The sequence below is a fragment of the Streptomyces sp. NPDC127108 genome, from assembly GCF_042677545.1.
Taxonomy (GTDB): domain Bacteria; phylum Actinomycetota; class Actinomycetes; order Streptomycetales; family Streptomycetaceae; genus Streptomyces.
This window is the reverse complement of record NZ_JBHXTE010000003.1, coordinates 179082-233759: the sequence shown is the minus strand read 5'-3', so window position 1 is coordinate 233759 and position 54678 is coordinate 179082. Positions and strand designations below refer to the sequence as shown.

Here is a 54678-nt window from a genome sequence, read left to right as displayed (position 1 = left end):
TCGAAGTATGAGCGAAGAACGATTGCGAGACCTGCATGCGCACCCGAATAATCGAAGTTCGCGAGCTACGAAACGCGGGGGAGATCTTGAGCCGAGCACTGAACCCTGTCGACCAGCACAGCCCCGAACCAGTCCGAGACCTGGCAGAGCGACTCAGGGAGATCATGTTCGCGGCGGGCTACCGCACTGCCGCTCATCTCGCAGAGGACTCCGGCGTGAACGCGAGCACCCTCTCTGAGGCTCTGAGCGGTACGAGGGCCCCTAGTTCACAGACGTTGAAGAAGGTTCTCGAAGCCTGCGGCCTTGTCTATGACCGCGTATGGGCGGGAAGGCAAGAGCGTGCGAAAAACGCAGAAGCAGCGGAAAAGGCGAACAGCCGACGAAGTCGGAGGGAGCAAAGCTCCTCGAATTCCCCAAGGTGGCGCTCTCATTCAGGTCACCATTCCAATCGCGCGACAGCAGAAAATCACCTTTCCAGCTCTCAAATTCATTCCCTTGAGCCGCCACTAGGGAATCTCCCACCGGAAGTTAGGGGCAGATCATCCATACTGGCCCATCTTCGCGATCACCTCGACACCCCTAAAGACAAATTCCTCGTCCTTCACGGAATGGGCGGATGTGGAAAGACCACGGTGGCATTGAGTATCGCGCAAGCCGCCCGGACTCAGGGGTTCGACATATTCTGGGTAAAGGCAAATGGAGACAACCTGGACAGCGCAATGCGCCAAATCGCACGAAGGTTGGGTGCCGAACATGAGGAGATTGAAGAGGCTTGGGGAACTATTGGAAACGGGCCGGATCTACTTTGGCAGCTTCTGAATTCATCTCAGCGCCGGTGGCTGCTGGTCCTTGATGAAGTTGATGAGCCTGAATTGATCGGTAGCGCCAACGGGCAGCCAGGTGATGGGACCGGATGGATTCGCGCCAGTCGCTATGGTTTGACACTAGTTACCACCCGTCTCGGAGATCCAGAGATTTGGGGAAACTCTGCAGAGTTCCATGCCATTGAACCGCTCACGCCCGATGACGGCGCGCAAGTATTGCTAGATCTGGCCAATGAGGCAGGGTCACGGAGTGAAGCCCAGTACCTTTCCGCAAGGTTAGGTGGGCTGCCACTAGCTTTGCGACTCGCCGGGTCGCAGCTTAGTCGAGCAACGCGAGGCGCTGGCCTTTTGCGTAGAGGAAGAGACCAAGGAAGGGTTCGGAACTTCACATCCTATCTAGCCGCACTTGACGACGCGGGAATCGAATACCTAGATCGCGTAAATAGCGGCGCCCTTAGCCGCAGCAGCGCGGAGCAGCTACATCGGCACCTGATTAGCCGAACGTGGGAAATCAGTCTTGACCTCCTAGAGACCCAGGGGTTTCCGGAGGCTAGAACATTCATGCGCCTGCTCTCCTGCTTCGCCCCTTATCCCATTCCTGTGGACATCCTGGACTCCGAGGGCCTGAAGCGACACAACGCCTTTCCACAGGACTTCAGCATTGACCGATTGGAGCTCATCATTGAGGCTCTCCAAAATCTGAGCCTGCTTGACATTATCGAGGTGTCAGACGGCGGTCACGAGACTCAGCCAGCAATAACCGTTCACAACCTGGTCCTGGAAGCAAATAGGAACCATCTCGCTATTGCAGATCGGACGACTCAGGCAAGAATCACCAGAACGGCAGTGGAATTGCTAGAGCTAGCAACAGCGTTGCCCCCAGAGGACCGGGCTAATCATCATTGGTGGAGCCTCCTTTACCCGCACGTCATGCAAATTACCTGCAGCACAGAGGCTCCATCGAGAGAAATCGCCGAGCCGCTTTTGCAAGTAGGGCTACGAAATTTCTCCTACATGCATCTTGCCTTTAGGCATCCCGTAGGGGAGGCCGCCACTGCGCTTCGCGCGATTTCAGAGTCACTTGCCCCCAATCACGCCCTACGCCTTGCAGCTAGACATCGTTACGCATTCGCCCGCCTAAGCGGAACGGCGGCAGCCATGGAGTTCCGGGAGCTCTATAAACAAAAGAAGGAGACACTCGGAGAATTCCATCCAGAAACATTAATGAGTCATCATAATTGGGCGGAGCGCCTGGCCGACTCGGGCAACTTCAAGGAAGCAGAGAGAGAACTTCGAAAAGTACTCCAAGGCCGTAGGGAGATCCTTGGGAAAAGCCACCCGTACACGCTTTCCACTCATCGCGTGTTGATTTGCATCATACTCGCCCAGAAAAATGGAAGGGCTCGCGCGGAAAGCGAATGGGAGGAGGTTTACGAATCTGTAAACTCTGCACAAAATCCGGGTCTTGCGGATCTCGAAACCCTGCACCAACTGGGCCACTGGCTGGACAAGAAGGAGCGCTGGGCCGAAGCCGAGGATTGCTACAGAACAATCATTGACGCGCTGGATTCAACTCCAACAGAAGGGCAGCATTTCTGCGAGTCTATGCGACATTGTCTAGCGCAGAATCTTATCCGGCAGGGGCGCCTCGACGAGTCGGCGGACACATACCGCGAGCGATTGAAGCTACTTGAGCAGACACGTGATGTCACGGATGAGGAGCTACTTTCCATGCGGCATGAGTATGCCGATTTACTGGTTGATCTGGGGCGGCTAGAAGAATCCGAGCCTTTAATGCGCAGCGTGCTTGAAGTTCGGCTTGCTATGGATGACCGAGTGATGGACCGGCGTCTCCTGTCCGAAGCGCACTGCCTCATGCACTTGCTTGAGCGTAGGGAAAACCGCGAGGAAGCAGTATCAACCACCAAGCGGCTTCTACAGCTTCCAAAGCATGAGCTGGTCGCTTGGGCTAAATTCAGGCAAATCAGACAGGATCTGCTATGCATGTGCAGAACACTGTCTGACGCCGGAATCTATGATGAATCTATCTTGGGACTAGAGGCGCTTATGGAAGGGGTGCCGCCTGATAGCCGAGAGGCCCATTCCATCCAAAGGGCGTTCGCACTCACTCTGCATATATCCGGCCAACTGACTCATTCCTCCTGCGAAGAAAGGCTACTCGGCATCATAAAGTCACTTGAGGAAAAATTCGGAACGGACGATGAAGAGATTGGACGTACGCGGGACGTTCTGATGGGCCTTCGGGGCGACCCCAAAAAGCCACCTGCCCTCGAAGAGGGAGAACCTGAAGCTGTTTCAACCGAGGAGAGCGAGCCCGAAGCGAGTGACGATGGGTGACCTAACTGGCGTCAGCCTGTAGCAGGACCGCTCTCTCCGACGAATATGCGGCGCACAGTGGATGCGGCACCCCAGGAGCAACCCGAGCCAGGGTCGGGGCAGGCTGACCACACGGGTCCGGCTCCGGGGTGTGACGGTCATCTGGTCAGACCTGGTGTACCCGGGTCGCGATGGTAGGACCGTCGAGAAGATTTGCTTCCGCCTGGAGCAGTATCTGGGCGAAGTCGAGCGAGCAGACGCGGCGTTCAAAGGCGGCCTGTAGCGGCTGAACGGCAACGCCCGTCTCAGTTTCCGTCTCATTCAGCGCCGTTCACGGTCGTTCAGACGAGACTGAAGCCGGTAGCCGCTCTCACAGCCGACCATCCATGAACGCAGGTGAACGGCCCCGGCCGAGGCCCCGTGGACCACCCCCACAGTTGGAAAGCGTGTTGGCCTCGCGCGGCTGAGCGGTGTGGGGTTTGCGATCCTCAGTCGACAGCCCTCGCCGCTCTGAGCATGATTGGTCAATGCCCGAGTTCAGCTGGTCGGACGGCTCCCAGGTGCCGGCCTCGAATGTCACAGAGCGGAGCTGGGCGGCAACGGTCTCTGCGCTCCCCCTTGGGTCTCACGTCAGGGCGCGGGTCATCGGACGACAGCCGTTCGGCGTCTTCCTCCTCTTCGATGGTGTGCCGAACGCAGTTGGGCTTGCCGAGATCACGGCCATGCCTCACCACATGGAGCTGCCTGCCTTGGGGGCCGCCGTCGCCGGTGAGGTGATCTGGCACGCGGACCACAACCGTCAGGTGAAGGTCTGCCTCGATGGATGGCGCGTGCACGGCTGATCGGCTCCCAGACGCCGCCGTGGGTTCCGCGCTGCTGCGGCACCAGATCGAGCGTGGCCGTCAGGGGCAGCGGGCGCGGCGCCCAGGGGCCGCGGGCTCAGGGCCTGATCAGGCGGCTGTCGAAGCCGGAGCGTGCGAGGCGCTCGTACGCGGCGTGGACGTTCTGCGGTACGTCCTGGGCGATGGCGAAGCCGAGTGCGGGGTACTCGATGACTCGCTGCAAGTCGCCTACGAGCATGTCGATGACCAGCTTTTCGTCGCCGATCGACTTGATGTAGGCGTCCAGCGAGAGTGGCTCGGAGGCGCAGATCGCCTCGGCCTCGGGCCAGAGCTTGCGGCAGGTCGCGTACGAGCGGCGCTCCATGTATGGCTTGGAGATCAGCATCAGGGTGTCGGCCTCGATGCCGGTGCGCTGGAGCAGGTCGCGGGAGAGCGTGATGTTCTGGCCGGTGTTGGCGGCGTTCGGCTCGATGAGGATCGTCTCGTCCGGTACGCCGAGGGACAGGGCGTGCTCGCGGTAGTGCACCGCCTCGCCGCGCGGGAAGCGGGCTCGTGTGGTGGGGCTGTTGCCGCCGGTGAAGACCAGGGTTGGGAAGAGGCCTGCCCGGTAGAGGTTCGCGGCGGCTGTGGCCACGCCGAGGTCGTGGCTGCCCAGGGCGATCGCCACTGAGCAGGGGAGGGGGGCGTGGCCCATCTGGTGGTAGTCCCAGATGAGTTCGGCGTCGTGGAACTGTTCGTCGGTGATGGTGCGCTGCTCGTGGCGGTCCGGCACTGCGGCTCCTTGGCTCATCATCCTTGTTGGTCCCCCTTCTCGATGCCCTCGATGCTGCGCAGGTGATGGCTCGGGCCGTGCGGTTCCGCCAACTGTGCCGCCTGGTCGAGGAGCCCCACCGGGATATCAGCTCCCAGCGGCGAAATGGCACGACCGCTATGGCTTGAGGCAGTGGATTCTGTGGCCTGCTGAGGCGGGGATTCTGCGGACGCCGGGCTCAGAGGAGCGGTGGGTGATCGGCGGTCACCCACCCTCCCCGCCGCCCCAGGCCCACCGACCCCGCCAACCCCTCGGCGGAAGCCGAACCCGCGCCCACCGCCCCACATCAGCGCACCCCCCACCCCGCACGCCCCACCTCACTGCTACGACCCCGCTCCTTCAGGTGATTTCGTCAGGTAAGCCACTTTCACGGCACCTACGATCCGGTTTGTGACAGACATGCAGAGCCGGCGTGAAGCCGATGTGGTGGTTCTCGGTGCCGGACCGGCCGGGCTTGTGGTGGGGAATCTTCTTCAGGGGCGTGGGATCGACTGTGTCGTCCTGGAGCGGGCCGAGCGCACGCACGTGCAGACGCGGGCGCGCGCCGGGTTCCTGGCCGCGAACACCGTGCGGATTCTGGAGCGGCACGGGCTGGATGAAGGGCTTCGGACGCGGGGGCGGGACCACAGCACGTGTGAGTTCCGGAGTGTGGATGGGCGGTTCCGGCTGGACTACAGCGGGCTCGGGCGCGGGGAGCGGCATACCGTTTATCCCCAACAGGAGTTGGTGTCTGACCTGTTGGCACGGTTTTTGGACCTTGGCGGGCGCGTTGACTTCGGCGTCGAGGCCCTCGCCGTCCACGACGCCGACACCGGTCGGCCCTCCGTCACCGTGCGCGACGCGGACGGGCGGCCCGGGCGGTGGCACGCGCGGTACGTCGCCGGGTGCGACGGGCGGCACGGGGCCGCCCGGCGTTCGCTGCCCGCCGGGGCGGTGCGGCGCCACCACTGCGACCACGGCGTGAGCTGGCTCGGGCTGCTCGCCGAGGCTCCGCCCAGCCTCGACGCCGTCGGGTACGCGGTGCACGAGCGGGGGTTCGCCGGGCACATGGCCCGGACCAGCCAGGTCACCCGCTATTACCTGCAGTGCGAGCGCGGGACTCCGGCCGACGCCTGGTCCGAGGAGCGGATCTGGGAGGAGTTGGAGCTGCGGATGCGAGGGGAGGAGTACGGACCGCTGCGGCGGGGGCGTGTACTACAGCGAGCCGTCGTCGACCTTGAGTCCGACGTGCTCGAACCTCTGCGCCACGGTTCGCTGTTCCTGGTCGGCGACGCCGCCGCACTCGTCAGCCCTTCCGCCGCGAAGGGCGCCAATCTCGCCGTTCTCGAAGCCGAGATCCTCGGCGGTGCCCTCGTCGACGACCTCCTCCACCACGACCCCAAGGGCCTCGACGCCTACTCCGCGCAGTGCCTGTCGTACATCTGGCGTGCCCAGGAGTTCTCGCACTGGATGATCCGGCTGCTGCACGGTCCGGTCGGCGGCGCGGACGACTCGGCGGCCTTCCACGACTCCCTGCGGCGCGCCCGGCTCAGTTCGTTGCGTAGTTCGCGCAGCCAGCAGGACTGGTTCGCCGAGCACTACGTAGGCATTTGACGGCTTTTGGCGGCAGACGGTGGCGTCTTGTCGTACGTCGTTCCGTCCGCCCTGCCCGTTTCATCCCTCATTCCACCCCCACCCGACCCTCGTCCCCATCCCCATCCCCACACCCACCGACCCTGAGGATCCGCGCAATGATCACGACCTTGTCGGGCGACACGTCCCGCCTGCTCGCGACCGTCGACTTCGTCAAGGAGCAGGACACAGCCGCCCTGCTCCCGCTCCTCTTTCCCGGGCTCGACGGTCCCGAGCTGCGGACCCTCGTGGAGCACTGTCGCTTCTCGCATGCCGCGCAGCTCGTCTTCCCTTCGGGCGAGGCGGAGTTGGGGACCATGCTGACCGCCTGCGGGCTCGTCGCGGCGCTGCCGCCTGCGCCGAGTGTCGTCGTACGCGAGCGACTGGCCGTGCGCCACCGGCGACGGGCGGGCGACCTGGACGTCGGCATCCTGCGGCCCCCGGTGGTCGGCGTGGACGGGGCGCGCCGGACGGTCGAGGTGTTCGTGCTGACCGTGCCGCCGGGGTCGGACCTCGGCGTCGTCGCCGAGGCCGAGCGGGAGCGGCAGCACGAAGCGCACGTGGCCTTCGAGGTCGTGGCGCCCGACCCGCTGGTGCTGCGTGGCCTGTGTGCGACCTTCGCGCGCTACGGGGCCACCGCGGACGGCGGTGGGTACAACCCGCACGAGAACGGCACGGTCTTCTACTTCGGGGCGGCCGCCGAGGCCAAGGTCGGTTATCGGCGCGTGGAGTTGTACGTCCCCGGCGACCACCGCGACGTACTCTCCGCCCACCTCGACGACCATCGCGCCCGGCAACCCGCCGAAACGGTCCTGCGGCTGCTGACCGGGGCATGGACGACCCAGGCGCTGGCCGCCTTCACCGAACTCGGGGTGCCCGACGCCATGGAGGGCGAGGGCGACGGGGAGGACGGGCGCGGCATCGGCGTCGAGGAACTGGCGCGGAAGGTCGGCGCGCGGCCGCGGAATCTGGCGACGCTGCTGCGCTATCTCGCCATGCTGGGCGTCGTGGCGGAGGGCCGCGACGGCTTCCGGCTCACCGGGGTGGGCGCCCTGCTGCGCGCCGGTGGCCCGGGGTCGATGCGGGCGCTCGCGCTGATGTACGGCGGGCCGTTCTACCAGTCCTTCGCCGGGCTGGGGCACACCGTTCGTACAGGGCAGGTCGCCTTCGAGCACCACTTCGGCGAGAACCACTTCGACCACTTCGCCCGCGATCCCGAACTCGCGGAACTCTTCGACCAGTCCATGGCCGCCGGGTCCGCCATGTTCGACCCGGTCCCCACGCACCCGGTGCTCACCGCCGCGGCCGAGGCTCCCGCCGGGGCCACGGTGGTCGACGTCGCGGGTGGCAACGGGGAACTGCTCGGCCGCGTCCTCGCCGCGCACCCCCGGCTGAACGGGGTCCTGCTGGAACGCCCGCACGTCGTCGAGGCCGCCCGCCGACGGCTGGAGGATCTTGGCCCGCGGTGCGCCTTCCTGGTCGGGGACTTCGCGGACGTACCCGCGGGCGGTGACGTCTACGTCCTGTCGCGCGTCCTGCACGACTGGGACGACGAGCAGTGCCGCGAGATCCTGCGGCACTGCGCCCGCGCGATGCCCGACCACGCCGATCTGCTCGTCGTGGAACGAGTGCTGCCCGCCGACGGGGCGTTCTCCCTCGCGACCGCCTGGGACCTCCACATGATGTGCAACGTCGGCGGGCGCGAACGGCGCGCGGACCACTACGGGAGGCTGTTCGCCGACGCGGGGCTGGCGCTGGTGGGCCAGGTGCCGTTGCCGCTGGACGGGTCGGTGTTGCACGTCAGGAAGGGGGGTCGGTCGGCCTCTGTGTGAGGGAGCCTGGGGTGTCGCCGACCCCCGTGACCGGAGGTCCGCGGAGGACCACGGCACGGGAAGGGGCGGGCATGGGGCCGACCGATCTCCGACGCGCCAGATTCGCTCGGCGCGTGCCCGCAGCACTGTCCGAGCTCGTCGGCCCTCAGCACGGAGTGGTGAGCCTGCCGCTGCATCTGGTGTGGTCGGGGCTGACCTCGTTCGATCTCGACCAGCCCCGGCTGCGGATGAGCTACTACCGGAGTGTCCTGGCCGAGGGGCAGCACGACGACCTGGTCCGGTATCTCCACCACGACCTTCTCGTCAGCCTCTGGCCCACACTGCGCATGCTGATCAGCCGTGATGTCCGTGAGGTGTGGGAGAGCTCCTTCGCCGAGCTCGCTGACCGGCCACGTAGAAGCTCCAGCAGGTCACACGTCTGAGCAACACAAGGGCCCCTCGGTGTGCGACGAGGGGCCCTTGGTGTCTGCCCGGTCGCCGGACTGGCGGCCTGAGTGGTCGATGTGGCGGAGGACCTCGATGTCGAGCGGGCGGCCGCCGCACTGCTCGCCGGGCTTCAGGGCGGCGTCGCCATCCTCATGTCGACCGGTGACTCGACCCACCTCAAGGCCGCCATCGACACCGGGATCGAGCATCTTCGCGCCAGCGGGGCCAAGGAGGGGTGAGGCAGGTCCGTGAGGCGGGTCAGTGAGGCGGGTCAGTGCGTCGTCGGCGCGGGCACGTTCTTCCTGCGGGCCCGGTACGCCGCCGCCTTGAGCTTGTTGCCGCACGACTCCATCCCGCACCACCGCCTGCGCGTCCCCCGTGAGCGGTCGACGTACGTGCGCGTGCACTCCGGATTGCCGCACTCCTTGAGGAGGGGTACGTCCTGGCCGTTCAGGAGTTCCACGGCGTGCCGCGCCACCATCGACAGGGCCTCCTCCGGGAGGGAGCGGCGCGCGCGGAGGGTCGCGGCGAAGTCGAGTGCCGGGTTGCCGCAGACGAAGACATGGTCGAGGTTCACGTCACTGTTCCGGCAGGTGACGTGCTGGGCTCAGAGGCCCAGGTCGGCGGCCACGCAGGCGAAGGACCGCCATGATCCCTCGGGGTCGTAGGCGTACCGCGACGGGTGGTGCGGTGTGGCCGCCTTCTCCTCGGTCATGTCCTCGTAGGGGATGCGGGCGGGGAGTTGGCCGAAGGTCGCGCGGCGGGCTGCGGATTCGATGGCGTCCGCGGTGCCCTGCGTGTGCTGGTTGCTCTCCATGGTCGAACTCCGTTCCGGTCGTCAGAAGTTGTCCACGTCCACGACCGCCTGCGTGAAGGCCTCCGGGGCCTCCTGCGGGAGGTTGTGGCCGATCCCCTGCAGGGTCCGGTGGTCGTACGCGCCCGTGAATCTGTCGCGGTACGAGGATCCGTTGCCCGGCGCGGTGAAGGGGTCCCGTTCGGGGTCGAGGGTGATGGTGGGGACCGTGATGACCGGGCGGGTGGCGAGCCGCCGCTCCAGTGCGTCGTAGCGGCGCTCGCCGTCGGCGATGCCCAGGCGCCAGCGGTAGTTGTGGATGACCACGGCCGCGTAGTCGGGGTTGTCGAAGGCGGCGGCGGTGCGCTCGAAGGTCGCGTCGTCGAAGTCCCACGTCGGGGAGACCGTGTCCCAGACGAACCTGGTCAGGTCGTGGCGCAGGGTCTTGTCCTCCATGGCGCGGCGGCCGCGCTCGGTGGCGAAGTAGTACTGGTACCACCAGGTGTGTTCGGCCGCGGGGGCCAGGGGCTTCTGGTTGGCTTCGAGGTTGGTGATCAGATAGCCGCTCACCGATACGAGGGCCTTGCAGCGCTCGGGCCGGAGCGCGGCGATGATGTCGGCGGTGCGCGAACCCCAGTCGAAGCCCGCGAGGACGGCCTTCTCGATCTTGAGGGCGTCCATGAAGGCGATGATGTCGACGGCGACGGCCGACTGCTGGCCGTTGCGGAACGTCCGGGCGGAGCGGAATCGGGTCGGGCCGTGGCCGCGCAGGTACGGGACGAGGACGCGGTAGCCCCGCTCGGCGAGGAGGGGGGCGACGTCGACGTAGCTGTGGATGTCGTACGGCCAGCCGTGCAGGCAGATGACCACGGGGCCGTGGGCGGGGCCCAGTTCGGCGTAGGCGACGTTCAGCAGGCCGGCGTTGATGTGCTTCAGGTGGGGGAAGGTGGCGGCGGGGGTGGCCTCGGGGGTGGTGGGTGTCCCCCGGGAGGCGGCCGGTGCGGTGGACCCCGCCCGCCCGTCCGGTGCGGCGGACGCGCCCCGCACGCCGGCCAGGGAGACGGCCGCCGCCCCCGCACCCGCCCCGAGACCCTTGCTGAAGCCACGCCTGCTGATCATGCGCATTCCTCCGCGTGTCCACGAATCCACGTACACCGGCTTGTCCGACACCGGCTTGCCCGATGACTGACTTTCACATGGGTGACGTCACCAGTCAAGACGGTGACGCACCGCCAAGGTCCCTCCATGCACGCCACACATCACCTCACGAACAGGTGATGACACATCCGTCGAGGCCAGAGGGAGCCGCATGCAAGTGCAGGTGGAAGTGCAAGTACAGGGCGGGCGTCGCGTCGCCCTCAGGTCATCGAGAAGGCACCGGTACGTCCCGTCCGGTTCATGTGGCGCTGGTGAGGTGGCTGCACCGTACAAGGACGTAACAAAGCACGTTTTGAGGAGTTCTCCATGGCCGGACCCCGTCTGTCCCGTCGTCACCTGATAGCTGCCGGTTCCGTGGCCGCCGCCACCGCGGTGGCCGTGACCCTCACCGCGTCGGCGGGGGCCTCCGACACCAAGGAGCAGGCCCAGCGGGCCATCAAGGGCGGGAAGGCGAAGAACGTCATCCTGCTCATCGGCGACGGCATGGGCGACTCGGAGATCACCCTCGCCCGGGACTACACGGTGGGCGCGAACGGCCGTCTGAACATGGACAAGTTCCCGCTGACGGGCGCGTACACGACGTACGCGGTGCACAAGGACGGCTCCCCCGACTACGTCACCGACTCCGCGGCGAGCGGCTCCGGCTGGGCCACCGGCGTGAAGACGGTCAACGGGCGCATCTCGAAGACGCCGGGCACCGACAAGGCCGTACCGACGATCCTGGAGCTGGCCCAGAAGAAGGGCTACGCGACCGGATCGGTCACCACCGCCGAACTCACCGACGCCACCCCGGCCGTGCTCGCCTCGCACGCCACCGACCGCAGCTGCCAGGGCCCGGCGGACATGGCCAAGTGCCCGAAGGACACAATCGCCAAGGGCGGGCCGGGCTCGATCGCGGAGCAGAGCGTCAACCACAAGGTCGACGTGCTGCTCGGCGGCGGCAAGCAGCGGTTCGACCAGAAGGTGACCGACGGCAAGTACAAGGGGCTGACCGTCGCTCAGCAGGCGAAGAAGCTCGGCTACCAGGTCGTCACCGACAAGAGCGAGTTGAAGAAGGTCAAGTCGGTCAAGAACGGCAAGCCCGTCCTCGGCCTGTTCGCGCCCGGCAACGTGCCCGTCGAGTGGACCGGCAAGGGCGCGGCCAAGGGCGGTACGGAGCCGCAGCGCTGCACGACCTCCAACCCGGGCCGCCCGGCGGGCACGCCCGAGCTGAAGGACCAGGCGAGCAAGGCCATCAAGCTCCTCGAGGCCAAGCAGAAGAGCGGCAAGAACAAGCAGGGCTTCTTCCTGCAGATCGAGGGCGCCTCGATCGACAAGCAGGACCACGCCGCCGACCCGTGCGGCCAGATCGGCGAGACCGCGGCGTTCGACCGCGCGGTGAAGGTCGCCCGCGACTACGCCGCGAAGCACCCGGACACCCTGGTCGTCACCACCGCCGACCACGCCCACACCAGCCAGATCGTGCCCCTGGAGGCCCAGCCCCCCGGCCTCTCCTCCACCCTCGTCACCAACGAGGGCCAGCAGCTGAAGGTCAACTACTCCACGAACACCCCTGGCCAGTCCCAGGAACACACGGGCACCCAGGTCCGCATCGCCGCCCAGGGCCCCCAGGCCTACCGGGTCCTCGGCGTCACCAACCAGACGGACCTGTTCACGACGGTGCGTGAGGCGCTGCGACTCGGCTGACCTGGACGAGGCGGCCCCACGTTCACCCCCAAGCCCCCGACAACCCCCGCGTCACCACCGAACTCAGCGCCCGCACCCCATGCGTCGACCCCGGTGCGATGCCCGTCAGTTCGTGTACTCGGCGGAGGCGGTAGTCGAGGGTGCGGGGGTGGACGTTGAGGGCTGCTGCTGCGGCTGTGCGGTTCATGTCGTGGGTGTAGTAGGCGTCGAGGGTGAGGAGGAGGTCCGGGCCGGGGGCCAGGCGGCGGGCCAGGGTGTGCAGCCATGCGTCTATGAAGGGGACGTCCGCCACGGCCAGTTCGACGAAGACGTCCGCCGTGGTGTGGGGGCGGGGGTGTGCGGACGCTCTGCGCAGGGGGGCCGCTCTGCTGATACGTCTGGCCCGGTCGAGGGCGGTGGGCAGGTCGGGGAGTGCGGCGGTGGTCGTGCCTGCCGCGCAGGGGGTGGCCAGGGACTGGGCGAAGTCCGTTACGAGGTCCTGGACTTCGGGCAGTTGTGCGGGGTCGGGTGTGGCGGGTGAGGGGGGCAGGGGGGTCAGGGAGGGCAGGGGGGTCAGGGAGGGCAGGGGGGTCAGGGCTATCAGTTCGCCGGGGGTCGGGGGTGTGGGTGGGGACCACATCAGGGGGACCTGGTGCTGCTTGAGCAGGGCCTCGATCTCGCCCTCCGGGCCGCGGTCCCGCTCCGCGCCCGGCCCGCCGGCCGACGGCACCCGGATCACCGTCACCGCGCAGTAGGCGGGGATCCGCATCCCGACGGCCGTGGCGAGTTCGTCCGCCATGGCGTCGCCGGCCAGGAGCGCCCGTACGAGCAGCGCGACCTGCTCGACGTAGGGGAGCCGACGTCGTAGCGCCGACACGAAGCCCTGGCAGTACGCCGCGATGCCGCGCTCGCCCTGGGCGGCGAACCAGCCGAGGAGGCGGACGAGTTCGTCGGCGTCGCCGTCCTGATGGGCGTCCGTCGCCTCGTTGATCTCGCGCAGCATGAGGGCGGTGTGCAGGCGCAGGACGCGTTGGCGGGATGCCAGGGACAGGCCCGAGTCGGCGCGGGACTCGCCCATCGCGGCTATGGCGGTCAGGTCGGACGGGGTCAACTCGGCGCTGGTGGGCGCGAGTTCGTTGGTGCGGCGGCGCAGCCACACCGCGTGCTCCAGGGTCTCCGCCCTGGCCCGGGGATTCGTGTCCAGGATCCCGAACTCCGGGATCTCACGCGTGTAGGTCTCGACCTCCCGGCGGGCGCTGCTCGACGCGCGCCGGGTCAGCTCCGCGAAGAGGCTGCCCATGCCTCCGGAGCATGCCATTTCGACAGAATTGATCGACAGGTCAGATCCGGACGGGCTCTGTCACTTCGCGTGAATCGGCGGTGCATTCCTGCACTGCTTCGCGGGGCGCGTTTGTCATGGTGCGCAAAGTTCCCCGGGCCCAACGGGCTTGTCGTCTCCTTAACTTGTGGGGCCGGGGTCGGCCGGGCTTAATAGGGGTCCGGTAATACCAGAGCCATATTCACGTCCATCCGATCTTCTTTGTCAGAGAGGAAATCATGAGACGCGATCTCAGCACCGGGACGGGGACGACAAGGTCCAGGAACAGCAAGAGAATTGTGGCCGTACTCTCCGCGTCGGCCGCCTCCGCCGCCCTCCTGCTCGCCTCGCCGGGCGCCAGCTCGGCCAGCAGCCCGGCCGCGGCCGACAAGGCCACCGCCCCCGCCTCCACCGCCGCCAAGACCCCGAGCCTCCGCGCCTTCGGCATCACCGGTGACGGCACCCTCATGGCCACCTTCACCACCGACCGGCCCACCGTGCTCGACTGGGTCCGGGAGGTCACCGGGCTCGCCGGGGACCAGAAGCTGATCGGGATCGACTTCCGGGTGCAGGACGGGCTGATGTACGGCGTCGGCGACAAGGGCGGGATCTACACCATCAAGACGCCCCCGGCCACCAAGGACGTCGTCGTCACCAAGGTGTCCCAGCTGAAGGTCGCGCTGTCCGGGAACAAGTTCGGCGTCGACTTCAACCCCGCCGCCGACCGGCTGCGCGTCATCAGCGACAACGGGCAGAACCTGCGGCACAACCTCAATGACCACAGCACGGCCACCGACACCGCCCTCACCACCCCGCCGACCCCCGGCACGACCTCGGGCGTCAGCTCCGCCGCGTACACCAACAACGATCTCAACGCCGCCACCGCGACCACCCTGTTCGACGTCAACACCACGTCGGACCAGGTCGTCATCCAGGCCCCCGCCAACAACGGCACCCTGTCCCCGACCGGCTCCCTCACCATCGACGCGGGCCCCGATTCCGGTCTGGACATCTTCAGTTATCTGACGAACGGGAAGACCACGTCGAACGCGGCCTTCGCGTCCCTCACTCCGTACGGCGCGAATACGCCGACCCTCTACAACGTGAATCTCTTCACCGGCGAGGTGTCCGGCATCGGGAAATTCCCGCTGAATATCACCGATCTGGCGATCACGCTGAGCGGTAGTTGAGAGCTGAGCGGTAGTCAGGAGGTGCGGTGGTAACCGACAGGCATTCGGGCCGCCGCTATCCGATCTCCACCACCCGCGCCCACTCCGGCGGCGTGTCCGGTACGTAGTCGGGGTCGTTCTCGTCCCGCGTCGAGGTGTCGCGGCGGTGGCGGGGGAACAGGCCGACCACCGTCCGGCACGGCGGCTGCGTGCTCGGCCACGGCGTCTGGCCGTCGGTGAGGGCCACGACGACGTCCGGCCGTGGCCGGGACCGCAGCGCCCGCTCGAAGCCCGCGCGCAGGTTCGTGCCCCCGCCGCCGATCAGCGGGATGCCCTCGCCCGTGCACAGGGGGTGGACGACGCGGGCCGACGCGTCGCAGGGCAGTACGGAGACCAGGTCCCTGCGGCCGCCCACGGCGCGGGCGATCGCCGCGACCTCCAGGAGCGCGCTGCCCAGTTCGGCGTCGCTGACCGAACCCGACGTGTCGACGATCACCGCGACGCGCGGCGGTCTGCGCCGCAGGCTGGGCAGCACCGCTCCGGGCACCCCGGCCGACCGCCGCGCGGGACGCCCGTACGAGTAGTCCTCGCCCACCCCGGGCCCGGACGCGGCCGAGCGCACCGCGGCACCCAGCAGCTCCCGCCACGGCTGCGGCGGATGGAACACCTCCTCCGCCCACCGCTTCCACCCCTTCGGCGCCTTCCCCGGACGGCCGTTCAGCCCCTGCGCCACCCGGAACCGGACCGCGTCCCGCTCCCGCGCGCTCAGGCCGTGGGCGCCCTCCGGGCCCAGGTCCCAGTCCCGCTCCCGGCCGTCGGCGCCGCTGCCGCAGTCCAGCCAGGACAGGTCCGCCGTCCGCGGCCCGAGCCGGAACTGCCGCAGGTAGTCCTCCATCAACTCCCCCGGCGGCAGGGCCAGCGTCTCCGGCCGCACGGCGCCTTCGGGCCGGGCGAGCCCGTCCCCGTACACGTCGTCGTTGATCTCGCAGTCCGCCGCGATGTTCATCCGCAGCCTGTCCCCCGCGCCGGTGAGCCCCCGCTCCCGCGCCACCCGGTCCCCGCGCCCGTGGTGGTCCCGCAGCAGGTGCGACACCTCGTGCACCCACACCCCGGCCAGCTCAGCGACCGACGTACGGGCCACGAAGTGCGGCGAGACGTAGCACCGCCAGTACCGGTCCACCGCCATCGTCGGCACGTCCCGCGACTCGACGACGTGCAGGGCGAACAGCGCCGTCGCCAGGTACGGCCGCACCCGGGCGGCGTGCAGCCGGGCGGCGAAGAGCTTTTCGCGGTCCAGGGGCAGGGGCAGTTCGGCCGCGGCAGCGGTAGCGGTAGCGGTCGGCCTCATCGTGCCGCCCTCGCCGCAGGCGCCGTTGCCGTCGTCGTCGATGCCGCCGTCGTCGCCTTCGTCCCGGCCCGCGCCCGGTTCGCCCGCTGCGACAGCGACACCGCTCCGGCCAGGCGCTCGATCGACTCCGGTACGTCCCAGTCCTCCTGCCGGAGCGACGCCAGCGTGGTCGCGGGTACGACGACCAGGTCCGGGGCGCCGGTCTCCAGCGCGCGGACGAGCAGCGCCCAGGCCGCGTCCCAGCGGGACCGGTCCGGGCGGTTGCGGACCGCGGCCACCACGCCGTCGAGGGCGGCCTGGCGCAGGTCGCCGCGCTCGGGCAGCTCGGCGGCCGCCGGGTCGGCGAGCAGCAGCTCCGGGTCGGGGAGGTCCATCCGGTCGATCCCGGCGAGGAGTTCGAGGCCGGGGCCCTCCCCCACCGCGCCCCTGGCGAGCAGCGCGAGCACCTCCCGGGACGAGCCCGCCGCGGTCGCGAACGCGATCAGGCGCAGGGTCATCTCCCAGCTCCGCGGCGAGGGCCAAGGCCCTCCCCTGCGCGTCTCGTTGCCGGGCAGCCGGTGTACGAGGGCGGGGCGCGCCGCCAGCAGTCCGCACACCGCGCGGCGGGCGAACTCCACGGCCTCCGGCAGCTTCTCGGGGTCGAGCCGGGGCAGGGTCGCCCGGGGCCAGGTCCCGCCGAGTCCGCGTACGACGACCTCGTGATCGTGGGTCCACTGGAGATGGACGAACCGGTTGGCCAGGGGCGGGCTCAGCTCCCAGCCGTCGGCCGCCGACGACCGGGGGTTGGCGGCGGCCACGATCCTTACGTCCGGCGGGAGTTGGAGGGCGCCGATGCGGCGCTCAAGGACCAGCCGGAGCAGCGCGGCCTGCACGGCCGGGGGCGCGGTGGACAGCTCGTCGAGGAACAGCAGGCCCCGGCCCGCCCTCACCAGGCGCACGGCCCAGTCCGGCGGGGCCATCGGAACGCCTTGCTCGGCCGGGTCGTCCCCGACGATCGGCAGCCCCGAGAAGTCCGACGGCTCGTGCACGCTGGCGATCACCGTGGTCAGCGGTAGGCCCAGGGACGCGGCGAGCTGGGTCAGGGCGGCGGTCTTGCCGATGCCCGGCTCCCCCCACAGGAGCACGGGCAGGTCGGCGGCAACGGCCAGGGTCAGGGCCTCCAGTTGGGTGTCGGGGCGGGGTTCGGTGGTGGTGTCGCGGAGGAGGGCCAGGAGGTCACCGGCGACGTCGAGTTGGGCGGCGGTGCCGCCGCCGGTATCCGTCGAAGAGGCGGACTGGGCGGACTGGGCAGGCTGGGCGAGCTGTGCGGACGGCGTGCATGTGGGCATGTGTGGTCACCTTTGGGGTCGTGCGCGGCCGCATGGGGCCGACGGCAAACGAAGCAGGAAAAGCGAAGCGGGAAGAGCGAAAGCAGGAAGGGGAAGTGGCAGGAAGAAACGGGGAGTTGGAGCGCGTGAAGGGAAGGGCGCGTCAGTACCCGGCGGTCCGGCGCGGCTGCACGCGGGCGTCGCGGGCACGGCCACGTCCGGGCCGAACCCTCGCCCCGGGGCCACCGCCACCCCTCGCCCCCGCGCCCAACAGACCCGTCCTGAACAGCCCGTACGTGATCCGCCGTGCCGCCGCGGCCTCCAGCTCGTCCCGCAGCGGGCCCTCGCGCAGGACCGCCTCGGGTCCGAGGAGGCCCTCGACGACGGCAAGGGCCCCGGCGGTGTCGCCGTGGTCCAGGCGTTCACGGACGCCGGTGAGGCAGTCCGGGCGGCGGTGGGCCTCGTCGATGGCGCGCAGGCACGGGAGCGGGGGGCCGCCGAGGGCGACCAGGAGTTCCTCGCGCCGGACCTCGGCCGGGTCGTGGTCGAGTGCGGCGAGGGCACCGTCGACGAGCCCGATCCGGTGCCGGGCGCCCCGGCAGTCCACGACGTGCGGCTCGCCCGGCCGGTCGGGGGCGCGGGGCGGGCCGGTCGGTGGGCGGTCCGGTACGAGTGCGGAGGCGACGAGCGGGTGCAGCCGGTCGGCGTCTAGGGCACCGGTGCGGAGCAGTTCGAGGTCGGGCAGGACCCAGGTGGCGGCGTCGGGCAGGACGGGCGGCACGGAGCGGTCCCGGCCGCTCGGGCGCTCCACCCCGACCATCCCGCCCATCCCGCCCGCCCCGTCGAGCCGCAGCACCAACCGCCGCCCGGCCCCGAGCCGCACGGCGAACACCCCGTCGGACCGTCCCTCGGCGCGCAGCAGGATCTCGGCCTCCGCGGCCCAGCGGTCGACGGCGCAGGCGAGCCCGCGGGGGCCCGTCGGCAGCAGGTCCGGGTCCGCCATGAGGGGGGCGAGGGCTGCGGCATCGGTGGGCGGGCGGTCGGCCCCGGAGCGTACGCGCAGCTCATCGGCTCTGCGCTCGTCCCACAGGTGCCGGTGCAGGTCGAGCCGGAAGCGTCGGCTGGGATGCGGATGAGGGTGCGGGCAGGGCCGCGCACGCGGGTACGCGGACGAGGGCGGGGGCAGGGGCGGGTTGTGACGGGCGGGGGCGCCTGGGCCCGCGCGGGACCCGTCCCACAGCGCGAGGCTGATCCGCTGTCCCGCGTCCGCCCACGCGGGCGGGGTACGGACCACGAGCCGCACGGATCGCCGTGCGCCCGCGCGGTCCCGCTTCCCCGCGTCCCCGGTGTCGGACTCGGTGTCGTACTCGGCGAGCGCGACCGTGAGTCCCGGCCGCAGGAGCCCGTCGGGGGCGATCCTCGGCAGGTGCCAGCGCAGCAGGTCGGGGGCGAGGTGGCGGAGGTCGTCGCGGACGCGGGCGGCGAGTTCGCGGCCGTGCGTGCGCGTCAGGGAGCGCGGGTCGAGGTCCACGTCGACGCCCGCCGCGGCGCACGCCCCGGCCCAGTCACCGGCCTGGCGGCGGGCGGTCGCGGTCTCGATCATGGCGGGCGGCACGGCGAACTCGCGTACGCGCGGCCAGAAGGACAGGAGCCCGTCGGAGGGGCTCCGGAGGGAAGGACGGGTGTGCCCGTTCGCGATGTCGGTGAGCATCAGCACTCACCTTGCGCGGACGGGTCCCCCAATCTGTCAACAGAGTGAGTCGTCATCGCGAGGGATGGTACGACCATGCACCACGCCTTGTCAGGTGTTTTTCCGGAGCTGTACCGAGTCCTGGTCCGCGCTGTACTGGGACTGGAACTTCGGGGAACGTGAGGGCGTTGGCAGAAGGACGCGCGGAACGCGCGCGCTAGAGCGGTTACATGGCAGAAGCTGAGGTGGCACGGATGGCTATGTGGGACAAGCTCAAGGAACAGGCCAAGGGTCTGCAGCAGGCGCAGGGTTCGCGCGGCTCCGGCGGGCACGGGACCAGTCGGCCCGGCGGGTCCTCCGGCGGCTCGAAGGCGCAGCTGATCAGCGCGCTCAAGTCCCAGCTCACATCCCTCAAGACGGAGCTGAAGAGCGGTTCGTACCGAGACGCGAGCATGGCCATGTGCGCCCTGGTCGCGGCCGCCGACGGCCAGGTGGACCCGGCCGAGCGGCAGCACGTGGAGTCGCTGATCCTGCAGAACGACGTGCTGCAGAACTTCCCGCCGGAGCAGCTGCGCCAGCGGTTCAACAAGCACGTGGACCAGCTCGCGTTCAACTTCCAGCAGGGCAAGACGGAGGTCATGCAGGAGATCGCCAAGGCGTCGAAGAAGCAGACGGAGGCCCGCGCGGTCGTGCAGACCGGTCTGGTCGTCGCGGGCGCGGACGGATATGTGGCCCCGGCCGAGGAGCAGGTCCTGCGCGAGGCGTGCGCCGCACTCGGCCTGTCCCCGCAGGAGTTCGGCCTCTGAGGCGGCCGCGCGGCGGCCACGGGGATCTCGCCACCGAGAACTTCACAGCCGGGGCCCGCACCTCGGGGTGCGGGTCCCGGCTGTCCGCGTTTCCGGACGGGACCGGTGCGGCGCCCCGAGGTCCTAGAGTCTCCTCAGGACCGTAGCCCCGCTCAGCCCGTTCTCTCCCCGTCTGTGAGGCATCATGCGCTGCGTCATCGCCAGATTCCCGTTCGACCTCTCCCAGAGCGAAGTGCTGGCCACGATGAAGGACGTCGAGCCCGAACCGGTCACCGGCGGCGAGTACGTGATCATCGGCAGCCGCAACTACCCGGCCAAGCAGGTCGGCGCCGTCATCACCCGCCAGGACCGCCGCGACTTCACCAGCGGCGAGGTCACCCGGGCCATGACCCGGCTCGGCTTCACCTGCCGCAGCGCCCAGGAGCCCGCGGCCCAGCAGAACCTCGCCCCCGTGGAGAACGCCTCCGCGCTGCTCGGCGGCCCCGTCCCCGCCCCCGGCACGCCGGAGGCGTGAGCCGCCGTACGAGAACCACGGAAGGGCCCCGCCGACGTGTCGGCGGGGCCCTTCCCCTAGGTGACGTACGCGTGTGTGACGTACAGGATCACTGGTCGGAGTAGCTGAAGTCCCCCACGGTCCAGGCGCTGACGTCCTTGATCGCGACCCGGTACATGCCCCCGGTCTCGGGGATCCCCACGCTGCCCTGGAGGATCCGGGCGAGGTGGAAGTGCAGATGCGTGGGCGCCGTCCCGCCGTCCCCGGCGTCGCCGGAGGTCGGGACGGACCGGATCGGCACGCTGTGACCTGCGAAGACGTCGGCGAAGGGGCCCAGGCGGTCCGAGTCCTTCAGGACCTCGGAGACCCGCTGCCTCCACATGCTTTCGGGAGCGAGGCGACCGGTGAGCACGGCGCCGGCGACGACCACGGTGAGCGACATCTGATTGCTCTGCTCCGACTCGACCATGGCGGAGATGTTGACGAGCAGCTCGTCAGGGTTCGACATGACAGCGGATTCTATTCAGCGGCCCGTCCCGGGCCCACCCCGCGTGCGGCCGGTCGGCCCGCGGCGCCTAGTCCGGCCGCAGCGACCGCCAGATCCGGTCCGGCAGGACCCGCACCGCCTCGTCCAGATCCACCTCGTAACTGCCGGACAGCCAGCGGTGGGCCGTCTCCGCGACCGGGCCGAGGAGCAGGGCCTCGATCATCTGGTCGGGCAGCACGGCCACTTCACCGGCGGCGACGCGGGCGTACATCCAGGAGGCGATGGCGGCGAACTTGGCCTCCTTGGCCGCCGCCACCTCCTTGGCGTGGGCCGTGAGATAGCGGGAGTACGCGGAGGCGTGCACGAAGGTGGCCACGTCGCGGTGTTCGCGGGTGAAGTCCAAGTACGCCTTGACGAAGGCCTGGATGCCGGTGCGGGCCGTGCGGCAGCGGGTCACGGCGGCCACCACCGGGTCGCAGAGCTGGTCCTGGCAGCGGATGTAGAGGGCGGCGGCCAGACCGTCGAAGCTGCCGAAGTGGTGGTAGAGGCTGCCGAAGCTGACGCCGCTCGCCGCCGTGACCGCGTTGACCGTGAATCCCTGCCGTCCCGACGCCGCGTACACCGCCAGGGCCGTGTCCAGGAGCAGGTCGACCGTGGCCTCGCCACGCTGCTGCTTAGGCGCCATGCGGAACAGCGTAGTTCAGATCAAGCACCGGAAACTTTTTCTAGAAAAAGTCTCTAAAAATACCGGTGGTTGGGACACACTCTCTGCCATGGTCAGTCATGAGCCCGAGTCGGGGCGCCCACCGGCGCACCAGCCGGTCCCCGGCAACCCCTACGCGCAGCCGCCGCCACTGCCGCCCGCGCAGCCGCCGTCGCTGCCCCCGTCCGGGCCGCGGCCCTCGAACTCCCGCAAGCGCGCCCTGGTCGTCGGCGTCGGCGCCCTCGCCCTGGCGCTCGTGGGCACGGGCGTCTTCGTGCTCACGCGGGGAGACGGCGACGGGGACGAGGACGGTTCCCGCAAGCCGGTGGCGCAGGACTCGCGGAAGCCCGCGCGGGACGGACGCGAGTCGGCGCCCGCGCGCGACGGCAGCGACGACGACGGCGGCAAGGGCACCGGCGCGGCCGGTCAGATCGACGTCAACGCGGGCCGCAAACCCGGTGACGCCAAGGCCTGGCTCGCCGTCAACGACGTGAAGCTGCCGGGCAAGGGCGGCCAACTGCTCGACCTGTGGCGGGTGGACGGCCTCGTCGCCCAGGCCGAGTACGACGAGGTCACCGCGTTCAAGGCGGCCGACGGCAAGCGGGCGTGGCGGGTGCGGCTGCCCGGCGAGGTCTGCGACACCCCGGTGAACCCCTCTCGCGACGGCAAGGTGGTCGTCGTCTACACGACGAGCGAGGCCCGGGTCGGGGCCAAGTGCAACCAGCTGCAGATGATCGACCTGAAGACCGGGAAGAAGGGCTGGCACAAACAGCTGGCCGAGCACAACACGCTGGACAGCACCACCGCCACGCACGTGGCGATCAGCGGCTCCACCGTCATGGTCGACCAGGACTCGGTCGCGCACGCCTACCGCGTGCGGGACGGCAAGCGGCTGTTCACGACCAAGCACCGGCGTGAGGGGGCCTGCTTCCTGAAGGGTGTCGCGGGCGGCGACGGACTGCTCCAGATGCAGTCCTGCGCGGCGGGCTCGAAGCTCACCCACGGACGGCTGCGCAAGCTCGACCCCCGTACCGGCGAGGTCGAGTGGGTCTACCGGAGCAGGAAGGGGTGGCCCGTCGAGAAGGTCTACTCCGTCGATCCCCTCGTGGTCACCCTGCGCAGCCGCGCCGAACCCGACAAGTGGGCCGTCGCCGCCGTCGACAAGCGGGGCAAGGAGCGCTCCTGGATCGACCTCGACGACCGCAAGGAGAAGTTCGAGCAGTGCGCGGGCACCGGGGACTCCGGTGAGGGCGTGCAGAACTGCGTCGGGGCCGTCGTCGCCCACGACACGCTGTACCTCGCGAGCAAGCCCGAGGACATCCTCGGCCCCAACCGGATCGTCGCCTTCGACCTCGGCACGGGGAAGGCCAAGTGGTCCACCGCGGCCGCGGGCCGACAGCTCCTGCCCGTCACCGTCAGCGAGCGGGAGGGCAAGGGAGTGATCGTGTACGCGCGGCCGTACCGGGAGAGGACCGGGCGGACCCTGTTCCTGCCCGCCGGCGGCGGCAAGCCGAAGGTGCTCCTGAAGCACACCGCCGCCGCGCAGAAGATCGAGGTCTTCATGTTCGCCGGGAACACGCTGTACTTCGACGCGCGCCTGTTCATCACGCCGACGCGCCTCAACGGCAGGAGCAACGGTTCCGCGGGCGAGGAGGGGAACGGGCGGATGCTCTCGTTCGGACCTTGAGGCCGCCACGGCCGCGCGCCGGGCGCCGACGGCACCCGGGCGCCCCACCGCTCTCCCGTCGCTGTTCCCGCCCCCGCTCGCACCGCTGTCCCCGCCGCCGCTCCTGGAGTCACGATGACCAACCCGCCGTCACCGCAGTCCCCGCCGCCGGGCGGATTCGGCCCGCCGCCGCCCCCGCAGGGGCCACAGGCGGGCGGCTTCGGCCCGCCGGTCGAGCCGCCGCCCGGCGGGTACGCGCAGCCGGGCGGTCACGCGCAGCCCGGCGGGTACTCCCAGCCCGGCGGCTTCGGACCGCCCCAGCCCGTGACCACGCCGCCGACACCGGGTGGGGGCGGGCGCTCGCGGGGCCGCGCGGCGATCGTGGGCTCCGCCGTACTCGCCATCGCGCTGATCGTCGGGGGCGGCGTCTGGTACGCCACCCAGCAGGGCGATGACGACGGCTCGAAGGACAAGTCGGCGGGCAAGCCGCGGGCCGACGGCGCCGGACCCGCGTACGAGAAGCCGAAGGAGCCGGTGCCCGCCGACCCGAAGGCCTCCTTCAAGGGCGCGGCCGAGCAGCCCAAGTTGCCGAAGGGGGCCAGCACTTACCGGGTGAAGGGGTCCTGGCTGACCGACAAGGTGTACGCGAAGGCGTCGGTGAAGCGGATCACCGGCCTCGACGCGGCCACCGGCAAGGACCGGTGGAAGCTGGACAAGCCCGGGATGTCCTGCGCGGGCTCCACCAACCTCGGCGACGGCTCCATAGCCGTCGTCGTCACCCAGCCCGCGCCGAAGCCCGGGGACGACGAGAACGGCTACGCGCCCTGCACCGAGGTCATGGCGTTCGACGTCGACACCGGCAAGAAGCTCTGGACCAAGTCGGTCACCGTCGGCTACCAGAAGGAGAAGACCCAGTTCAACCAGGCCACGATCTCCGGCAACACCGTCGCCCTCTCCGGCATCTACGGCGGCGCCGCATTCGACCTGCGCTCCGGCAAGCTCCTGTGGAAGCCGAAGCTCGGCGAGAAGTGCCGGGACGTCGGCTACGGCGGCGGCGACCGGCTCGTGGCGGTGCGCTCCTGCGGTGAGCTGAGCACGCCGGTGTTCAAGGTCGAGCTGCTCGACCCGGCCTCGGGCAAGCCCAAGTGGAGCTTCAAGATGCCCGAGGGCGTCAAGTCCCCGAACGTCATCTCCACCTGGCCGGTGGTGGTCGGCACGGACTCCGGCGACATCTCCACGTCCGGCGCCTCGGACATCTTCTCCCTCGACGAACGCGGCAAGCTGCGCACGAAGTTCGCGCTGGCCGACGGCCAGTACATGCACACCTGCGGGACCTCGTCGACCAACGAGGACTGCAAGGGCGTCGTGGCCGGGAACGGCAAGCTGTACGTGGCGACGGCGCGGCGCGACGGCGACAAGGAGTACACGTCGACGAACGACATCGTGGTGTTCTCCCTGGCCACGGGGAAGACCACCGGGCAGCGCCTGAAGGGCGGCGACGACTACCCGGTCTTCCCCCTCCGCATGGACGGCGGGAACCTCCTCGTCTACAAGAGCGCCCCGACCACGCGGATCTTCTCCGTCCACGGCCGCACCATGAAGCAGACCCTGCTGCTCGACGCCACCACCCGCCCGTCCGCCCTGCCCGTCCTCCAGTCGGAGACGCTCTACACCCACGGCAGGCTGTACATCAGCTCCGACCTGCTGTCCCGCCCGGTCTCGGACCGAAAGTCGATCATGATGATGGGATTCGCCGCGAAATAGCGTTCGCCGCGGAATAGCAAGCATGATCTAACCTGGCTCCGACGGACATATGTGTGCGAAGTGCCGGGCGGCACGACGCGACGGGGGAAAGAGGACGGTCAGCAGATGCCGCGAGCAGTGCTGGCCGTCCGCCGCCTCCGCGCCGCCCTGCGGGCGGAGTGGCAGTCCCTGTGCCTCGCCGCGTGGCGGGAGCTGCGGGAACGCCGCCTGGCCGGGGTCTGCCTGGCCGTGGCGGCGGCCCTCGCCATGATCTGCCTGCACGAACTCCAGCAGATCCCGTCGAGCGACCGCGTCGTGCGCCGCGTCAGCGAGGTCCGCGCCGACCAGCCGCTCTGGCTCTCGCTGCTGCGCACCCCGGTCTCCGTCCTGGTCCCGACCCGGGACCAGCCGGTCTGGGGCGGCCTCCCCCGCCTGCTCCTCTCCCTGGGCCTCGCCCAGCTCCTCATCGGCTGGAAGCGCACCCTGCTCGTCGCGTACGCGGCGACGCTGGCCGGCACCCTCGGCGCGCGGGTCATGGTGGCCATCGGGCCCGACCACTTCGCGGGGGTGCCGGCCGCGTACGCCCACGACGTGGACACCGGGGCGTCGGCGGCCGTGGTGGGCCTCTTCACCTACCTGTCGGTGCGGCTGCGGGCCCCCGTGCTGTGCCTCCTGACCGTCGTGCCGACGGTCGTGGGCTCGGTCCTGAAGCCGAACCTGGCGGGCCGGGAACACCTGGTGGCGGTGACGCTCGTCCTCGTGCTCGCCCTGGTCCAGGAGCACCGAAGACCGAACGAGTTCCGCAAGGACCGCCCCCGCCGGGACGAGGCCGCCCCGGCCGCCTGACATCAGACGACAGCCATCAGACGTCAGCCGCCAGCCGTCGACCGTCAGACGGAGCCGAGGTCCGACGAGACCCAGTGCTCCGGGCGCAGCCGGACGACGATCTGCTCGCCGTGCTCCTTCGAGGCCATCTCCACGTACCCGTCGACCTTCTCGGCGGGGAGATAGCGGGCGGAGATCTCCCGCAACTGCTCCAGGGTCGCGTCCTCCGTCCCCACCACGGCCCCCTCGACGCTCACGTACCGGATCGTCGGCTCGATCCGCTCCACCATCAGCGAGAACCGCCCCGCGGCGGCGATCAACCGCGCCTTGCGCGAGTCCCGCCCCGTCAGGATCCACACGTCCCCGCCGGGCGCGTACTGGTACCAGATGGGCACGACGAGCGGCGCCCGCCCGTCCTCCCCCGAGTCCACGGCCAGCGCCGCGATGTGCGCCTCGGCCAGGAACTGCTCACGTTCGTCACGGGTCAGAGCCATCGTCGATCCCCTTCGCCTCGTCCGCCTCGTTGAAGTAGCGCGGTCCCATCTGCTTACACGTCCAGTGCCGTGCCGTACACGCGGGACACCCTGACGCGGATCACCACTCTGCGGTCCGCGGCCATCTGGGCCAAGTAGGCCCTCTCGTCCTCGGGGTCGGTGAACCCCGGCGTCATGGCGAGGAGTTCGCGGCCCGTGGGGTCGCCGGGGGTGGTCGAGGGGGGCGACACCTCCGCCTCGCCCTCGGCGACCGCGAAGGTGAAGGGGTCGGGGGACACGTGCAGGGCGGCGCGCGGATTACGGGCGAGGATGCGGGGCTTGAGGCGGTCGGCCGTGGTCGAGACGCGCAGGGTCCGGGTCCCGGGGTCCCAGTGGTGGGCGACCGTCGACAGGTGCGGGTGGCCGGTCGAGCGGACCGCGGCCAGGACGCCGAAGGGGTGCTTGTGGAGGATGTCGGTGGCTTCGGCGTCGGTCAGGGGGCGGGGGGCCGGGCCCGTTCCGGGCTTGGGCTCGGGCTGGGTGGTTTCGGGCTGGGGCTCGGGCTCAGGCTCGGACTGGGTGGTTTCGGGCTCGGGCTGAGGCTCGGGCTCGGCGGTTTCGGGGGCGGGGGCCTCGTCTGCCGGGTGCGGTCGTGTGGGGCGCAGGACCGTCACCGCCACCACGAGCGCCGCCACCAGGAGGGCCGCTCCGACCCCGAAGGCCAGGTGGTAGCCGGACGTCAGGGCTTCCGCGGGGGTGCCGCCCTCGGCCAGGGTCCGCTCGGTGCGGGCCGCCGCCAGGGTGGAGAGGACCGCCACGCCCAGCGCGCCGCCGATCTGCTGCGTGGTGTTGAACAGGCCCGACGCCAGGCCCGCGTCGTCCTCGCGGGCGCCGGACATCCCGAGGCCGGTGAGGGCGGGCAGAGCCAGGCCGAAGCCTGCGGCGAGGAGCATGACGGGGAGGAGGTCGAGGGCGTAGGAGGAGTGGACGGGGACGCGGGCCAGGAGGGCGAGCATCGCGACGAGCAGGAGGAGGCCCGCCAGGAGGACGTTGCGTTCGCCGAAGCGTGCGTTCAGGCGGGCCGAGACGCCGAGTGACACGGCGCCGATGGCCACGGCCGCGGGGAGCATGGCGAGGCCGGTGGCCGAGGCTCCGTAGCCGCGTACGTTCTGGAGGTAGAGGGCCACCAGGACCTGGAAGGCGAACAGGGCCGCCACCATGAGGAGTTGGACGGCGTTGGCGCCCGTCACGTTGCGGGAGCGGAACACGCGCGGCGGCAGCAGCGGGGTGCGGACCCTGGTCTGGCGGTGGGCGAACGCGCCGAGCAGGGCGAGGGCCAGGGCGCCGAAGCCGAGGGTGTGGCCGGAGAGCCAGCCGTGCGCCTCCACCTTGACGACGCCGTAGATGCCGGTCATCAGCCCCCCGGTCACGAGGAGCGCGCCGACGGCGTCCGCCCCGGCCTTGATGCCGAGGCCCCGGTCGGCGGGCAGCGCGGGCACGGCGAGCAGCAGGGCGGCGAGGCCGATGGGCAGGTTGATGAAGAAGATCCAGTGCCAGCTCAGGGCGTCCGTCAGGACTCCGCCGAGGACCTGCCCGAGGGAGGCGCCCGCCGCGCCGGTGAAGCTGAAGACCGCGATGGCCTTCGCCCGTTCCCTCGGCTCCGTGAACAGGGTCACGAGGATGCCGAGGCTGACCGCCGAGCTCATCGCGCCGCCGATGCCCTGGAGGAAGCGGGCGGCGATGAGGGTCGCCGGGTCGACGGCGAAGCCCGCGAGCACCGAGGCGAGGGTGAAGACGCCGATGCCCGCGAGGAACATCCGCTTGCGGCCGATGAGGTCGCCCAGGCGGCCCGCCAGGAGGAGCAGGCTTCCGAACGCGATCAGGTAGGCGTTCACCACCCAACTCAGGCCCGCCGACGTGAAGTCGAGGTCCTCCTGGACGGCGGGCATGGCGACGGTCACGATCGATCCGTCGAGGATGATCATCAGCATTCCGGTGGCTATGACGCCGAGGGCCAGGCGTTTCTGGCGGGCGGCGGGCTCCGGTTCCCTGACTGCTGCGGGTGCGGAAGCGGTGGCGGACATGGGCTCTCCCGTTGGTGAAGGCGCGGCCCGGTGCGGCCCGGGCCGTCCGATGTTCAGGACCGTAGCAGATAGTTTTGTTGCAGACTATCTATCTCGGGCGCACATCCGTCTTCTCGGCTACGCTGGCGACATGACCGCCATGGCACCCGCCCGCACGGAACCGGACCTCTCCTTCCTGCTCGACCACACGAGCCACGTCCTGCGCACGCAGATGGCGGCGGCGCTCGGCGAGATCGGGCTCACGGCGCGCATGCACTGCGTCCTGGTGCACGCCCTGGAGCAGGAGCGCACCCAGGCGCAGCTCGCCGAGATCGGGGACATGGACAAGACGACGATGGTCGTGACCGTGGACGCCCTGGAGGAGGCCGGGCTCGCCGAGCGGCGGCCCTCAAGCCAGGACCGGCGGGCCCGGATCATCGCGGTCACCGCCGAGGGCGCGAAGGTCGCCGCCCACAGCCAGCGCATCGTCGACCGGGTGCACGAGGAGGCCCTCGGCGCGCTCTCGGCGACGGACCGCACGGCCCTGCTCCGCGCCCTGAACCGGCTGGTCGACGGGCATCTGGCGACCCCGGCGGAGAGCCCGCGCCCGGCTCGCAGGGCACGTCAGCGCGGGTAGCGCCCAGGCCCCGCGGACGGGCGTTCACGTACGGTGGCTGGACGCATCGTCACACGGACGCATCGTCACACGAGGGGGCCTGACATGGCGCTGTTCGGAAACGCCCACACCGTCGACCCGGCGTCGGCGCAGCAGGACTACGCCCGGCTCATGGGCCACGGCGAGCAGGTCTACGCCGCGTACAAGCTGATCCGCGACACCATCCTGCTCACCGACCGCCGCATGGTCTTCATCGACAAGCAGGGCATGACCGGCAAGAAGGTCGAGTACCACTCGGTGCCCTACCGCAGCATCACGCACTTCTCGGTCGAGACCGCGGGCCACTTCGACCTCGACGCGGAGCTGAAGATATGGATCTCCAGCAACCCCGTGCCGATCGAGAAGACCTTCACCAAGGGCGTCGACATCTACGAGGTGCAGGCGATACTCACGCAGTTCGTGGCCAGGTAGTCGCCAAGTAGTCGAGGGGCCGGGGACGCGGTACGTTCATGGGTGCACTGCACAGCAATCCAGGGAACGACCCCCCATGATCTTCATCACCGTAAAGTTCACCGTCCGCCCCGAGCGGAGCGACGAGTGGCTCGACCTCGTCGACGACTTCACGCGGGCCACCCGCGAGGAGCCGGGCAACCTGTTCTTCGAGTGGTCGCGCAGCGTCGACAGCCCGCACCAGTTCGTCCTCGTCGAGGCGTTCCGCGACGGCGAGGCGGGCGCGGCGCACGTGGAGTCCGCGCACTTCAAGGCCGCGATGGACACCATGTCGTACGCCATCGCCGAGATCCCCCAGATCGTCTCTACCGAGATCCCCGGCATGGACGGGTGGGGCCGGATGGGCGAGGTCGCGCCGCGCGAGGCCTGACCGAGTCGTACGTGAGCGGGGCCCCGGACCGTCATGGTCCGGGGCCCCGCGCGCGTGCGTACGCCGTTCAGGCGGCCGGCAACCGGTCCAGGAACCCGTGCACCGCCCGGATCCGGCCGTCCTCCGCCAGGACGATCACGTCGAACCCGGCCACCGGCGCCGAGCCGTCCGCGTCGGACACCAGCTCCCAGGTGAAGCGGGCGATGCCGTGGTGGCCGTCGACCTCACCGGTGTGGCGGAACGAGAAGCCGGGGAACTGCTCCCGGGCCCCGGCGATCACCGCGGCGACGCCCTCGTGCCCGGCGACGTCGGCCAGCGGGTCGGTGTACGTGCCGTCCTCGGTCCACGCGGCGGCCACGGCCTTGCCCAGGCTCGCGGGGTCGGCGCTGTTCCAGGCCTCGAAGTAGCGGGCGACGGCGGTCTCGTGAACGTCCTGTGCGGCCATGGGTGTTCGCCTCCGGCGGTGTCGTGGTGCGGGTCCTGTGGCCCGAAGACCGGGCGGAGTGCGCCGCCCGGGCTCCGGTGACCCCAAGACTGCCGGGCGGGCGCGCGGGGGGCGATTACGCCCGAGGTAATGCCGAGGGGGCGGTGCCGGTGCGCGACCGCCGGGCCCCCGCCCGCCACGGTCGGCGCACGCATGACTTTCGCCTCGGCCCCACCTGTGCTTGCCTGGGGGCCGATTCCGTGGGGTGGGACGGGAGTTGCGGATGCGCAAGGCGTGGTGGGTCGGAGTGCTGCTCGGCGCGCTCCTGGTCGGCGGGTGCGGGGACCCGGGCTCCGACGGCGAGGGCGAGCGGGGGGCGCCACCCGCCCCCGCCCCGGGCGACCCCACCGACGGCGCGTCACCGACGACCCGGGGCCGCGCGGAGGCGAACCGCGACACCCGCGACACCCGCGACACCCGCGACACCCGCGACACCCGCGACACCCGCGACAAGCGAGACGGTCCCGACAGGCGCGACGGCGCCGGGAAGAAGGGCCTCACGCGCCCCACCACCCACCCCAAGGTCCTCTACCTCGGCGACTCCCTCGCCATGGAGAACCAGGACGTCCTCGGCACCCTCCTGCGCGACCAGCTCGGCGCCCGCTACACCAGCGCGCCCTACTCCGGCACGACCCTCTGCGACTACCTGGAGGGCACCGGCAAGGACTCCCTCGTACCGGACAAGCACAAGGCGGCGACCCTCGTGCGCGAGCTGCGGCCCGACTACGTGGTGCTGCAGTTCTGGGGGAACGCCTGGGGCTACACGCCCTGCATGGAGGGGATCACGTACGACAAGGCGCAGGGCCGGTACTTCTCGCGGTACGCGGCCGACGCGCGCCGTCTGACCGGGCAGATCACCGACGCCGCGCGCGAGGCGGGCGGCAAGCGGCCCCGGGTGGTGTGGGTGTCGCAGGGCCCGGACCCGATGACGCCGGACCGGGTGCGCCGCGTCAACGCGCTCTACCGCCAACAGGCCGCCGCGACCGGCGACTTGGTGTCCGACGCGGGCAGGTCCGTCAGCCCGGCCGCCGCCCGGCACACCTGGCGGGAGAAGCTGCCCTGCACGGCGTACGAGCGCGCCCACCGCGCGTACTGCACCGAGCCGGAGAACGACCGCACCGCCCTGCACCGCGCCGACGACCCGCTGCACTTCTGCCTGGCCCCGACGACCGCCAAGTCCCGCCCGTGCCCGGTGCGTTCACCGGGCATCCGGCGCATCGGGCAGGCCGTCGCGGACACGCTGCGGGCGCACGAGACCCGCTAGCGCCGCCAGGCGCTGTACGACATGACGTCCCCGGCCTCGACCGCGAACCTCGGCCGGTCCTTGGTGAACATCACCTCCAGGCCGAGGGGCTCGCCCGTGTCGGGGTCGAGGATCAGCATGTACCGCAGGTGCTCGGCGCGGGAGTCGAGGACGTACGCCTGGCCGGAGCGGCCGAGCCGGTCGGTGACCGTGCCCGCGGGCCGCAGGCCGCCGCTGTCGGCGAGGAGCCTGGCCAGGGCGGCGCTCTCGCGGGCGCCGAGCGTCCAGGTGTCGAGCAGCGAGGGCAGCGCGTCGAGGACCTCGCGGGTGGTGGCGGGCGTGGTGCGGCGCGGGAAGCCCGGGTCGTGGACCTCGGTGAGGTAGTCGCGCAGGGCGGCGGCGGTGTGCGGCGGGCGGGACCGGGGCGGGGCGTCGGACCGGCCCGGCGGGAAGACCCGCTCGCTGATCAGCTTGCCGTCGGCCTTGACGCGCTCGGTGCGGCTGCCGTCCGGGTGCCAGCGGACCTCCCGCTCCTCGGGCAGCGTGACGGGACGCTCGGCGCCCGGCCCCTCGTCCATGGCGAGGCTCCAGGTCTGCACGTGGGCGCCCCCGCGCAGCCTCGGCCCGCCGTCGCGGGCTGCGGCCTCGGCGCGGTCGGCGAGGCGGTCGAGCGTCGGGGAGGCCACCCCGGCGCGCGGGTGCAGGGCGCCGGGCACGGCGGCGGTGGCGGGCGCGGCGGCCAGGTCGGGCACGGTGAGCGCGAGCACGGCCGCGAAGGCGACGGCGGCGGCCTCCGCCCACAGCACCACGCGGCGGCGGGCGCGGCGGGCCCGGGTGCGGTGCAGGAGCTGGTTGAGTCCGCGCTCGGCGACGGCGTTCAGGGGGCGGTCGCGCCAGGGTCCGGCGGTGGCGGAGACGGGGTTGGCGGCGCGCAGCAGGTCGAGGTCGGGGTCGCGGGCGAGGTCGCAGTCGTGGCCGGGGGCGAGGCCACGGTCACGGGCGCGGTCGCGGGCGACGTCGGAGTCGTGGGCGTCGCGCCGGTCGTCCAGGTGGTCAGTCACGGCTCTCTCCCGCTCGTACGTTCATCTGCATCCGGTCGATCTCCGCGCGGAGTCTGCGGCGGGCCCGGTGCAGCCGCATCGCCGCCGCGCCGGTGCTGCACTCCAGGGCCACCGCGAGTTCCTCGACGCCCAGCTCCTCCCAGGTGGTCAGGCGCAGCGCCTCCTGGTCGGCGGGGGAGAGCCTGGCCAGGGCCTCGTGCACCCAGGAGCCGGGGCGTTCGGTGTCCGGGCTGTCCACGACCTGGTTGCCGTGGGCGCTCTCGTTGAGGCCGATGCGGTGCAGCAGGCGCCGTCTGCGGCCGAGGCCGCGCACCGTGTTGGCCAGGCAGTTGCGGGCGACGGCGTACAGCCAGGGCAGCGGCGCCTCGGGGAGTTCGGCGCGGCGCCGCCAGGCTATGGAGAAGACGTCGGCCACGACCTCCTCGACCTCGTGGGCCTCCCCCGCGTCGAGCCTGCGCGCGACGAACCGGCTCACCGCCCAGTAGTGCTCGCGGTAGGCGGCCGCGAAGGAATCGTCCGTGCTCATGGACCGTAGGTGTCCGGCATGTGTCCGATCCTCACACCCGGCCGCTGTGATTCTCGCGGCAGGGGGTCACGGTGATGCCGCCCGGCCTTCCGGACACCTACGGGGCATGAGGTCAACCGTGAAGTGGCTGACGACCACGGACCACAAGACGATCGGCACGCTGTATCTGGCGACGTCGTTCGCGTTCTTCTGCATCGGCGGGGTGCTCGCGCTGTTCATGCGCGCCGAGCTGGCCCGCCCCGGCACGCAGATCATGTCGAACGAGCAGTTCAACCAGGCGTTCACGATGCACGGCACGATCATGCTGCTGATGTTCGCGACGCCGCTGTTCGCGGGCTTCGCGAACTGGATCATGCCGCTCCAGATCGGCGCGCCCGACGTCGCCTTCCCGCGCCTGAACATGTTCGCCTACTGGCTCTACCTGTTCGGCTCGCTGATCGCCGTCGGCGGCTTCCTCACCCCGCAGGGTGCGGCGGACTTCGGCTGGACCGCGTACGTCCCGCTGTCGGGCGCCGTGAACTCGCCGGGCATCGGCAGCGACATGTGGATCATGGGGCTCGCGTTCTCCGGCTTCGGCACGATCCTCGGCTCGGTCAACTTCATCACCACCATCATCTGCATGCGCGCCCCCGGCATGACGATGTTCCGGATGCCGATCTTCACCTGGAACGTGCTGCTCACGGCCGTGCTCGCGCTGCTCGCGTTCCCGGTGCTCGCGGCCGCGCTCTTCGCCCTGGAGCTCGACCGGAAGTTCGGGGCGCACATCTTCGACGCGGCGAACGGCGGGGCGCTGCTGTGGCAGCACCTGTTCTGGTTCTTCGGCCACCCCGAGGTCTACATCATCGCCCTGCCGTTCTTCGGCATCATCTCCGAGGTCGTCCCGGTCTTCTCGCGCAAGCCGATGTTCGGCTACATGGGCCTGGTGGGCGCGACGATCGCCATCGCGGGCCTGTCGGTGACGGTGTGGGCGCACCACATGTACGTCACGGGCGGTGTGCTCCTGCCCTTCTTCTCCTTCATGACGTTCCTGATCGCCGTCCCGACGGGCGTGAAGTTCTTCAACTGGCTCGGCACGATGTGGAAGGGGTCCCTGTCCTTCGAGACGCCGATGCTCTGGGCGGTCGGCTTCCTCATCACGTTCGTCTTCGGCGGTCTGACGGGCGTCATCCTGGCGTCACCGGTGATGGACTTCCACGTGTCGGACTCGTACTTCGTCGTCGCGCACTTCCACTACGTCATCTTCGGCACCGTGGTGTTCGCGATGTTCGCCGGATTCCACTTCTGGTGGCCCAAGTTCACCGGCAAGATGCTGGACGAACGCCTCGGCAAGATCACCTTCTGGACGCTCTTCGTCGGCTTCCACGGGACGTTCCTCGTCCAGCACTGGCTCGGTACGGCGGGCATGCAGCGCCGTATCCCGGACTATCTGGCGGTGGAGGGCTTCACCGGCCTGAACACGCTCTCGACGATCTTCTCGTTCCTGCTCGGCATGTCACTGCTTCCGTTCTTCTACAACATCTGGAAGACCGCGAAGTACGGCGAGCAGGTCACCTCCGACGACCCCTGGGGCTACGGCCGCTCCCTGGAGTGGGCCACCTCCTGCCCGCCGCCCCGCCACAACTTCACGTCCCTGCCCCGCATCCGCAGCGAGTCGCCCGCGTTCGACCTGCACCACCCGGAGATCGCGGCGGCCGACGCCGGGCTCGCGACGGCGGCGCCCGCACCGGCGGAGGTGACCGCGCGGTGACCGCGATGGACGAGCGCGGAGCCGACGCGCGGGCGCTGGTGCGGGACCTGGAGGGGCTGCTGCTCGTCGAGGCCGCCCGGGCGGAGAGCCGGGCGGCGGCCGAGCGGTTCTGCGGCCGGCTCCCCTGGCTCACGGAAGGCCAGCGCGAGGAGGTGGAGCGGCAGTACACCGAGGAACACATGGTGCTCGTCCGGCGCGCCTGGGACCGCACCGCGGCCCGCTCGCGCGAACTGCGCACCGAGTACGAGGAGGCCTACCGGGTGCTCCAGCGGCGGACGTTCGCGTGGTGCGTGGTGGGGGCGGCGCTGTTCATGGGGGCGGTCCTCGAACTGAGCCGGGGGTGGGGCTAGCCCACCCCCGGCCCGGCCGGGCTACGGCACTGTCAGAGCGGCAGCCCGTAGTCCTCGCACTTGGGCTTGAAGTCCGGCTTGTCGGCGCCGAGGGCGTTGACGACGTTCTGGGTCGTCGGGCCGTCCGTGAACAGGCCGACGTGACCGACGGGGTTCTTCGGGCACTGGTCCTGCACGACGATGTTGCGGACGTTGTCGCCCTTCAGGAAGCCGTTGCTGTACGGGCTCGCGATCAGGTCGTACTTCGTGGCGATGACCGTGTAGCGCACGCCGGGGACGGTGTCGCCGTCGGCCCAGAGCGCCTTCTGGAAGTCGGAGCCCTCCTGCTGGTCCTTGAGGCCCTGCAGGTTCAGGTGGTCGAAGGCGCCGTTGACGATGCCGAGCACACCGAGGGCCTTGCCCAGGTTCACCAGGCCGCTGAGGGTGGTGCCGTGGTTGGTGGGGGCCAGCGCGACGAGCCGGTCGACCTTCTGGGCGCCGCCGAGCCGCTTCATGTAGTAGTTCGGCATCATGCCGCCCTGGGAGTGCCCGAGGACGTCGACCTTCTTGGCGCCGGTGGCGGCGAGCACCTTGTCCACGAACGCGGACATCGTCTCGGCGGACTTGGCGATGTCGGTGAGGCCGCCGACGCGCCCGCCGAAGTTGAACGGGCTGCTCATGCCGTAGTTGAAGGCGTAGACGCAGTGGCCCTCGTTGGCGAGCGTCGGGCCCATCTTGACCCAGTTCGCGCCGAGGTTCACGCCGGTGCCGTGCACGAGCACGACCGGGTTGGGGTGCTTGGCGTCGGGCTTGCAGTTCCAGTCGTTCACGCCGCTCACCGCGTTCGGGCTGAGTAAGAAGTTGCTCACGCCCTCGGCGACACCGCCTACGGGGTACTGCTTGCGCGGCTGTTCGTCGGCCTGTGCCGGGACGGCAGCGGCGGTGAGCGCCGAGGCGGCCAGGGCGCAAGCCGCGGCCCAACGGGCCGGTGCGGAGGCTCGGTTCATGGTTCCGGTCCCTTCGGATGCACGAATGTGATGACTGGACGCAGGCCTGACCGCAAGCCTTGTCATAGGCATGACAGACCTCCGTCCAGAAATCTGAAACGACAGCACTTCAGATTTGGTTACTCGAAAGTAGGGCCGCGGAAACAACCGCGCAAGACTCGTGCGTACGAGAATTCGCGACGCCACGGGAGTTGGCGACGACGGGGGTGACCTCGGGCGACACGGCCCGAACGGGAGAGGCGAGTGGCGCGGTTACGCCGAGGGCCGGGCCGGGCGCGGCCACGAGCCCGGGTCCTGCTCCGGCGCGGGCGCCGTGGGCGTACGGGTGGGCTGGGCGAGCACCACGGTGAGGTCGTCCGCGAGCGGGGCGCCGCCGGTGTGCCGTCGGACCAGGTCCGTCAGGGACGTCAGCGCGTCGGGCAGGGCGGGCTCGGCAAGGGCGGCGTGGACCTGGGGCGCGTCGAGCCGGAAGGGGACGCGGTCGCCGTCGCGGGCGTCGGTGAGGCCGTCGGTGTACAGGAGCAGGCGCTGGCCCGCCGACAGGTGGACGCGCTGCGCGTGCGGGGCGGGGCCGAGGCCGAGCGGGGGCGAGGGACGTGAAGGGACGAGCAGGCTGAGGCGGCGGCCGGTGCGCAGCGGGGCCGGATGGCCGCAGTTGACGATGCGGACCTCGCCGGGGTGGAAGTCGACGAGGAGCAGCGTGACGAAGTCCTCGGGGCCGAGTTCGGGGCGCAGCCGGTCGTCGAGGGCGTGGACGAGCCGGACCGGGTCGGGCTCGGTGGCGGCGGCGCGCCGGAAGGCGGCGAGCGCGGCGGCGGCCACCCGCATCGCCTGCGTCCCGTGCCCCTTGACGTCGGCGAGCAGCAGCCGGGGCCCCGCGGAGGTGAGCACGGCGTCGTGCACGTCGCCGCCGAACAGGGCGTGCGGGTCGAAGGAACGGGTGTGCACGGCGAGGTCGACGTGGCCGACGCGGTCGGGCAGGGGGCGGGCCAGGGCCTCCTGGGCGGTCACGGCGAGTTGGGTCACGTCGGCCAACGCGCGCTCGGCGCGTACGCGGGAATGCGCCGTGAGCACCGCCCACAGCGAGACCGCGGCGACGTTCAGCGCGCCGGCCAGCGCGCTCGGCCGGACGGCCGACGACGCGGCAAGGAGCGTCACGGCGACGGCGACGACCCCCAGGGCGGCGGTGACACGCGCCGACAGGCGGTGGGCGGCAAGGAGCGGCCCGACCAGCGGCAGCCCGTACGAGGGAACGTGCGCGGCCAGCGCGACCGAGGCCGCGACGGCCTGCGCGCCCACTGCCACGGCCAGCCATTTGCGCCGTGTTTCCACTGCGACCCCCTGGTCGTTCGGCGAAGTCCGGTTTCCCCGCGCACGGCCCCTGTGTGCGGGGTACTGTGCCAGCTTCGATGACGGTCCGTGGCCAATTCGCCACAGCCTGCGCGTCGGCCGTCCGGTGACGGCAGCATGGGGGCGGGACCGCCCAGGACACGACGCAGGGGGCGAAAGTGACGGAGTTGCGGGAACCGAAGGCGGGCAGCCCGCCGGCCGGGAGCGGTACGGGACTTGTCGGCCGGCAGGACGAACTGGCCGAGTTGCACGGCCGATTGGCACGCAGCCGCCTCGTCACGGTGAGCGGGGTCGGCGGCGTCGGCAAGACCCGCCTCGCCCGGCAGGCCGCCGCCGACCTGCGCCCGAACTTCCCGGACGGCGTCTGGTGGGCGGAGCTGTCCCCGTTGGAGGACGGCGCGCTGCTGACGTACGCGATCGCCGAGGCGCTGCCCCTGGTCGACCAGAGCGGGCGGCCGATGCTGGAGGTGATCGCCGAGTACGTGGCGGACCGGGAGCTGCTGCTCGTCCTCGACACCTGCGAGCACGTGGTCCACGAGTGCGCCGACGCGGTGTCGGCCCTGCTGATGGCCGCCCCCGGGCTGCGCGTGCTCGCCACCAGCCGCCGTCCGCTCGGCCTGTCCGTCGAGGACGTCGTGCCGCTCGCGCCGCTGCGGGAGGCGGACGCGAGGGCGTTGCTGGCCCTGCGCGTCGGGGAGGCGGCTCCTGGGGGGCACGGCGGGCTCCGTGGCAGTGGTGGTCCTGGCGGCAGCGGGGGCGTTGGTGGTCCCGGCGGCACCGGCGGCGTGGGTGGTCCTGGCGGCGTTGGTGGCCCGGGCGGCACCGGCAGCGTTGGTGGCCCCAGCGGCACCAGCAGCCCCGGCGCTCTCGGCAGCCCCGACGACTCCGACAACCCTGGCGACCCCGGCGACCCCGCCGACCCTGCCGACTCCGACGAAGACAGCGCGGCGGCAGCCCTGTGCCGACGGCTCGAAGGCCTGCCGCTCGCCATCGAGCTGGCCGCAGCCCGACTGCGGGAGATGCCCCCGGCCGAGCTCAACCGGCGCCTCGACGACCGCTTCGAGGTCCTCGGCGAGACCAGGCAGCCCGTCTACGAGGCCGACCCGCCCTGGCACCAGGCGCTGCGCACCGCCATCGGCTGGAGCCACCAGCTGTGCACCCCGGCCCAGCGCCTCGCCTGGGCCCGCCTGTCCGTGTTCGCCGGGACCTTCGACGAGGAGGCGGCACGCCGGGTGTGCGCGGACGAGCGGCTGCCCGACCGGGACGTGTCGGACCTGCTCGCGTCGCTCGTGCAGAGCTCGATCGTGGAGTGGGTCCCCGCCGGGTCCGTGTCGCGCTACCGGATGCTGGACACCATCCGCGAGTTCGGCCTGTTCTGGCTGCGCGGACTCGGCGAGGAGCAGGAGGTGCGGCGCCGCCACGTCGACCACTACCTGGCGCTCGCCCACACCGCCGACGCCGCCTGGTCGGGCCCCGACCAGGTCGCCTGGTACCACCGTACGAACGCCGAGCACGCCAACTTCCGCGCCGCGCTGGACTTCTGCCTCGCCGAAGGCGACGGGCACCGCGCCCAGGAGCTGAGCGGAGCCCTGTGGTTCGTCTGGTTCGCCTGCGGCTTCGCCACCGAAGGGCGGCACTACCTGGACCGGGCCCTGGCGCTGCGACACACGCCCGGCCACGTCCGGGGCAAGGCGCTGTGGGCCAGCGGTCTGGTCTCCCTGGGCCAGGGGGACTCGGAGGCGGTCCTCCGCACGGCCCTGGCGCTGCGGGACGCCACGGACGGCGACGACGACCTGACCGCACGGCAGGCCTCCGCCTACCTGACCGGCGGGGCCCTCAGCACCAGCGGGCGGCACGCGCAGGCGATCGAGACGTTCGACTCGGTGTCGCGCTCGAAGCCCGCACCCGGCCGCTACGACTCGGCATGGGGCCTGATCCGCACCGCCCGCGCCTTCTCGCACGTCTTCCTCGGCCAGTTCGACGAGGCCGCGGCCGTCTCGGCGGAGCTGTGCGCCGAGTGCACCCGCGTCGGCGAGCTGTGGCTGCACGCCTACGGCGACTACACACGTGCCCTCGCCGAGCTCTCCCGGGGCCGACCCGCCGAGGCCGTCACGCACGCCCGCGCAGCGGTGCGGGGCAAGCTCCGCTTCCACGACAGCCTCGGCATCGCGCTCTCCCTCGACCTGCTGGCCTCGGCGTCCGTCGCCTCCCGGGACGCCGAGCAGGCCGCCCGTCTGCTCGGCAGCGCCGACCAGCTCTGGCAGGCCATCGGCAGCGCGCGCGTCGGCTCCCAGGAGTTCGCCGCCGCGCGCCGGGCCTGCGAGGCCGGGGCCCGCGGCCTCATCGGCGACGAGGCGTACGGGGCCGCGTTCCGCGTGGGGTACGAGAACGACCTGGACGCGGTCGTCTCGGACGCGCTCGCGGTGTGAGCGCGGGGCCCGCGGGAACCCGGCACGGGAGATCCGTGTGAGCGACAATTCCCGTGGAGGGACTGGGAGTTGCCGCAGAGGTGCAGAAAGGGCGAGGGGAGCGGAATCAGTGTTGTCCGACGAGGCACGGGACGCGCGGCGGGCTTCCCGTGCGTACGGGGGCAAGTCCGCCGAACAGCGCCGGGCCGAGCGCCGACGGCGGCTCCTTGAGGCGGCCGTCGAGCTCTTCGGCGCGGGCCCCGGCGCGTACCGCTCCGCGTCGGTGGCGACGCTGTGCGCGCGGGCCGACCTGTCGACGCGGCAGTTCTACGAGGAGTTCCGCAACCTCGAAGAGGTGCTCGCCGTGCTCCACGGGCACGTGCAGAAGGCGGCGCAGGCCGCGATCGTGGAGGCCCTCGCCACGGCGACGGAGGGCAGCGTCCGCGAGCGCGCCGACACCGCGTTCCGCGCGTACGCACGGGTGCTCACGGCCAATCCGCATCTCGTGCGGATCGCCTTCGTCGAGGTCACGGGCGTCAGCCCCGAGCTGGAGAAGCAGCGCCTCGAAGCCCGCAAGGGCTGGGTGGACCTCCTGGTCGCCGCCCTCGACCAGGCCGCGGCGCACGGCGAGATAGGGGCGCGGGACTACCGGATCGCGGCGCAGGGGTTCGTCGCCGCGGTCAACGGCCTGCTGTACGACTGGACGGCGGGGTACGTCGACGCGAGCCTGGACACGATCGTGGACGAGCTGCTGCTGATGTTCATGGGGCTCCTGCAGCCGCCGGAGGGAGGCCGGGTGGCATAGCGGCACCGCCCCCCCCCCGACGGCCCGGCGGGGGCTACAACTCCGGCGGCCCCTGCTCGATCCGGCGCAGCACCGCGTCGAGGCTGTCGATGCCGGGACCGGTCTGGAGCTGGCGTTCGTCCCACCAGGTGGCGCCCGCGTCGCGGAGCGGGCCGAGCAGGTCGCGGGCCCGGGCGGAGTCGCCGGGCGTGGCGCCGCCGAGGACGAACTCGTACGGCGCCGCCGCGTCATCCCGCCGCCCCTTCACGTACGCCACCAGCTCCCGCACCTCCTCCAGCGGCGGGATCTCCCCGTGCCGGGCCGACTCGAACAGCGGGACCGCGCCGTCCCAGCGCGCCGCGCGCCGCATCGGCGGCCGGTTCGGCCAGAAGCCCGCGATCCACACGGGCGGACGGGGCCGCTGCGCGGACGCGGGCAGCAGCTGCACGTCGTCGACGCGGAAGTGCTTGCCCTCGTGCGTGACCGGCTCCCCCGACCAGTACCGGTCGAGCAGGCCGAGCCCCTCGTCGAGCAGCTCGGCGAGCACCTTCGGATCGGTGGGCTCGCCGAAGCTCGCGTACTCGTCCTTCACGGGACCGCCGAGCCCCGCCGCGAACGTCACCCGGCCACCGCTGAGCACGTCCAACGTGGCGACCTGCCGCGCCAGTTGCTGCGGCCGCCGCCGGGCCACCGGCGTGACCAGCGTCCCCAGCCGGATCCGCTCCGTCGCGAGCGCGGCCGCCGTCAGGAGCATCCAGGGATCCCCGAACGGCTTCCCGCGCTGCACCTCCTTGTCGTGCACGACGTGATCCCACACGAACAACCCGTCCCAGCCCGCCTGTTCGGCGGCGACCGCCACCCGGGCGACGGTCCTGGCGTCCGCGAAGTCACCGAAGTTCGGAATGTTGATCGAGAAGCGCATGCGGGCATCGTGACGCGAGGGGGCCGGGTCGGGCAACGGTGCCGCGCGCCCCGCCCGTGCGGTCCGCGCGCCCTGTCCGTGCGGTCCGCGCGCCCTGTCCGTGCGGTCCGCGCGCCCTGTCCGTGCGGTCCGCGCTGCCTTCCTCCCGTTCTCCCTGCCTTCTCTTCCCGTCTTCCCTTATGGATCTCGCCCCGCCGATAGCATTTCGTCCGTCAGCGGGGCGTGATGTGCCACGGGGCGGGGGGCACCAGGTGCGGGAAATTCCCAACGTACGGTCACGGCAGGCCGATTCCTACCGGTGGACCCCGTTGTCCACTCTCGTCGCACTCGGGGTGACCGGGGCCCTCGTGTTATCCGGATGCGGATCAGGGGATTCGCAAAGCCGTTCCCCTGACGGGTCCCAGAATGACTCTTCGAGCGGCTCTTCGGGAGGGTCCTCGGAAGAGGCTTCGGGGGGATCTTCGGACGGGTCGGGGAATTCGTCCGGGGGGTCGAACGGGGGCGGCGACGGCGGCTCTTCCGGCGGGCCTTCCGGCGGCTCGTCGGGGCGCGGGAAGTCCGACGGCTCGGGGAAGTCCGGCGGCTCGGGCGGGTCCGGTGGCTCGGGCGGGTCCGGTGGGTCCACCTGGGACGGGGGCGACAACGGGGGGTCCACCTGGAAGCCCGGGGAGAACGAGGGCTCGGGGGGCGGCAAGTCGCCCAGGCCCCGGCCGAAGCCCGAGCCGGAGAAGGAGTTCTCGTGGACTCCGCCCGGCCCCCTGTCCCCGGAAATGGACGGGATCAACACCAACCACGTCTATGACCTGGTGCAGGCCAAGAACTGCACCCAGGCGAAGCTTTGGTACGACCGCGCGGGACCCAGGAACTGGCAGGAGAACCCGGCCGGGTGGAAAGTCCTGGAAGGAATGATCGCCGCTTGCTTCGCCGTCGGCGGGTGGGAAGGCGAGTGGCAGAAGGCGATCGCCGCGTACGCCGAAGTCAGGAACCAACCCTCGGGAGACTGCAAGTACATGGCCGCCCGCCGCACGCTGAAGGAGCTCACCGAATTCCGGTCCGCGCATCCGAAGGGAAGGATTCGCGTTCGCCCCGCGGCCGGAGGAACCCAGGCCTGCCCCTCGGACATCACCGACGTGTCCACCAGACAGGCGGCGCACGGTGCCATCGTGTGGGTGAAGGGGACCTGGCCCAGCGAAGTCCGGGTGTATGTGGGCGGCGTCGAAGCCCGCAAGGTCCACAACGAGTACACCACCGACACCCCCTGCTGCTACCTGGCCCGGGTGACCTTCGAGGTTCCTCCGGACGTGCCCACGGGGGCGAGGCGGATCGTCCTGAAAGCCGGGGCCGTCGAACTGGACGCGGGTGAACTCGACATCACGGGCTGACGACCATGGCCGCGCCGGACGACCACTCCTGGTTCAGATCGCTGAGGGCCCGCCTCCGTGGCCGCGGCTCCCCCACACCTGATCCCGACCCCACACCTGATCCCGACCCCACGCCCGTTCCCGCGCCGGGCCCAAGTCCGGCGCCGGAGCCGGAACCAGTCCCCGATCCCACCCCCGAACCCGCCCGGGACCCCGGCCCGGACAGCCCACCGTCCCCCGGCTGGCTGGAACTCCTCGGCACCATCGGCTCACTGGTCTCCCTGCTCGCCGCCGTCCTCTTCTACTTCGGCTGGGCCAGCACCGACGCGGAGACCCGCGCCCTCGGCCTGCGCGACAGCATCTTCCGCTTCTCCACCAGCGATTACCTGCTGCGCAGCGTCCAGGCCCTCTATCTGCCCGTGCTCCTGCTCATCGGCGCCCTCCTCGCCGCCATCGGGCTCCAGCACTGGGTCATGAAGTCCCCCGGCCGGGCCGAGACCGTCGTACGGCGCATGGGCTGGGGATGGCTGCTCCCCGTCGTCCTCGCGCTCTGCTACCCCCTGCACCCTGCCCTCTTCGAGCTGCTGCTCCCCCTCGCCGCCATCCCCGGGTTCCTGGCCACGGCGTACGCACTCACCCGGCCCGGACCCGGACCCGCCCACCGCAGGCAGCGGCTCCAGATCTGGGCCCTCACCCTCCTCCTGTGCGTGCTCTCCCTCTTCTGGGCGGTCTCCTCGTACGCGGGAGTCGTCGGCCGCGGCCGCGCGGAGAAGGCGGCGCGGGCCGTGAACACCCCCGCCTTCCCCAGCGTCGTCGTCTTCAGCAAGAAGGACCTGATGATCCGGGAGGCCGGGGTCTGCGACCAGCGCGTGACCGCCAAGGGCAGCGCCTACGGATACCGCTACTCCGGGCTCCGGCTGTTCTACGTGTCCGGGGACCGCATCTTCCTCGTGGGACGGAACTGGAGTCCTTCGCAGGGAACGTTGTGGACCGTGCGGGAGAGCGAGACCGTACGGGTGGAGTATGTGAGCGGGACCCCCGGGCGGCAGGAGGGGTGCGGCGGCTAGAAGAGGCCGCGCCGACGCCTCCGGGCGTACCTGCCCCGCACCGGGCCGGTGGGGAGTTACCGTGCTGGCGGAGCGCGCGGGCAGGACCAGCCGGTCGAGCGCGACGACGGAGAGGCAGGCGAGGGAACGGTATGGCGAGATCCCCTGTGACGCCCGAGGAGTTGATCGCCCGGCACGGTCTCGAACCGCTGCCCTTCGAAGGCGGACGTTTCCGCCAGACGTGGGCGGGACCACCGGACACCGCGTCCGGCCACCCCGCCGGTACGGCGATCATCATGCTCCTGACGTCCGCCACGGGTGACTTCTCCGCGATGCACCGCCTACCCACCGACGAGGTCTGGCACTTCTACCAGGGCGACCCCCTCGACCTCCTGCTCCTGCACCCCGACGGGACCGACGAACTGCGGATACTGGGCGACGGGGACGGCGAGGAGTTCCAGTTCGTCGTGCGCGCGGGCACGTGGATGGGGGCGCGGGTGCGGGACGGGGGCGAGTGGTCGTTGTTCGGGACGACCATGGCGCCCGGGTTCCTGGAGACGGACTACGAAGGCGGCGACCCGGACACGTTGGCCGACCGCTACCCCCAACAAGCCGAACTCATCCGGAGGTTGTGCCGTGTCTGATGCCGGGCTGCCCTCACTGGCGGGACGGGTGGCGCTCGTGACCGGCGCCAGCGGACTCCTCGGCGGCGGCATCGCGCGCAGCTTCGCGCGGGCGGGCGCCGCCGTCGTCGTGCACTGCAACAAAGGTGTCGAACGGGCGCGGCAAGTCGCCGACGAGATCGGGGAGTCCGGCGGTGACGCCCTCGTCGTCGCCGCCGATCTGGGCGAGGAACGGGAGTGCCGGCGGCTGGTCGAGGAGGCGTACGGCTGGCGGGGGCGCCTCGACTCACTCGTCAACAACGCCGGGGTGCAGCCCGTGCAGGAGCTCGCGGGGATGGCCGTCGGGGACTGGCGGGGGATGTACGACGCCAACGTCACCAGCGCGTTCTGCTGCACGCAGGCCGCCGTCGGGGTCATGGCCGGGCAGGACGGGGGTGGCAGCGTCACCCACATCGCGTCCATCGAAGGGCATCAGCCTGCCGTCGGGCACGCGCACTACAGCGCCGCCAAGGCCGCGCTGATCATGTTCGCCCGGGCGGCGGCCGTGGAGTACGGGGGGCGTGGGGTGCGGGTCAACTCCGTGTCGCCCGGGCTGATCGGGCATCCCTCGTTGGCCTCCGAGTGGCCCGACGGGGTCGAGCGGTGGGGGCGGGCCGCGCCGCTTGTTCGCCTGGGGCGGCCTGAGGATGTGGGGGCGGCGTGTGTGTTTCTCGCGTCGGACGCGGCGGGGTGGATCACGGGCACCGACCTGGTGGTCGACGGCGGAGTCAGCGCACGCTCCACGTGGTGACCCTCGCGGGGCGCCCCAGTCCCGCCCCTTCTCCGATCCCGGGGCTTCGCCCCTGGACCCCAGGGGGTGGGTGTCCCGCTGCCGTGGGACGGGGGCACCGCCGAATCGGCGCTCCGCGCCTCGTCCTCAATCGCCGGACGGGCTGAGATGTGCCGGGCTGTTGGGCAGATGGTGTGAGTTCGGGCGGGTGGGTGGGAGAAAGCCCGTCGTGGGGGTCCCCCCTGCTCCTTAAGAGCTTGGGGGAGTTTGAGGACGAGCGCGGAGCGCGATCGGGGGTGCTCGGTTCGGGCTGAGGGCGCCGGTTTGTTGGGCGGCAGGGGTGCGGCTCGGGCGGGTGGGTGCCCGATCGGGGCTGGGACGACGGCGGCCGCCCGGGGCGCTGGGGAGAGCGCGGGGCGGCCGGCGTCGCGGCGGGCTCGGGCCGGGGCCCGGGGCCGTGGGTCTCAGGGGCCGGGCTTCGGGGCCGTGGCAGCGGCCTCGTCGGAGGCAGGCGCGGCAGCACCCGCCTCGGCGGGCGCACCAGCACCCGCCGACTCCGTACCGGCCTCCGGGACCACCACCGCGTCCGTGGGGGTGCGGTCCTTCATCAGGAGGAGGGAGAGGGCCGCGGCGACGAGGACACCGACGGCACCGACCACGAAGCTCGCGGACATCGCCTCGGTGAAGGCGTCACGGGCGGTGTGGATGAGCGCGGTGTTGCCGGTGCGCGCGGCCTCCGCGAAGGCTTCGACGATGGACTCGTCGGCCTTGCCGGGGGCGTCGGAGGGCATCTCGTTGCCGTACGTGTGGGACAGGATGGAGCCGAGGACGGCGACACCGAGCGCCGCGCCGGCCTGCTGGACGGTGTCGTTGAGGGCCGAGCCGACCCCGGCGTGCTCGGCGGGGACGGCACCCATGAGGGCGGCCTGCGCGGCCGGCATCGCGAGGCCGCCGCCCATGCCCATCAGGATCATGGCGACGGTGACCATGCCGAAGCCGTCACCGGGCTGGAGCGTGGTGAGGGTGAAGAAGCCGGCGGCGGTGATCGTCAGGCCGAGGGCCACCATGACGCGGTTGCCGACCTTCTGGCCGAGGGTGGCGCCGAGGGTGTTGAAGACGAGGGAGGCGACGGCGAGCGGCGCGAAGGCCCAGCCGGTGTCGGTGGGCGAGTACTCCAGGACGAACTGGAGGTACTGGCTGAGGACCAGCATCAGGCCGCCGTTGGCGAAGGTCAGGAGCACGATGGAGAAGCTGGCACCGGTGAAGACGCGGTTGCGGAAGAGGGACAGCGGCACCATCGGCTCGGCCACGCGGGTCTCCCAGAAGCCGAAGCCGACCAGGCTGAGCACGGTCACGATCGCGGCGACGTACACCTTGGGGTCGCCGAGACCCTCCTTCGGCCACTCGGTGATGGTCCAGACGAGGGCCACCATGCCGACGACCGACAGGATCATGCCGACCGGGTCGGCCTTGCGCCAGGGGCCCTTGGACTCGGGCATCAGGACGATCGCGGCGACGATGGCGAGCACGGCGATCGGGACGTTGATCAGGAAGACGGCGCCCCACCAGAAGTGACCGATCAGCGCGCCGCCGAGGACGGGGCCGCCGACGAGTCCGACCATCGCCACGGCGCTCCAGGCCGCGATGGCCTTGGGCCGCTCGTCCTCGTCGAAGACGGTGATGAGGATCGACAGGGTGCTCGGCATGATCAGCGCGCCGCCGACGCCCATGAGGACGCGTCCGGCGATCAGTTGCTCGGGTGACTCGGCGACCGTGGCGAGCAGCGAGGCCGCGCCGAAGAGCACCAGGCCGATGATCATCACCTTGCGGCGGCCGAACCGGTCCGAGAGCGATCCGGAGGTCAGCAGGAGACCCGCGAACACGAGCATGTACGAGTCGAGGATCCACTGGAGGTCGGAGGCGCTCGCGTCCAGGTCCTCCGCGATCGGCGGGACCGACACGGTCAGGACCATGTTGTCGACCACCAGGACCAGCGTGCTCAGGCAGAGCACGACCAGGATCAGCCAGCGCTTCGGATCCCGTGCCACCGCCTTCGCGATGGCTGCCTTCGTTTCCGACCCGTCCATCTCCGGACCTCCCCAATGAGTGATGCGCGAGTGATGCGTGCGTGGTGCGTGGTGCGTGATGTGTGGTGCTTCGCGAACGGTTCCGTACGCCGTTCGCTCGCTCCGCACACTGTACGTACGCCGCACAGTGTTCGCAAGGCCCGAACGGCGTGCGCCCGCTGCGCTAGGGTGGAGGGGACGAGACGCACTCGCCGAGCAGAAAAGGGGTGGCCGCATGCCACGCGCCGCGCAGCCGACCAAGCCGTCGTCCGACCCGTCGACCGGATCCGTGTGGACCCGTCCACAGCGCTCACGCCGCGAGCAGCCCGCGCTCAGCCGGGACCAGATCGTCGCCGAGGCCATCGCCCTGCTCGACTCCGACGGCATCGAGGCGCTGAGCATGCGCAAGCTCGGCACCCGCCTGAACGCCGGGGCCACCTCGCTCTACACGCACGTGTCCAACAAGGACGAGCTGATCGAGCTGGTCGTGGACCGGGTCTACGGCGAGATCGAGGTGCCGAAGGCCGCCTCCCGCGCCGAGTGGCGCGCCGCCGCCCTGGAGTGCGGCAACAACGTGCGCTCCGCGATCCTCGGGCACCCCTGGATCGCCTCCGTGCTCGGCGAGATGGGCATGTCGTACCTGGGGCCGAACATGATGCGGCTCACCGAGGACATGCTCGAACTCTTCGAGTCCGGCGGCTTCGACCTGGACCAGGGCGAGATGGCGCTCAAGACCATCTGGTCGTACGTCCTCGGCATCGCCGCCACCGAGGCCGCCTGGATGACGGCGCTCGCCCGCAGCGGCCAGGGCGAGGACGAGTGGCTCGAGGGGATGGCGTCGATCGCCGAGCAGGCCATGGCGCCCTACCCGCGCATGCGGCGGCTGCACGCCGAGCAGACCTCGGGCGGCGTGGCCGAGACCCGGCGCAGCAACTTCGACCAGGGACTGGAATGCATCCTGGACGGTCTGGAGGCCCAGCGCAGGAAGTAGTCCCCCCGGGCGGGGCCACGCCCGGGTGGGGCCGTGGTCCCAGCGGAGCCGTCGCCCCGAATGGCCCGTCCCGCGTGGCCCTCCGCCCGGGCGCGCCAGAGGCTCGGACCATGGACTCTGCACAGCGCGGCACCCCCGCACCGGCCTCCGGCCCCACCCTGTTCGCCGGTGTCCTGATGCTCGTCAACGGCGTGCTCAGCGTCCTCGCGGGCATCACGGGCATCGCGAAGGACGACGTGTACGCCCGCCTCGGCGACTACGTCTACAAGTTCAATCTCACCACCTGGGGCTGGATCCACCTGGTGCTCGGAGTGGTCGTCGCCGTCACCGGCTGGGGCGTGCTCAAGGGCATGGAGTGGGCCCGCGGGATGGGCGTGGGACTGGCGGCGGTGAGCATCGTCGCCCAGTTCCTGTGGCTGCCGTACACACCGCTGTGGGCGCTCGTCTCGATCGCGCTCGGCATGTTCGTGATCTGGGCGCTGTGCGCGGACGGGCCCGGCGCGACGAGGTCCGGGGCGGACCGGTCCGGGGCGGACGCGTCCGGCAAGGGCGGCCCCGGCAGCGGCGGCGCGGACCGTCCCGGCGCGGCCCCCGGCCTGTGAACCCGCCCGCCGCCGCACTCGGCGACCAGCTCGTCGCCAAGTGGACCTCGCCGCAGGGCGCGCGACTCCGCGCCGCGGGCGCGAAGATCGTCGACGGTCTGCTCGAACTCGGCCCGCTCACCCACGAGCGGGCCGGGCGCATGCTCGGCTGGCCGCCGCACGAGGTCCTGCCCCGCTTCGAGGCCATGGACTTCCGCCTGGAGACCGACCCCGACGGCAACATCATCGGCGCGGGCGTCTCCCTGAACGCCGACCGCCCGCACTCCATGGAGCTGCGCGGCCGCACCGTACGCGGCTGGTGCGCCCTGGACGCCCTGATGTTCCCCGTCGTCCTCGACGAGTCGGTCTCCCGGATCACGTCCCGCTGCGCCACCACCGGCGAGCCCGTCCACGCCACCGTCACCCCGTCCGGCGTACGCGACGTCCACCCCGCCACGGCCGCCGTCACCCTGGCCCCGGCCACCGGCGCCGACATCCGCGAGGTCTTCTGCGACCGCGTCAACTTCTACGCCAGCGAGGCCCTGGCGACGGACGCCAGCCTCCAGGACACGGACCTGGCGGTGTGCTCGACGGCGGAGGCGTGGACGGTGGCGAAACGCCTGGCGGACCTGTTCTGACCCGGTCCCTCAAAAAGCGGCGGGCCCGCCGTTGGCGGCCAGAACGTCCCTCACCGTCCGAATGAACGCGTCCCCGCGAGACCCCGTGCTGCCGGTCCGCCACACCAGTGCCACGTCCGCCGTGGGCAGGTCGTGCACGGGCACGAACACCACGTCGGGACGCGAGTAGTACGTCTCCACGGAGGCGATGACCGGGGACACCCCCTGCCCCGTGGCGACGAGCGTCATCAGCTCCTGGAACGTCGCCACCGCCTGCCCGCGCCGGATCTCACGGCCGCTCGGCGTGCGCGGCGGCACGTGGAAGTCCCACCAGTACGCGGGCGCGCCGCCCGCCACCCGGAAGAACGTCTCGCCCGCGAGGTCCTCGAAGGACAGCGAGGTCCGGCCGGCGAAGCGGTGGCCGACGGGCACGGCGAGGGCGCGGTGTTCGGTGATGACGACGGGGCCCACCGTCAGGTCGGGCTCCGCCACCGGCAGGCATGTGAACAGCATGTCGATGTCGCCCGCGCGGAGCGCGCCCAGCGGATCCTGGAACTGCGTCTCGCGCATCCGCACCTCGCACCCGGGGCACCGCTCCCGGAACAGCTTCAGGATCGGCTGTGTGAGCGACCCGGCCCCGGAGCCGAGGAAGCCGACGCCCAACTCCCCGTCGATGCCCCGCGCCTGGTCCTTGGCCCGGGCCACGGCCTCCTCCATCCGGTGGTGCAGCGGCGCGAGGTCGTCGTACAACTGCCTCCCCAGCGGGGACATCCGCACCACGCGGCTGGTGCGTTCGAAGAGCGGGGCGCCGATCTTGCGCTCCAGCTTCTTCACGGTCTGGCTGACCCGCGCCTGCGAGAGCAGCAGGCGCTCGGCGGTGCGGCCGAAGTGCAACTCCTCGGCGAGGGTCAGAAAGGTCTGCAGTTCCTGTCGTTCCACGGCGCGCTCCCCCTTGCGTAAGCCCTGCGAACAGCAACACCGGCAGGGCCCGGCATCCTTCCCGTACTGCCTGACCTGCATCGATAAGCCTCAGCGTCGAGATCGTTTCACGGATCGCCGTTGATGGTCCCGTGTGATCGGCGGATCTTGGAGGAGTCGGAGCGGCAGCCCGCCGAAACCGGCACCTACCCACAGGAGTTCATGATGTTCTCGCGTACCCGCACCGTCGCCGTCGCTGTCGCTCTCGCCGTCACCGCCGGTACCGCCGTCTCCGTCGCCCAGGCCTCCGACGGCGGCGCGGGACAAGGCCGCCACGCAGCCGGGAAGGGGGTCGCCTGGTCCGCCGCCTGGGCCGCGTCGCCGCAGCGGCCGAGCACCGGGTTCAAGGCCAACTGGTCCGAGGCGGGCTTCGACAACCACACCGTGCGGCAGGTCGTCCGCGTGACCGAGGGCGGCGACAGAGCCCGCGTGCGCCTCTCCAACGCGTACGGCGCCTCGGCGCTGCGCGTCGCGAGCGCCACCGTCGCCCGCACCGAGGGCGGCAAGGGCGCGGGCGTCGAGCGCGGCTCGGTGCGCACGCTCACCTTCGGCGGGAAGAAGTCGGTGACCGTCCCCGCGGGCGGTCAGCTCTCCAGCGACGCCGCCGGGCTCGACCTGGACCGCTTCGAGTCCGTCACGGTCACCCTGCACCTGGCCGGCACCACCGGGCCCGCCACCTTCCACTCGCAGGCCTTCGCGACCAGCTACCGGGCCGACGGCGACCACACCCGCGACACCGGCGCCGGTGCCTTCAAGGAGTCGACCGAGTCCTGGTACTACCTGTCCGGCGTGGACGTGACCGACAGCAGGAAGGCGGGCGGGCGGGCCACCGCGCGGGACGGCGTCGTCCTCTTCGGCGACTCCATCACCGACGGCTTCGCCTCCTCCACCGACCTCAACCGCCGCTGGTCCGACGCGCTCGCCGAGCGCCTCGCCAAGTCCGGCAAGCCCCGGCCCGTCGTCAACTCGGGCATCGGCGGCAACATGGTCCTCAACGACTCGGCCTGGTACGGCGCCAAGGGCACGGGCCGCATCGGCCGGGACGCCCTCGACCTGCCCGGCGTCGGCACCGTCGTGATCCTCGAAGGCGTCAACGACATCGGCTTCAGCGAGACCGACAAGCCCACCTACAAGCCCGCGCCGATCGTCAGCGCCGACGAACTCATCGCCGGGCACCGCAAGTTGATCCGCGCCGCCCACGACAAGGGCCTGAAGGCCGTCGGCGCGACGCTGCTCCCGCTCGGCGGCTCCGACCACTACGGCGAGCGCGCCGCCGCGGTCAGCGACAAGTTCAACGAGTGGGTGCGCACGTCCGGTGAGTACGACGGCTACGTCGACTTCGACAAGGCCCTCGCCGACCCGAAGGACCCGGAGCGGATCCGGCCCGCGTACGACAGCGGCGACCACCTGCACCCGAACGACGCCGGGTACGCGGCCATGGCGCGGGCCGTCGACCTCGGCTCGCTCTGAGCACCTGAGCACCTGAGCGCCTGAGCACCGCGGCGCGCGCGGCCGGGGCGGCGGGTCCGCCCCGGCCGCTTTCGTCGTGCCCGGACGCGGGACCGTACGGTCACTTCCGCGTGGAGACCGTACGGTCACTCCCGCGTGTAGAAGCGGTAGAACGTCACCGCGAACACGCTCGCGGCCACCGCCCCCGCCATCCCCACCGACCGCAGCACACTCGCGTCGGTGAGGCTGTACAGGAAGCCGAAGGACACGCCCGCGAAGGTCGCCCAGGCCGCGGCGCGCAGCTCGCGCGGCAGGGCGGGGGCGACGCGGCGCACGGCCACGTACAGCGCGCCGAAGGCGATGCCGGAGACCACGCCGAAGAGGACGTTCCCGCCGGTGATCGGTCCGCCGCCGCGGTTGTTCGCGGCGGCCCAGAGGCCGTAGACGACGGCGAGGAGGGCGGGGCCCGCCCAGGTGCCGGAGAGCGCGCGGATGCCGGGGAGGGTGGGGGTGCCGGGCGCGCCGTGTGCGGTGTGAGCCATGACGGCTCCTCTCTGCTCACGCCTTGCGGCGTACTGCTCACGCCTTGCGGCGTCCCATCAAGGAAACACCCGTTCGACGCAGCGTTCCACCGGAGCCCGTGCCACGCTGGGAATCGGCTACCCGTTCGGCGATGAGTTTCCGCCACGGGTCCGGTCTCCCCTCATGACGAGCCGCTGCCGAGCACCCGACGAGCGGCCGACGATCCGCAAGCGGAGGGCGCAGGGACATGAGCAGCAAGCAGCCGCACCGAGGCCCCGGGCCCGGTGGCCTGGCCATCGAGACCGTCGGCCTGGTGAAGACCTTCGGCGACAACCGCGCGGTCGACGGCGTCGACCTCGCCGTACCGGCCGGAACGGTCTACGGGGTCCTCGGGCCGAACGGCGCGGGCAAGACCACGACCGTGAAGATGCTGGCCACGCTGCTGCGCCCGGACGGCGGCGAGGCGCACGTATTCGGCCACGACGTGGTCCGCGAGGCCGACACCGTCCGCGGCCTGGTCAGCCTCACCGGGCAGTACGCCTCGGTCGACGAGGACCTCACCGGCACCGAGAACCTGGTGCTCCTGGCCCGCCTGACCGGCCACGGCAAGAAGGCCGCGTACAGCCGCGCGGAGCAGCTCCTCGACGCCTTCGGCCTCGGCGACGCCGCGTCCCGGCAGGTCAAGAACTACTCGGGCGGCATGCGGCGGCGCATCGACATCGCCGCGTCCATCCTCAACACCCCCGACCTGCTGTTCCTCGACGAGCCGACGACGGGCCTCGACCCGCGCAGCCGCAACCAGGTCTGGGACATCGTCCGCGCGGTCGTCGGCCACGGCACCACCGTGCTCCTGACCACGCAGTACCTGGACGAGGCCGACCAGCTCGCGGCCCGCATCGCCGTCATCGACAAGGGCAAGGTCATCGCCGAGGGCACCAAGGGCGAGCTGAAGGCGTCCGTCGGCGCGGGCTCGGTGCACGTCCGCCTGCGCCACGCCGAGCAGCGCCCGCAGGCCGAGGAGGTCCTCCGCATCGCCCTCGACGCCCGGATCCAGCTCGAACCCGACCCGGTCGCGCTCACCGCCCGCGTCGGCGAGGGCTCGTCGAACGGCCGGGGCGCCGCCGAGCAGGCCTCCCGGGCCCTCGCCGAACTGGCCCGCAGCGGCATCACCGTCGACAACTTCTCCCTGGGCCAGCCCAGCCTCGACGAGGTGTTCCTCGCCCTGACCGGCCACCCCAGCGAACCCCAGTCCCCGCTCGGCGCCGACACCCCGCAGGACCGAGAGGAAGCAGAGGTCTCCCGATGAGCACCGCGACCACCACCGAGGCCCAGGACCTCGCTCCGGTCCGCACGGAGTCCCTGGCCGAACTGCTCATCGCCAAGGACCGCCCGAAGCGGCCCAGCGCCCTCTCGGCGTCCCTGACCTTCGGCTGGCGCGCCATCCTCAAGATCAAGCACGTGCCGGAGCAGCTGTTCGACGTCACGGCGTTCCCGATCATGATGGTGCTGATGTACACGTACCTCTTCGGAGGTGCCCTCGCCGGATCCCCGCGCGAGTACATCCAGTACCTGCTTCCCGGCATCCTGGTGATGTCCGTCGTCATGATCACGATGTACACGGGCGTCTCGGTCAACACCGACATCGAGAAGGGCGTCTTCGACCGCTTCCGCTCGCTGCCCATCTGGCGGCCCTCGACGCTCGTCGGCTACCTCCTCGGGGACGCCCTGCGGTACGCGATGGCGTCCGCCGTGATGCTCACCGTCGGCATCATCATGGGCTTCCGCCCGGACAGCGCGCTCGGCGTCCTCGGCGGCGTACTCCTGCTGCTCGTCTTCGCGTTCGCCTTCTCCTGGGTGTGGACGATGTTCGGGCTGCTCCTTCGCACCGAGAAGTCCGTGATGGGCGTCAGCATGATGGTGCTGTTCCC

At 71.0% G+C, this 54678-nt stretch carries 51 protein-coding genes and 2 pseudogenes (1 of these 53 cut by a window edge); 31 read left to right on the top strand and 22 right to left on the bottom strand.

The window, feature by feature from the left end:
• The first annotated feature begins 35 nt into the window (after window positions 1-35).
• Window positions 36-3182, top strand: a complete 3147-nt coding sequence (locus ACFVHO_RS04145; RefSeq protein ID WP_385709862.1) for an NB-ARC domain-containing protein — start codon at window positions 36-38, stop codon at window positions 3180-3182.
• A 506-nt stretch (window positions 3183-3688) separates the two neighbouring features.
• The gene (locus ACFVHO_RS04140) at window positions 3689-4003 is read left to right on the top strand and encodes a hypothetical protein (protein WP_385709859.1); all 315 of its coding nucleotides are present in this window, start codon (window positions 3689-3691) and stop codon (window positions 4001-4003) included.
• A gap of 97 nt (window positions 4004-4100) precedes the next feature.
• Here ACFVHO_RS04140 and ACFVHO_RS04135 read toward each other — a convergent pair whose 3' ends face one another.
• Window positions 4101-4793 carry a YdcF family protein gene (locus ACFVHO_RS04135; RefSeq protein ID WP_385710103.1) on the bottom strand — a complete coding sequence of 231 codons (693 nt, stop codon included), beginning with the start codon at window positions 4791-4793 and terminating at the stop codon, window positions 4101-4103.
• Between the two features lie 420 nt (window positions 4794-5213).
• Here ACFVHO_RS04135 and ACFVHO_RS04130 point away from each other — a divergent pair, with 420 nt between their 5' ends.
• The 4 genes and pseudogenes from ACFVHO_RS04130 to ACFVHO_RS04115 all read left to right on the top strand — a co-directional run.
• A complete protein-coding gene (locus ACFVHO_RS04130) occupies window positions 5214-6407 on the top strand; it encodes a 4-hydroxybenzoate 3-monooxygenase (protein ID WP_385710100.1) in 1194 nt (397 codons plus the stop codon).
• A 137-nt stretch (window positions 6408-6544) separates the two neighbouring features.
• On the top strand, window positions 6545-8257 hold the full coding sequence (locus ACFVHO_RS04125) for a methyltransferase (protein ID WP_385709856.1): 1713 nt from the start codon (window positions 6545-6547) through the stop codon (window positions 8255-8257).
• Between the two features lie 71 nt (window positions 8258-8328).
• On the top strand, window positions 8329-8679 hold the full coding sequence (locus ACFVHO_RS04120; protein ID WP_385709853.1) for a transcriptional regulator: 351 nt from the start codon (window positions 8329-8331) through the stop codon (window positions 8677-8679).
• 90 nt (window positions 8680-8769) lie between these two features.
• Window positions 8770-8922 (top strand): annotated as a pseudogene (locus tag ACFVHO_RS04115) (TetR/AcrR family transcriptional regulator); the annotation flags it as partial.
• A gap of 32 nt (window positions 8923-8954) precedes the next feature.
• Here the strand turns inward: ACFVHO_RS04115 and ACFVHO_RS04110 are convergent.
• The 3 genes from ACFVHO_RS04110 to ACFVHO_RS04100 are packed head-to-tail and all read right to left on the bottom strand — an operon-like array spanning window position 8955 to window position 10595.
• A complete protein-coding gene (locus ACFVHO_RS04110) occupies window positions 8955-9260 on the bottom strand; it encodes a CGNR zinc finger domain-containing protein (RefSeq protein WP_385709850.1) in 306 nt (101 codons plus the stop codon).
• Window positions 9261-9290: 30 nt separating this feature from the next.
• The gene (locus ACFVHO_RS04105; RefSeq protein WP_385709847.1) at window positions 9291-9500 is read right to left on the bottom strand and encodes a hypothetical protein; all 210 of its coding nucleotides are present in this window, start codon (window positions 9498-9500) and stop codon (window positions 9291-9293) included.
• A gap of 21 nt (window positions 9501-9521) precedes the next feature.
• Entirely contained in the window at window positions 9522-10595 is a 1074-nt protein-coding gene (locus ACFVHO_RS04100; protein WP_385709844.1) for an alpha/beta fold hydrolase, read from the bottom strand.
• A 345-nt stretch (window positions 10596-10940) separates the two neighbouring features.
• On the opposite strand from ACFVHO_RS04100, the gene phoA reads away from it, so the two are divergent.
• Complete coding sequence (gene phoA / locus ACFVHO_RS04095; protein WP_385709841.1) at window positions 10941-12320, top strand: alkaline phosphatase; 1380 nt, start codon at window positions 10941-10943, stop codon at window positions 12318-12320.
• Between the two features lie 22 nt (window positions 12321-12342).
• Here phoA and ACFVHO_RS04090 read toward each other — a convergent pair whose 3' ends face one another.
• Window positions 12343-13599, bottom strand: coding sequence for a PucR family transcriptional regulator (locus ACFVHO_RS04090; protein WP_385709838.1), 1257 nt, complete (start codon window positions 13597-13599; stop codon window positions 12343-12345).
• Between the two features lie 314 nt (window positions 13600-13913).
• Between ACFVHO_RS04090 and ACFVHO_RS04085 the strand changes: the two genes are divergently transcribed.
• Window positions 13914-14807, top strand: a complete 894-nt coding sequence (locus ACFVHO_RS04085) for a DUF4394 domain-containing protein (protein WP_385710097.1) — start codon at window positions 13914-13916, stop codon at window positions 14805-14807.
• Window positions 14808-14862: 55 nt separating this feature from the next.
• Here ACFVHO_RS04085 and ACFVHO_RS04080 read toward each other — a convergent pair whose 3' ends face one another.
• The 3 genes from ACFVHO_RS04080 to ACFVHO_RS04070 all read right to left on the bottom strand — a co-directional run bounded on the left by ACFVHO_RS04080 (window position 14863) and on the right by ACFVHO_RS04070 (window position 19152).
• Window positions 14863-16134 carry a VWA-like domain-containing protein gene (locus tag ACFVHO_RS04080; RefSeq protein ID WP_385709835.1) on the bottom strand — a complete coding sequence of 424 codons (1272 nt, stop codon included), beginning with the start codon at window positions 16132-16134 and terminating at the stop codon, window positions 14863-14865.
• A complete protein-coding gene (locus tag ACFVHO_RS04075; protein ID WP_385709832.1) occupies window positions 16131-17462 on the bottom strand; it encodes an AAA family ATPase in 1332 nt (443 codons plus the stop codon). The genes ACFVHO_RS04080 and ACFVHO_RS04075 overlap by 4 nt, the downstream gene beginning before the upstream one ends.
• 142 nt (window positions 17463-17604) lie before the next feature.
• Window positions 17605-19152, bottom strand: a complete 1548-nt coding sequence (locus ACFVHO_RS04070) for a hypothetical protein (protein WP_385709830.1) — start codon at window positions 19150-19152, stop codon at window positions 17605-17607.
• Window positions 19153-19385: 233 nt separating this feature from the next.
• Here ACFVHO_RS04070 and ACFVHO_RS04065 point away from each other — a divergent pair, with 233 nt between their 5' ends.
• Window positions 19386-19937, top strand: coding sequence for a tellurite resistance TerB family protein (locus ACFVHO_RS04065; RefSeq protein WP_385710094.1), 552 nt, complete (start codon window positions 19386-19388; stop codon window positions 19935-19937).
• 184 nt (window positions 19938-20121) lie between these two features.
• Entirely contained in the window at window positions 20122-20451 is a 330-nt protein-coding gene (locus ACFVHO_RS04060) for an SCO5918 family protein (RefSeq protein ID WP_385709827.1), read from the top strand.
• 88 nt (window positions 20452-20539) lie between these two features.
• On the opposite strand, the gene ACFVHO_RS04055 is transcribed toward ACFVHO_RS04060, so the two are convergent.
• Both ACFVHO_RS04055 and ACFVHO_RS04050 read right to left on the bottom strand, forming a co-directional pair.
• The gene (locus ACFVHO_RS04055) at window positions 20540-20938 is read right to left on the bottom strand and encodes a hypothetical protein (protein WP_385709824.1); all 399 of its coding nucleotides are present in this window, start codon (window positions 20936-20938) and stop codon (window positions 20540-20542) included.
• Between the two features lie 67 nt (window positions 20939-21005).
• A complete protein-coding gene (locus tag ACFVHO_RS04050) occupies window positions 21006-21602 on the bottom strand; it encodes a TetR/AcrR family transcriptional regulator (RefSeq protein WP_385709822.1) in 597 nt (198 codons plus the stop codon).
• Between the two features lie 88 nt (window positions 21603-21690).
• Here ACFVHO_RS04050 and ACFVHO_RS04045 point away from each other — a divergent pair, with 88 nt between their 5' ends.
• From ACFVHO_RS04045 to ACFVHO_RS04035, 3 genes are all read left to right on the top strand, one after another.
• Window positions 21691-23307: a PQQ-binding-like beta-propeller repeat protein gene (locus ACFVHO_RS04045; RefSeq protein WP_385709819.1), complete on the top strand. Its 1617-nt coding sequence runs from the start codon at window positions 21691-21693 to the stop codon at window positions 23305-23307.
• 114 nt (window positions 23308-23421) lie between these two features.
• Window positions 23422-25050, top strand: coding sequence for a PQQ-binding-like beta-propeller repeat protein (locus ACFVHO_RS04040; RefSeq protein WP_385709816.1), 1629 nt, complete (start codon window positions 23422-23424; stop codon window positions 25048-25050).
• Between the two features lie 105 nt (window positions 25051-25155).
• Window positions 25156-25875 carry a hypothetical protein gene (locus ACFVHO_RS04035; protein WP_385709814.1) on the top strand — a complete coding sequence of 240 codons (720 nt, stop codon included), beginning with the start codon at window positions 25156-25158 and terminating at the stop codon, window positions 25873-25875.
• Window positions 25876-25919: 44 nt separating this feature from the next.
• Here ACFVHO_RS04035 and ACFVHO_RS04030 read toward each other — a convergent pair whose 3' ends face one another.
• The 3 genes and pseudogenes from ACFVHO_RS04030 to ACFVHO_RS04020 all read right to left on the bottom strand — a co-directional run.
• Entirely contained in the window at window positions 25920-26348 is a 429-nt protein-coding gene (locus tag ACFVHO_RS04030) for a pyridoxamine 5'-phosphate oxidase family protein (protein WP_385709811.1), read from the bottom strand.
• Between the two features lie 53 nt (window positions 26349-26401).
• A complete protein-coding gene (locus ACFVHO_RS04025; protein WP_385710091.1) occupies window positions 26402-26773 on the bottom strand; it encodes a pyridoxamine 5'-phosphate oxidase family protein in 372 nt (123 codons plus the stop codon).
• Window positions 26774-26950: 177 nt separating this feature from the next.
• A pseudogene (locus ACFVHO_RS04020) lies at window positions 26951-28411 on the bottom strand (MFS transporter); the annotation flags it as partial.
• A 130-nt stretch (window positions 28412-28541) separates the two neighbouring features.
• On the opposite strand from ACFVHO_RS04020, the gene ACFVHO_RS04015 reads away from it, so the two are divergent.
• The 3 genes from ACFVHO_RS04015 to ACFVHO_RS04005 all read left to right on the top strand — a co-directional run bounded on the left by ACFVHO_RS04015 (window position 28542) and on the right by ACFVHO_RS04005 (window position 29886).
• Window positions 28542-29027, top strand: a complete 486-nt coding sequence (locus tag ACFVHO_RS04015; protein WP_385709809.1) for a MarR family winged helix-turn-helix transcriptional regulator — start codon at window positions 28542-28544, stop codon at window positions 29025-29027.
• 84 nt (window positions 29028-29111) lie between these two features.
• On the top strand, window positions 29112-29477 hold the full coding sequence (locus ACFVHO_RS04010; protein WP_164322675.1) for a PH domain-containing protein: 366 nt from the start codon (window positions 29112-29114) through the stop codon (window positions 29475-29477).
• A 76-nt stretch (window positions 29478-29553) separates the two neighbouring features.
• Window positions 29554-29886, top strand: a complete 333-nt coding sequence (locus tag ACFVHO_RS04005; RefSeq protein ID WP_385709805.1) for a putative quinol monooxygenase — start codon at window positions 29554-29556, stop codon at window positions 29884-29886.
• 67 nt (window positions 29887-29953) lie between these two features.
• Here ACFVHO_RS04005 and ACFVHO_RS04000 read toward each other — a convergent pair whose 3' ends face one another.
• Window positions 29954-30331, bottom strand: coding sequence for a nuclear transport factor 2 family protein (locus ACFVHO_RS04000; RefSeq protein ID WP_385709802.1), 378 nt, complete (start codon window positions 30329-30331; stop codon window positions 29954-29956).
• 262 nt (window positions 30332-30593) lie between these two features.
• Between ACFVHO_RS04000 and ACFVHO_RS03995 the strand changes: the two genes are divergently transcribed.
• Window positions 30594-31634, top strand: coding sequence for an SGNH/GDSL hydrolase family protein (locus ACFVHO_RS03995; protein WP_385709800.1), 1041 nt, complete (start codon window positions 30594-30596; stop codon window positions 31632-31634).
• Here the strand turns inward: ACFVHO_RS03995 and ACFVHO_RS03990 are convergent.
• Both ACFVHO_RS03990 and ACFVHO_RS03985 read right to left on the bottom strand, forming a co-directional pair.
• A complete protein-coding gene (locus ACFVHO_RS03990; protein WP_385709797.1) occupies window positions 31631-32674 on the bottom strand; it encodes a CU044_5270 family protein in 1044 nt (347 codons plus the stop codon). The two genes, ACFVHO_RS03995 and ACFVHO_RS03990, sit on opposite strands and share 4 nt — an antisense overlap.
• On the bottom strand, window positions 32667-33200 hold the full coding sequence (locus tag ACFVHO_RS03985) for an RNA polymerase sigma factor (RefSeq protein WP_385709794.1): 534 nt from the start codon (window positions 33198-33200) through the stop codon (window positions 32667-32669). The genes ACFVHO_RS03990 and ACFVHO_RS03985 overlap by 8 nt, the downstream gene beginning before the upstream one ends.
• A 106-nt stretch (window positions 33201-33306) precedes the next feature.
• On the opposite strand from ACFVHO_RS03985, the gene ctaD reads away from it, so the two are divergent.
• Window positions 33307-34947 carry a cytochrome c oxidase subunit I gene (ctaD, locus tag ACFVHO_RS03980; RefSeq protein WP_385709791.1) on the top strand — a complete coding sequence of 547 codons (1641 nt, stop codon included), beginning with the start codon at window positions 33307-33309 and terminating at the stop codon, window positions 34945-34947.
• Window positions 34948-34952: 5 nt separating this feature from the next.
• Window positions 34953-35297, top strand: coding sequence for a hypothetical protein (locus ACFVHO_RS03975; RefSeq protein WP_385710088.1), 345 nt, complete (start codon window positions 34953-34955; stop codon window positions 35295-35297).
• A 32-nt stretch (window positions 35298-35329) separates the two neighbouring features.
• Here the strand turns inward: ACFVHO_RS03975 and ACFVHO_RS03970 are convergent, their stop codons facing one another.
• Both ACFVHO_RS03970 and ACFVHO_RS03965 read right to left on the bottom strand, forming a co-directional pair.
• Entirely contained in the window at window positions 35330-36283 is a 954-nt protein-coding gene (locus ACFVHO_RS03970; RefSeq protein ID WP_385709788.1) for an esterase/lipase family protein, read from the bottom strand.
• Between the two features lie 252 nt (window positions 36284-36535).
• A complete protein-coding gene (locus tag ACFVHO_RS03965) occupies window positions 36536-37615 on the bottom strand; it encodes a PP2C family protein-serine/threonine phosphatase (RefSeq protein ID WP_385709785.1) in 1080 nt (359 codons plus the stop codon).
• Window positions 37616-37800: 185 nt separating this feature from the next.
• Here ACFVHO_RS03965 and ACFVHO_RS03960 point away from each other — a divergent pair, with 185 nt between their 5' ends.
• On the top strand, window positions 37801-40062 hold the full coding sequence (locus ACFVHO_RS03960; RefSeq protein ID WP_385709783.1) for an ATP-binding protein: 2262 nt from the start codon (window positions 37801-37803) through the stop codon (window positions 40060-40062).
• Between the two features lie 109 nt (window positions 40063-40171).
• Entirely contained in the window at window positions 40172-40846 is a 675-nt protein-coding gene (locus ACFVHO_RS03955; protein WP_385709780.1) for a TetR/AcrR family transcriptional regulator, read from the top strand.
• Between the two features lie 34 nt (window positions 40847-40880).
• Here ACFVHO_RS03955 and ACFVHO_RS03950 read toward each other — a convergent pair whose 3' ends face one another.
• On the bottom strand, window positions 40881-41747 hold the full coding sequence (locus ACFVHO_RS03950; RefSeq protein WP_385709778.1) for an LLM class flavin-dependent oxidoreductase: 867 nt from the start codon (window positions 41745-41747) through the stop codon (window positions 40881-40883).
• A 770-nt stretch (window positions 41748-42517) separates the two neighbouring features.
• Between ACFVHO_RS03950 and ACFVHO_RS03945 the strand changes: the two genes are divergently transcribed.
• From ACFVHO_RS03945 to ACFVHO_RS03930, 4 genes are all read left to right on the top strand, one after another.
• Window positions 42518-43129 (top strand): hypothetical protein, encoded by a 612-nt coding sequence (locus ACFVHO_RS03945; protein ID WP_385709775.1) that lies wholly within the window; start codon window positions 42518-42520, stop codon window positions 43127-43129.
• A gap of 5 nt (window positions 43130-43134) precedes the next feature.
• Entirely contained in the window at window positions 43135-44175 is a 1041-nt protein-coding gene (locus tag ACFVHO_RS03940) for a hypothetical protein (protein WP_385709772.1), read from the top strand.
• 131 nt (window positions 44176-44306) lie between these two features.
• Window positions 44307-44798, top strand: a complete 492-nt coding sequence (locus ACFVHO_RS03935) for a cupin domain-containing protein (RefSeq protein ID WP_385709769.1) — start codon at window positions 44307-44309, stop codon at window positions 44796-44798.
• Complete coding sequence (locus tag ACFVHO_RS03930) at window positions 44791-45567, top strand: SDR family NAD(P)-dependent oxidoreductase (protein ID WP_385709766.1); 777 nt, start codon at window positions 44791-44793, stop codon at window positions 45565-45567. The genes ACFVHO_RS03935 and ACFVHO_RS03930 overlap by 8 nt, the downstream gene beginning before the upstream one ends.
• Window positions 45568-46010: 443 nt before the next feature.
• On the opposite strand, the gene ACFVHO_RS03925 is transcribed toward ACFVHO_RS03930, so the two are convergent.
• Window positions 46011-47633, bottom strand: a complete 1623-nt coding sequence (locus tag ACFVHO_RS03925; protein WP_385709763.1) for an MFS transporter — start codon at window positions 47631-47633, stop codon at window positions 46011-46013.
• Between the two features lie 214 nt (window positions 47634-47847).
• Between ACFVHO_RS03925 and ACFVHO_RS03920 the strand changes: the two genes are divergently transcribed.
• From ACFVHO_RS03920 to merB, 3 genes are all read left to right on the top strand, one after another.
• Window positions 47848-48603 (top strand): TetR/AcrR family transcriptional regulator, encoded by a 756-nt coding sequence (locus tag ACFVHO_RS03920; protein ID WP_385709760.1) that lies wholly within the window; start codon window positions 47848-47850, stop codon window positions 48601-48603.
• Window positions 48604-48713: 110 nt separating this feature from the next.
• Complete coding sequence (locus tag ACFVHO_RS03915; protein WP_385709757.1) at window positions 48714-49205, top strand: hypothetical protein; 492 nt, start codon at window positions 48714-48716, stop codon at window positions 49203-49205.
• Entirely contained in the window at window positions 49202-49822 is a 621-nt protein-coding gene (merB, locus tag ACFVHO_RS03910; protein ID WP_385709756.1) for an organomercurial lyase, read from the top strand. Before ACFVHO_RS03915 ends, merB begins: the two co-directional genes overlap by 4 nt.
• 9 nt (window positions 49823-49831) lie before the next feature.
• On the opposite strand, the gene ACFVHO_RS03905 is transcribed toward merB, so the two are convergent.
• A complete protein-coding gene (locus tag ACFVHO_RS03905; protein ID WP_385709753.1) occupies window positions 49832-50740 on the bottom strand; it encodes a LysR family transcriptional regulator in 909 nt (302 codons plus the stop codon).
• 204 nt (window positions 50741-50944) lie between these two features.
• Here ACFVHO_RS03905 and ACFVHO_RS03900 point away from each other — a divergent pair, with 204 nt between their 5' ends.
• Complete coding sequence (locus ACFVHO_RS03900; RefSeq protein WP_385709750.1) at window positions 50945-52249, top strand: SGNH/GDSL hydrolase family protein; 1305 nt, start codon at window positions 50945-50947, stop codon at window positions 52247-52249.
• 125 nt (window positions 52250-52374) lie between these two features.
• Here the strand turns inward: ACFVHO_RS03900 and ACFVHO_RS03895 are convergent, their stop codons facing one another.
• A complete protein-coding gene (locus tag ACFVHO_RS03895) occupies window positions 52375-52770 on the bottom strand; it encodes a hypothetical protein (RefSeq protein ID WP_385709747.1) in 396 nt (131 codons plus the stop codon).
• 227 nt (window positions 52771-52997) lie between these two features.
• On the opposite strand from ACFVHO_RS03895, the gene ACFVHO_RS03890 reads away from it, so the two are divergent.
• Window positions 52998-54056 carry an ATP-binding cassette domain-containing protein gene (locus ACFVHO_RS03890; protein WP_385709744.1) on the top strand — a complete coding sequence of 353 codons (1059 nt, stop codon included), beginning with the start codon at window positions 52998-53000 and terminating at the stop codon, window positions 54054-54056.
• Window positions 54053-54678, top strand: the 5' portion of a protein-coding gene (locus ACFVHO_RS03885) for an ABC transporter permease (protein ID WP_385709741.1). The gene runs 220 nt beyond the window's last position; 626 of the gene's 846 nt are visible here — the first part of the coding sequence; its start codon is at window positions 54053-54055; its stop codon lies beyond the right edge, outside the window. Before ACFVHO_RS03890 ends, ACFVHO_RS03885 begins: the two co-directional genes overlap by 4 nt.

Coding starts and splice junctions, on each gene's coding strand:
- ACFVHO_RS04140 (WP_385709859.1), top strand. CDS start 3,689: ATGCCCGAGTTCAGCTGGTCGGACGGCTCCCAGGTGCCGGCCTCGAAT.
- ACFVHO_RS04090 (WP_385709838.1), bottom strand. CDS start 13,599: ATGGGCAGCCTCTTCGCGGAGCTGACCCGGCGCGCGTCGAGCAGCGCC.
- ACFVHO_RS03940 (WP_385709772.1), top strand. CDS start 43,135: ATGGCCGCGCCGGACGACCACTCCTGGTTCAGATCGCTGAGGGCCCGC.
- ACFVHO_RS04100 (WP_385709844.1), bottom strand. CDS start 10,595: ATGATCAGCAGGCGTGGCTTCAGCAAGGGTCTCGGGGCGGGTGCGGGG.
- ACFVHO_RS03970 (WP_385709788.1), bottom strand. CDS start 36,283: ATGAACCGAGCCTCCGCACCGGCCCGTTGGGCCGCGGCTTGCGCCCTG.
- ACFVHO_RS04075 (WP_385709832.1), bottom strand. CDS start 17,462: ATGCCCACATGCACGCCGTCCGCACAGCTCGCCCAGCCTGCCCAGTCC.
- ACFVHO_RS04105 (WP_385709847.1), bottom strand. CDS start 9,500: ATGGAGAGCAACCAGCACACGCAGGGCACCGCGGACGCCATCGAATCC.
- ACFVHO_RS04055 (WP_385709824.1), bottom strand. CDS start 20,938: ATGTCGAACCCTGACGAGCTGCTCGTCAACATCTCCGCCATGGTCGAG.
- ACFVHO_RS03925 (WP_385709763.1), bottom strand. CDS start 47,633: ATGGACGGGTCGGAAACGAAGGCAGCCATCGCGAAGGCGGTGGCACGG.
- ACFVHO_RS04045 (WP_385709819.1), top strand. CDS start 21,691: ATGGTCAGTCATGAGCCCGAGTCGGGGCGCCCACCGGCGCACCAGCCG.
- ACFVHO_RS04145 (WP_385709862.1), top strand. CDS start 36: ATGCGCACCCGAATAATCGAAGTTCGCGAGCTACGAAACGCGGGGGAG.
- ACFVHO_RS04050 (WP_385709822.1), bottom strand. CDS start 21,602: ATGGCGCCTAAGCAGCAGCGTGGCGAGGCCACGGTCGACCTGCTCCTG.
- ACFVHO_RS03935 (WP_385709769.1), top strand. CDS start 44,307: ATGGCGAGATCCCCTGTGACGCCCGAGGAGTTGATCGCCCGGCACGGT.
- ACFVHO_RS03985 (WP_385709794.1), bottom strand. CDS start 33,200: ATGAGCACGGACGATTCCTTCGCGGCCGCCTACCGCGAGCACTACTGG.
- ACFVHO_RS04125 (WP_385709856.1), top strand. CDS start 6,545: ATGATCACGACCTTGTCGGGCGACACGTCCCGCCTGCTCGCGACCGTC.
- phoA (WP_385709841.1), top strand. CDS start 10,941: ATGGCCGGACCCCGTCTGTCCCGTCGTCACCTGATAGCTGCCGGTTCC.
- ACFVHO_RS04035 (WP_385709814.1), top strand. CDS start 25,156: ATGCCGCGAGCAGTGCTGGCCGTCCGCCGCCTCCGCGCCGCCCTGCGG.
- ACFVHO_RS04015 (WP_385709809.1), top strand. CDS start 28,542: ATGACCGCCATGGCACCCGCCCGCACGGAACCGGACCTCTCCTTCCTG.
- ctaD (WP_385709791.1), top strand. CDS start 33,307: ATGAGGTCAACCGTGAAGTGGCTGACGACCACGGACCACAAGACGATC.
- ACFVHO_RS04005 (WP_385709805.1), top strand. CDS start 29,554: ATGATCTTCATCACCGTAAAGTTCACCGTCCGCCCCGAGCGGAGCGAC.
- ACFVHO_RS04000 (WP_385709802.1), bottom strand. CDS start 30,331: ATGGCCGCACAGGACGTTCACGAGACCGCCGTCGCCCGCTACTTCGAG.
- ACFVHO_RS03995 (WP_385709800.1), top strand. CDS start 30,594: ATGCGCAAGGCGTGGTGGGTCGGAGTGCTGCTCGGCGCGCTCCTGGTC.
- ACFVHO_RS04030 (WP_385709811.1), bottom strand. CDS start 26,348: ATGGCTCTGACCCGTGACGAACGTGAGCAGTTCCTGGCCGAGGCGCAC.
- ACFVHO_RS04080 (WP_385709835.1), bottom strand. CDS start 16,134: ATGAGGCCGACCGCTACCGCTACCGCTGCCGCGGCCGAACTGCCCCTG.
- ACFVHO_RS04060 (WP_385709827.1), top strand. CDS start 20,122: ATGCGCTGCGTCATCGCCAGATTCCCGTTCGACCTCTCCCAGAGCGAA.
- ACFVHO_RS04065 (WP_385710094.1), top strand. CDS start 19,386: ATGGCTATGTGGGACAAGCTCAAGGAACAGGCCAAGGGTCTGCAGCAG.
- ACFVHO_RS03900 (WP_385709750.1), top strand. CDS start 50,945: ATGTTCTCGCGTACCCGCACCGTCGCCGTCGCTGTCGCTCTCGCCGTC.
- ACFVHO_RS03890 (WP_385709744.1), top strand. CDS start 52,998: ATGAGCAGCAAGCAGCCGCACCGAGGCCCCGGGCCCGGTGGCCTGGCC.
- ACFVHO_RS03895 (WP_385709747.1), bottom strand. CDS start 52,770: ATGGCTCACACCGCACACGGCGCGCCCGGCACCCCCACCCTCCCCGGC.
- ACFVHO_RS03975 (WP_385710088.1), top strand. CDS start 34,953: ATGGACGAGCGCGGAGCCGACGCGCGGGCGCTGGTGCGGGACCTGGAG.
- ACFVHO_RS04040 (WP_385709816.1), top strand. CDS start 23,422: ATGACCAACCCGCCGTCACCGCAGTCCCCGCCGCCGGGCGGATTCGGC.
- ACFVHO_RS03950 (WP_385709778.1), bottom strand. CDS start 41,747: ATGCGCTTCTCGATCAACATTCCGAACTTCGGTGACTTCGCGGACGCC.
- ACFVHO_RS04010 (WP_164322675.1), top strand. CDS start 29,112: ATGGCGCTGTTCGGAAACGCCCACACCGTCGACCCGGCGTCGGCGCAG.
- ACFVHO_RS03945 (WP_385709775.1), top strand. CDS start 42,518: ATGGACGGGATCAACACCAACCACGTCTATGACCTGGTGCAGGCCAAG.
- ACFVHO_RS04130 (WP_385710100.1), top strand. CDS start 5,214: ATGCAGAGCCGGCGTGAAGCCGATGTGGTGGTTCTCGGTGCCGGACCG.
- ACFVHO_RS04135 (WP_385710103.1), bottom strand. CDS start 4,793: ATGAGCCAAGGAGCCGCAGTGCCGGACCGCCACGAGCAGCGCACCATC.
- ACFVHO_RS04120 (WP_385709853.1), top strand. CDS start 8,329: ATGGGGCCGACCGATCTCCGACGCGCCAGATTCGCTCGGCGCGTGCCC.
- ACFVHO_RS03915 (WP_385709757.1), top strand. CDS start 48,714: ATGGACTCTGCACAGCGCGGCACCCCCGCACCGGCCTCCGGCCCCACC.
- ACFVHO_RS03920 (WP_385709760.1), top strand. CDS start 47,848: ATGCCACGCGCCGCGCAGCCGACCAAGCCGTCGTCCGACCCGTCGACC.
- ACFVHO_RS04070 (WP_385709830.1), bottom strand. CDS start 19,152: ATGCTCACCGACATCGCGAACGGGCACACCCGTCCTTCCCTCCGGAGC.